Origin of the sequence: Euzebyella saccharophila (genome assembly GCF_014855495.1) — a bacterium.
Taxonomy (GTDB): Bacteria; Bacteroidota; Bacteroidia; order Flavobacteriales; family Flavobacteriaceae; genus Euzebyella; species Euzebyella saccharophila.
On sequence record NZ_JACYFJ010000003.1, the window covers coordinates 288357 to 346027 of the forward strand.

General features: G+C 39.2%; 60 protein-coding genes and 1 other RNA gene (2 of these 61 cut by a window edge). 27 read left to right on the top strand and 34 right to left on the bottom strand.

Going from position 1 to position 57671, the window contains the following annotated elements:
- Positions 1 to 171: the beginning of a DUF4126 domain-containing protein gene (locus tag IL355_RS11915; RefSeq protein ID WP_192462347.1), read on the bottom strand. Its footprint begins 402 nt before the window's first position; 171 of the gene's 573 nt are visible here — the first part of the coding sequence; its start codon is at positions 169 to 171; the stop codon falls past the left edge of the window.
- Positions 172 to 276: 105 nt separating this feature from the next.
- Positions 277 to 1710: an ATP-dependent DNA helicase gene (locus IL355_RS11920; protein ID WP_192462348.1), complete on the bottom strand. Its 1434-nt coding sequence runs from the start codon at positions 1708 to 1710 to the stop codon at positions 277 to 279.
- Positions 1711 to 1812: 102 nt separating this feature from the next.
- Between IL355_RS11920 and IL355_RS11925 the strand changes: the two genes are divergently transcribed.
- Genes IL355_RS11925 through IL355_RS11935 form a run of 3 tightly spaced genes read left to right on the top strand, consistent with a single transcriptional unit; the run spans position 1813 to position 3828 of the window.
- Positions 1813 to 2463, top strand: a complete 651-nt coding sequence (locus tag IL355_RS11925; protein ID WP_192462349.1) for a hypothetical protein — start codon at positions 1813 to 1815, stop codon at positions 2461 to 2463.
- Positions 2441 to 3277 carry a DUF3822 family protein gene (locus IL355_RS11930; RefSeq protein ID WP_192462350.1) on the top strand — a complete coding sequence of 279 codons (837 nt, stop codon included), beginning with the start codon at positions 2441 to 2443 and terminating at the stop codon, positions 3275 to 3277. Before IL355_RS11925 ends, IL355_RS11930 begins: the two co-directional genes overlap by 23 nt.
- Entirely contained in the window at positions 3277 to 3828 is a 552-nt protein-coding gene (locus tag IL355_RS11935; protein ID WP_192462351.1) for an RsmD family RNA methyltransferase, read from the top strand. Before IL355_RS11930 ends, IL355_RS11935 begins: the two co-directional genes overlap by 1 nt.
- Here IL355_RS11935 and rnpB read toward each other — a convergent pair.
- An RNA gene (rnpB, locus tag IL355_RS11940) (RNase P RNA component class A) lies at positions 3828 to 4141 on the bottom strand. The two genes, IL355_RS11935 and rnpB, sit on opposite strands and share 1 nt — an antisense overlap.
- A gap of 121 nt (positions 4142 to 4262) precedes the next feature.
- Between rnpB and IL355_RS11945 the strand changes: the two genes are divergently transcribed.
- Positions 4263 to 6116: a DNA polymerase III subunit gamma/tau gene (locus IL355_RS11945; RefSeq protein WP_192462352.1), complete on the top strand. Its 1854-nt coding sequence runs from the start codon at positions 4263 to 4265 to the stop codon at positions 6114 to 6116.
- A 13-nt stretch (positions 6117 to 6129) separates the two neighbouring features.
- Here the strand turns inward: IL355_RS11945 and IL355_RS11950 are convergent, their stop codons facing one another.
- From IL355_RS11950 to IL355_RS11980, 7 genes are read right to left on the bottom strand one after another with little or no spacing between them, the layout of a single operon-like run.
- Positions 6130 to 6477 (bottom strand): transmembrane 220 family protein, encoded by a 348-nt coding sequence (locus tag IL355_RS11950; RefSeq protein WP_192462353.1) that lies wholly within the window; start codon positions 6475 to 6477, stop codon positions 6130 to 6132.
- Complete coding sequence (locus tag IL355_RS11955; protein WP_192462354.1) at positions 6474 to 7853, bottom strand: alkaline phosphatase family protein; 1380 nt, start codon at positions 7851 to 7853, stop codon at positions 6474 to 6476. The genes IL355_RS11950 and IL355_RS11955 overlap by 4 nt, the downstream gene beginning before the upstream one ends.
- Positions 7854 to 9050, bottom strand: a complete 1197-nt coding sequence (gene eboE / locus IL355_RS11960) for a metabolite traffic protein EboE (RefSeq protein WP_192462355.1) — start codon at positions 9048 to 9050, stop codon at positions 7854 to 7856.
- A gap of 2 nt (positions 9051 to 9052) precedes the next feature.
- Positions 9053 to 10213 (bottom strand): 3-dehydroquinate synthase, encoded by a 1161-nt coding sequence (locus tag IL355_RS11965; RefSeq protein WP_225621220.1) that lies wholly within the window; start codon positions 10211 to 10213, stop codon positions 9053 to 9055.
- A gap of 24 nt (positions 10214 to 10237) precedes the next feature.
- Entirely contained in the window at positions 10238 to 11140 is a 903-nt protein-coding gene (gene eboC / locus IL355_RS11970) for a UbiA-like protein EboC (protein WP_192462356.1), read from the bottom strand.
- Positions 11140 to 12048, bottom strand: coding sequence for a TatD family hydrolase (locus tag IL355_RS11975; RefSeq protein WP_187458977.1), 909 nt, complete (start codon positions 12046 to 12048; stop codon positions 11140 to 11142). The genes eboC and IL355_RS11975 overlap by 1 nt, the downstream gene beginning before the upstream one ends.
- Before the next feature lie 5 nt (positions 12049 to 12053).
- Positions 12054 to 12908 carry an EboA domain-containing protein gene (locus tag IL355_RS11980; protein ID WP_192462357.1) on the bottom strand — a complete coding sequence of 285 codons (855 nt, stop codon included), beginning with the start codon at positions 12906 to 12908 and terminating at the stop codon, positions 12054 to 12056.
- Positions 12909 to 13067: 159 nt separating this feature from the next.
- Between IL355_RS11980 and miaE the strand changes: the two genes are divergently transcribed.
- Entirely contained in the window at positions 13068 to 13649 is a 582-nt protein-coding gene (miaE, locus tag IL355_RS11985; RefSeq protein WP_192462358.1) for a tRNA-(ms[2]io[6]A)-hydroxylase, read from the top strand.
- Between the two features lie 24 nt (positions 13650 to 13673).
- Here the strand turns inward: miaE and ppk1 are convergent, their stop codons facing one another.
- The 9 genes from ppk1 to rpsA form a co-directional block, all read right to left on the bottom strand.
- Positions 13674 to 15788: a polyphosphate kinase 1 gene (ppk1, locus tag IL355_RS11990; RefSeq protein WP_192462359.1), complete on the bottom strand. Its 2115-nt coding sequence runs from the start codon at positions 15786 to 15788 to the stop codon at positions 13674 to 13676.
- The gene (locus IL355_RS11995) at positions 15789 to 16274 is read right to left on the bottom strand and encodes a SixA phosphatase family protein (RefSeq protein ID WP_192462360.1); all 486 of its coding nucleotides are present in this window, start codon (positions 16272 to 16274) and stop codon (positions 15789 to 15791) included. It lies immediately after the preceding gene.
- Between the two features lie 20 nt (positions 16275 to 16294).
- On the bottom strand, positions 16295 to 16942 hold the full coding sequence (pdxH, locus tag IL355_RS12000; RefSeq protein WP_192462361.1) for a pyridoxamine 5'-phosphate oxidase: 648 nt from the start codon (positions 16940 to 16942) through the stop codon (positions 16295 to 16297).
- A 69-nt stretch (positions 16943 to 17011) separates the two neighbouring features.
- Positions 17012 to 17917: a ribonuclease Z gene (locus IL355_RS12005; RefSeq protein WP_192462362.1), complete on the bottom strand. Its 906-nt coding sequence runs from the start codon at positions 17915 to 17917 to the stop codon at positions 17012 to 17014.
- Positions 17917 to 18390 carry a DUF3291 domain-containing protein gene (locus IL355_RS12010; RefSeq protein ID WP_192462363.1) on the bottom strand — a complete coding sequence of 158 codons (474 nt, stop codon included), beginning with the start codon at positions 18388 to 18390 and terminating at the stop codon, positions 17917 to 17919. The genes IL355_RS12005 and IL355_RS12010 overlap by 1 nt, the downstream gene beginning before the upstream one ends.
- On the bottom strand, positions 18387 to 18719 hold the full coding sequence (locus IL355_RS12015) for a ribonuclease Z (RefSeq protein ID WP_192462364.1): 333 nt from the start codon (positions 18717 to 18719) through the stop codon (positions 18387 to 18389). Before IL355_RS12015 ends, IL355_RS12010 begins: the two co-directional genes overlap by 4 nt.
- 5 nt (positions 18720 to 18724) lie before the next feature.
- Positions 18725 to 19651: an aspartate carbamoyltransferase catalytic subunit gene (locus IL355_RS12020; protein ID WP_192462365.1), complete on the bottom strand. Its 927-nt coding sequence runs from the start codon at positions 19649 to 19651 to the stop codon at positions 18725 to 18727.
- A 2-nt stretch (positions 19652 to 19653) separates the two neighbouring features.
- Positions 19654 to 20193, bottom strand: coding sequence for a bifunctional pyr operon transcriptional regulator/uracil phosphoribosyltransferase PyrR (pyrR, locus tag IL355_RS12025; RefSeq protein ID WP_192462366.1), 540 nt, complete (start codon positions 20191 to 20193; stop codon positions 19654 to 19656).
- A gap of 188 nt (positions 20194 to 20381) precedes the next feature.
- A complete protein-coding gene (gene rpsA / locus IL355_RS12030) occupies positions 20382 to 22202 on the bottom strand; it encodes a 30S ribosomal protein S1 (RefSeq protein ID WP_187458966.1) in 1821 nt (606 codons plus the stop codon).
- Between the two features lie 265 nt (positions 22203 to 22467).
- Here rpsA and IL355_RS12035 point away from each other — a divergent pair, with 265 nt between their 5' ends.
- The gene (locus IL355_RS12035) at positions 22468 to 22848 is read left to right on the top strand and encodes a LysM peptidoglycan-binding domain-containing protein (protein WP_192462367.1); all 381 of its coding nucleotides are present in this window, start codon (positions 22468 to 22470) and stop codon (positions 22846 to 22848) included.
- Between the two features lie 47 nt (positions 22849 to 22895).
- Here IL355_RS12035 and cmk read toward each other — a convergent pair whose 3' ends face one another.
- Positions 22896 to 23591 (bottom strand): (d)CMP kinase, encoded by a 696-nt coding sequence (gene cmk / locus IL355_RS12040; protein ID WP_192462368.1) that lies wholly within the window; start codon positions 23589 to 23591, stop codon positions 22896 to 22898.
- Positions 23591 to 26041, bottom strand: coding sequence for an endopeptidase La (gene lon, locus IL355_RS12045; protein WP_192462484.1), 2451 nt, complete (start codon positions 26039 to 26041; stop codon positions 23591 to 23593). The genes cmk and lon overlap by 1 nt, the downstream gene beginning before the upstream one ends.
- A gap of 230 nt (positions 26042 to 26271) precedes the next feature.
- On the opposite strand from lon, the gene IL355_RS12050 reads away from it, so the two are divergent.
- The 4 genes from IL355_RS12050 to IL355_RS12065 are packed head-to-tail and all read left to right on the top strand — an operon-like array spanning position 26272 to position 29228.
- On the top strand, positions 26272 to 26826 hold the full coding sequence (locus IL355_RS12050; RefSeq protein ID WP_192462369.1) for an RNA polymerase sigma factor: 555 nt from the start codon (positions 26272 to 26274) through the stop codon (positions 26824 to 26826).
- Position 26827: 1 nt separating this feature from the next.
- Positions 26828 to 27388 (top strand): hypothetical protein, encoded by a 561-nt coding sequence (locus IL355_RS12055; RefSeq protein ID WP_192462370.1) that lies wholly within the window; start codon positions 26828 to 26830, stop codon positions 27386 to 27388.
- On the top strand, positions 27369 to 28460 hold the full coding sequence (locus IL355_RS12060; protein ID WP_192462485.1) for a hypothetical protein: 1092 nt from the start codon (positions 27369 to 27371) through the stop codon (positions 28458 to 28460). The genes IL355_RS12055 and IL355_RS12060 overlap by 20 nt, the downstream gene beginning before the upstream one ends.
- 42 nt (positions 28461 to 28502) lie before the next feature.
- The gene (locus tag IL355_RS12065) at positions 28503 to 29228 is read left to right on the top strand and encodes a head GIN domain-containing protein (RefSeq protein ID WP_192462371.1); all 726 of its coding nucleotides are present in this window, start codon (positions 28503 to 28505) and stop codon (positions 29226 to 29228) included.
- A 46-nt stretch (positions 29229 to 29274) separates the two neighbouring features.
- On the opposite strand, the gene IL355_RS12070 is transcribed toward IL355_RS12065, so the two are convergent.
- From IL355_RS12070 to glgB, 4 genes are all read right to left on the bottom strand, one after another.
- Positions 29275 to 30603 carry an MFS transporter gene (locus IL355_RS12070; RefSeq protein WP_192462372.1) on the bottom strand — a complete coding sequence of 443 codons (1329 nt, stop codon included), beginning with the start codon at positions 30601 to 30603 and terminating at the stop codon, positions 29275 to 29277.
- Positions 30604 to 30663: 60 nt separating this feature from the next.
- On the bottom strand, positions 30664 to 31473 hold the full coding sequence (locus IL355_RS12075) for a M48 family metallopeptidase (protein WP_192462373.1): 810 nt from the start codon (positions 31471 to 31473) through the stop codon (positions 30664 to 30666).
- Between the two features lie 40 nt (positions 31474 to 31513).
- Positions 31514 to 33913, bottom strand: coding sequence for a glycoside hydrolase family 31 protein (locus IL355_RS12080; protein WP_192462374.1), 2400 nt, complete (start codon positions 33911 to 33913; stop codon positions 31514 to 31516).
- 101 nt (positions 33914 to 34014) lie between these two features.
- On the bottom strand, positions 34015 to 35913 hold the full coding sequence (glgB, locus tag IL355_RS12085; protein WP_192462375.1) for a 1,4-alpha-glucan branching protein GlgB: 1899 nt from the start codon (positions 35911 to 35913) through the stop codon (positions 34015 to 34017).
- Between the two features lie 262 nt (positions 35914 to 36175).
- Between glgB and IL355_RS12090 the strand changes: the two genes are divergently transcribed.
- From IL355_RS12090 to IL355_RS12110, 5 genes are all read left to right on the top strand, one after another.
- On the top strand, positions 36176 to 36721 hold the full coding sequence (locus tag IL355_RS12090; protein ID WP_192462376.1) for a collagen-like protein: 546 nt from the start codon (positions 36176 to 36178) through the stop codon (positions 36719 to 36721).
- A gap of 157 nt (positions 36722 to 36878) precedes the next feature.
- Complete coding sequence (msrB, locus tag IL355_RS12095; RefSeq protein WP_192462486.1) at positions 36879 to 37376, top strand: peptide-methionine (R)-S-oxide reductase MsrB; 498 nt, start codon at positions 36879 to 36881, stop codon at positions 37374 to 37376.
- Positions 37377 to 37385: 9 nt separating this feature from the next.
- Positions 37386 to 37913, top strand: a complete 528-nt coding sequence (locus tag IL355_RS12100) for a DUF1572 family protein (protein ID WP_192462377.1) — start codon at positions 37386 to 37388, stop codon at positions 37911 to 37913.
- A gap of 195 nt (positions 37914 to 38108) precedes the next feature.
- The gene (gene lpdA / locus IL355_RS12105) at positions 38109 to 39500 is read left to right on the top strand and encodes a dihydrolipoyl dehydrogenase (RefSeq protein ID WP_192462378.1); all 1392 of its coding nucleotides are present in this window, start codon (positions 38109 to 38111) and stop codon (positions 39498 to 39500) included.
- A gap of 51 nt (positions 39501 to 39551) precedes the next feature.
- Positions 39552 to 39836, top strand: coding sequence for a DUF3817 domain-containing protein (locus IL355_RS12110; RefSeq protein ID WP_192462379.1), 285 nt, complete (start codon positions 39552 to 39554; stop codon positions 39834 to 39836).
- Between the two features lie 3 nt (positions 39837 to 39839).
- On the opposite strand, the gene IL355_RS12115 is transcribed toward IL355_RS12110, so the two are convergent.
- The 3 genes from IL355_RS12115 to IL355_RS12125 all read right to left on the bottom strand — a co-directional run bounded on the left by IL355_RS12115 (position 39840) and on the right by IL355_RS12125 (position 41572).
- The gene (locus IL355_RS12115; protein ID WP_225621221.1) at positions 39840 to 40358 is read right to left on the bottom strand and encodes an outer membrane beta-barrel protein; all 519 of its coding nucleotides are present in this window, start codon (positions 40356 to 40358) and stop codon (positions 39840 to 39842) included.
- A 133-nt stretch (positions 40359 to 40491) separates the two neighbouring features.
- The gene (aroQ, locus tag IL355_RS12120) at positions 40492 to 40911 is read right to left on the bottom strand and encodes a type II 3-dehydroquinate dehydratase (RefSeq protein WP_192462380.1); all 420 of its coding nucleotides are present in this window, start codon (positions 40909 to 40911) and stop codon (positions 40492 to 40494) included.
- A gap of 73 nt (positions 40912 to 40984) precedes the next feature.
- Positions 40985 to 41572, bottom strand: a complete 588-nt coding sequence (locus tag IL355_RS12125) for a porin family protein (RefSeq protein ID WP_192462381.1) — start codon at positions 41570 to 41572, stop codon at positions 40985 to 40987.
- 130 nt (positions 41573 to 41702) lie between these two features.
- Here IL355_RS12125 and xerD point away from each other — a divergent pair, with 130 nt between their 5' ends.
- On the top strand, positions 41703 to 42599 hold the full coding sequence (xerD, locus tag IL355_RS12130) for a site-specific tyrosine recombinase XerD (RefSeq protein ID WP_192462382.1): 897 nt from the start codon (positions 41703 to 41705) through the stop codon (positions 42597 to 42599).
- Here the strand turns inward: xerD and IL355_RS12135 are convergent.
- Both IL355_RS12135 and IL355_RS12140 read right to left on the bottom strand, forming a co-directional pair.
- Positions 42596 to 43084: a hypothetical protein gene (locus IL355_RS12135; protein WP_192462383.1), complete on the bottom strand. Its 489-nt coding sequence runs from the start codon at positions 43082 to 43084 to the stop codon at positions 42596 to 42598. The genes xerD and IL355_RS12135 overlap by 4 nt on opposite strands.
- Before the next feature lie 141 nt (positions 43085 to 43225).
- Positions 43226 to 44518, bottom strand: coding sequence for an NAD(P)/FAD-dependent oxidoreductase (locus IL355_RS12140; RefSeq protein WP_192462488.1), 1293 nt, complete (start codon positions 44516 to 44518; stop codon positions 43226 to 43228).
- Between the two features lie 183 nt (positions 44519 to 44701).
- On the opposite strand from IL355_RS12140, the gene IL355_RS12145 reads away from it, so the two are divergent.
- Both IL355_RS12145 and IL355_RS12150 read left to right on the top strand, forming a co-directional pair.
- A complete protein-coding gene (locus IL355_RS12145) occupies positions 44702 to 45196 on the top strand; it encodes an RNA polymerase sigma factor (RefSeq protein ID WP_187458885.1) in 495 nt (164 codons plus the stop codon).
- Between the two features lie 10 nt (positions 45197 to 45206).
- The gene (locus IL355_RS12150; RefSeq protein ID WP_192462384.1) at positions 45207 to 45845 is read left to right on the top strand and encodes a hypothetical protein; all 639 of its coding nucleotides are present in this window, start codon (positions 45207 to 45209) and stop codon (positions 45843 to 45845) included.
- Here IL355_RS12150 and IL355_RS12155 read toward each other — a convergent pair.
- Together IL355_RS12155 and IL355_RS12160 are read right to left on the bottom strand one after the other, a co-directional pair.
- Positions 45842 to 46657 (bottom strand): lysophospholipid acyltransferase family protein, encoded by an 816-nt coding sequence (locus tag IL355_RS12155; protein ID WP_192462385.1) that lies wholly within the window; start codon positions 46655 to 46657, stop codon positions 45842 to 45844. The genes IL355_RS12150 and IL355_RS12155 overlap by 4 nt on opposite strands.
- A gap of 26 nt (positions 46658 to 46683) precedes the next feature.
- Positions 46684 to 47328, bottom strand: coding sequence for an NUDIX hydrolase (locus tag IL355_RS12160; protein ID WP_192462386.1), 645 nt, complete (start codon positions 47326 to 47328; stop codon positions 46684 to 46686).
- Between IL355_RS12160 and IL355_RS12165 the strand changes: the two genes are divergently transcribed.
- Positions 47327 to 48043 carry a peptidylprolyl isomerase gene (locus tag IL355_RS12165; protein WP_192462387.1) on the top strand — a complete coding sequence of 239 codons (717 nt, stop codon included), beginning with the start codon at positions 47327 to 47329 and terminating at the stop codon, positions 48041 to 48043. The two genes, IL355_RS12160 and IL355_RS12165, sit on opposite strands and share 2 nt — an antisense overlap.
- Positions 48044 to 48052: 9 nt before the next feature.
- On the opposite strand, the gene IL355_RS12170 is transcribed toward IL355_RS12165, so the two are convergent.
- Entirely contained in the window at positions 48053 to 48676 is a 624-nt protein-coding gene (locus IL355_RS12170; protein WP_192462388.1) for a trimeric intracellular cation channel family protein, read from the bottom strand.
- Positions 48677 to 48769: 93 nt separating this feature from the next.
- Positions 48770 to 49486 carry an RDD family protein gene (locus tag IL355_RS12175; protein ID WP_192462389.1) on the bottom strand — a complete coding sequence of 239 codons (717 nt, stop codon included), beginning with the start codon at positions 49484 to 49486 and terminating at the stop codon, positions 48770 to 48772.
- Positions 49487 to 49520: 34 nt separating this feature from the next.
- Between IL355_RS12175 and IL355_RS12180 the strand changes: the two genes are divergently transcribed.
- From IL355_RS12180 to IL355_RS12215, 8 genes are all read left to right on the top strand, one after another.
- Positions 49521 to 50519 (top strand): stage II sporulation protein M, encoded by a 999-nt coding sequence (locus IL355_RS12180; RefSeq protein ID WP_192462390.1) that lies wholly within the window; start codon positions 49521 to 49523, stop codon positions 50517 to 50519.
- Between the two features lie 35 nt (positions 50520 to 50554).
- Complete coding sequence (locus tag IL355_RS12185; RefSeq protein WP_192462391.1) at positions 50555 to 51421, top strand: hypothetical protein; 867 nt, start codon at positions 50555 to 50557, stop codon at positions 51419 to 51421.
- Positions 51422 to 51425: 4 nt separating this feature from the next.
- On the top strand, positions 51426 to 52154 hold the full coding sequence (locus tag IL355_RS12190; protein ID WP_192462392.1) for a DUF4129 domain-containing protein: 729 nt from the start codon (positions 51426 to 51428) through the stop codon (positions 52152 to 52154).
- A complete protein-coding gene (locus IL355_RS12195) occupies positions 52147 to 53370 on the top strand; it encodes a DUF4350 domain-containing protein (protein WP_192462393.1) in 1224 nt (407 codons plus the stop codon). Before IL355_RS12190 ends, IL355_RS12195 begins: the two co-directional genes overlap by 8 nt.
- Positions 53360 to 54358 (top strand): AAA family ATPase, encoded by a 999-nt coding sequence (locus IL355_RS12200; protein ID WP_192462394.1) that lies wholly within the window; start codon positions 53360 to 53362, stop codon positions 54356 to 54358. The genes IL355_RS12195 and IL355_RS12200 overlap by 11 nt, the downstream gene beginning before the upstream one ends.
- A gap of 3 nt (positions 54359 to 54361) precedes the next feature.
- Entirely contained in the window at positions 54362 to 55693 is a 1332-nt protein-coding gene (locus tag IL355_RS12205; RefSeq protein WP_192462395.1) for a DUF58 domain-containing protein, read from the top strand.
- A gap of 312 nt (positions 55694 to 56005) precedes the next feature.
- On the top strand, positions 56006 to 56554 hold the full coding sequence (locus tag IL355_RS12210) for a hypothetical protein (protein WP_192462396.1): 549 nt from the start codon (positions 56006 to 56008) through the stop codon (positions 56552 to 56554).
- A gap of 117 nt (positions 56555 to 56671) precedes the next feature.
- A protein-coding gene (locus tag IL355_RS12215; RefSeq protein WP_192462397.1) for a DUF3500 domain-containing protein crosses the window boundary here: on the top strand, positions 56672 to 57671 show its 5' portion. Its footprint extends 17 nt past the window's final position; 1000 of the gene's 1017 nt are visible here — the first part of the coding sequence; the start codon lies at positions 56672 to 56674; its stop codon lies off the right edge, out of view.

The following is a 57671-nucleotide window of genomic DNA, read 5'->3' on the forward strand; positions in this document are numbered from 1 at the left end:
AAAAGTTATGACAGCCGCTAAACTTCCAATCCAATGCCAATTATCATTTAGCTCCCATACATCAAAATATGCGGCCAAACTAAGCGCAAATAGCGGCAAGAACACCCTAAAACCAACAGAAGCGGCCAGTCCTACACCTAAAAAAATACTGATAATGGTTTCCGGCGTCATTTAATATGATTTATATCGGTTAGCATTCTAAAAAGGTTAAAAACAAGTTTAGAGGCCACACTTAAGATAACCTTTCTTAACCAACCCTACGAATTTAACTTTTTCCTATTCAAGAAAAAAATCTCCTTTAAAACCAATAAGATACAACTTGCTCTTTGCCCGTGTTACCGCCGTATAGAGCCATCTCAACAGTTCCTTATCAACACCATTAGGCATATAAGGTTGCTCTACAAATACTGTATTCCATTGGCCTCCCTGGGATTTGTGACAAGTAATGGCATAAGAAAATTTTACTTGCAAGGCATTAAAGTACTTGTTGTTCTTGACGCCCATAAATTTCCGATACTTGGAGCTTTCATTTGCGTAATCTTTCATCACTTCTTGGTAAAGTCTATTGCCATCTTCATATGATAGCGATGGTGTAACCGCCTTTACGGTGTCTAACAACAAGACGGTTTCAAAGGGTTTTTGGTTGGGGTAATCCACCATTTTTACTTTTACCTCTGCAAACCTAAACCCATAAAGGGACTTAAATGCAAAAATCTCCAGTACTTCAATGATATCACCGTTGGCTATAAAGCCCGCCTCAGTGCTTGGTTTTAACCAAAAATAGTTGTTTTTGACCACCATCATATAATCCCCAACGGCCAATTCATTTTCCAAAAACAGAATTCTACTTCTAATATTTTCGTTGTACAGATTGGCCCTTTTGTTGGACCTTACGATAAAGGCAGTTTCTTCCTTGCCTTCTTCCGAGTAAGAGGCATCAATGGCTTCTTGAACCTCATGGCCATCTATAAGCCTTACAATATCATTAAAGGGAAGAACATCAAATTGAAAATTCTCAAAAAAGCCACTCTGCAATTGTTCTCGTAGCATGGTAGCATTGGCAAGAATTCCAGAATCCGTGGCCTGTCTTACCACTTCATCCATTTCCATATCTATGACGTCCTTATTATAATTCAAACTCAACCTATCCGCATCCAAGGCCGGACTTAAATCCAGCTTTACCGGTGGCAACTGGGCAGTGTCACCAATGAGTACAAGCTTACAATTATGACCGGAATACACGAACATGAGTAAATCATCCAACAAGGAACCGTTCTCAAATAGTTTGGAGTCGGCGGGAGCATCCGGAATCATAGAAGCCTCATCCACAATGAAAATGGTATTTCTATGTTTATTGGGCGCCAGTACAAACTGTACCCCCGCAGCTCCCTGCTTTTTGGGGAAGTAAATTTTTCTATGAATGGTAAACGCCTGCGTATTGGAATAATTACTCATTACTTTGGCGGCCCTTCCCGTGGGGGCCATAAGTACGGATTTTTGCGTTGTTTTCCACAAGGTCTTTACCAAAGTACCTATCAACGTGGTCTTTCCTGTGCCGGCAAACCCTCTGAGCATGAACACCGTATCTCCTTTTTTGGACATTACGAAAGAGGCTAGTTTTTGTAATGCGGAAGATTGTTTTAGGGTAGGTTCATGAGGAAATTTCTCAATCAACAATTTGTAGTAAGAAGCTTCTGTGAGGCTTGTCATAGGGCTCAAAGATAAAGATGATTTTTACTTGAAATACTTTTGCGATTGAAAAAAAATTGTAGATTTGTCCTAACCACTAAATTTAAATAACACTAGTAAGAAATGAAGACCGTAATTCAAATTGTACTTTGGATCGTTTGTTTAGGATTGGGATATCTTATCTACAATTCCGTAACAGGCCCTATAGAATTTAATAAAACGAAGCAGGAACGTTTTGCTCAGGTAATTGCAAAACTTAAGGATATTAGAAATTCGCAAGAGGCTTACAAAACGGTAAACAAAAGATACGCGAAGGACTTCAATAGCCTTATCAAATTTATAGATACCGGTAATTACACCATCACACAACAACGTGACTCTTCTTTCATGGAATTTGATGAAACTTATCAAATCGATATGTTGAAGGAAGTAAAGATTATTGATACATTGGGTACTGTTTCCGTTAAGGACTCACTTTTTAAGAGTGACAACAGATACAAAAATTTAGCTGAAATTCCTTTCGCTCAAAACGGTGAAAAATTTACAATGGATGCCGGTTTTGTTGAAAAGAGTGGCTATAAAGCACCTGTTTTTGAAGCTAAGGTTGATAAATCAATCGTCCTTTATGATCAGCCAAAAACATTGTTGGACAAAGAAAATGCAGAAATTGGTGTTGATGAAGTTAACGGTAATGCCATTAAGGTAGGATCTATGGACGAAGTTAGTACCAGCGGTAACTGGCCACCGGTTTATGACAAAAAAGGAGAGCAATAATATTACGGCGAACCATACAGTCGAAGAGTTTAAGAAATTGTCCATTCAAGTTAGCTTGAATGGACTTTCTTTTTGTGTTTTTGATTCTGTAAACAACAACATAATCAAAACGCAGAACCAAGTATTTGAGCAAACGCTTAACCCTTACCAACTTTTAAAGGAGTTAAAGCAGATGCTTACCAAATACCAACTCACTAGCCAAAAGTTTACTGAAGTAGTGGTGGTACACCGCAATCAACTTTTTGGTTTGGTACCCAAGCCCCTGTTCGATGAAAATGAATTGGCAAATTATTTAAAATTCAACACCAAAATTTTGGCAAATGACCACTTGGCCTTTGATGAAATAGATAGTCATGATATGGTCAATGTGTATGTACCCTTCGTAAATATTAATAATTACATCTACGAACTGTACGGCGAATTTACCTATAAGCACAATGGTACGGTCATGGCAGAATCCCTTTTAAAGGGACAGTCAAAAGCCGTAAATCCTATTTGTTATGTATATGTTTTGGAAAACCAGATGGATGTTACCTTACTGGATCAGAAACAACTGGTATTATTCAATAGTTTTACATTTCATACCAAGGAAGACTTCCTATATTACTTACTATTTACCCTTGAGCAGTTAAAGCTTAGCACAGAGACAATTCCTTTAAAGTTATTTGGTGCTGTGGAAGAGGATGATGAGTTATATAAACTCTGTTATAAATATGTGAAGAACATATCCATTTTTGTTCCGGAGTTTGGCCCTCATACCTATTTGAACAACCAAGAAGACACCATTGATTTTACAGTAATAAATGCCCTTTAATGCGTATAATTTCAGGAATCCACAAAGGAAAAAGAATAACAGCACCCAAAAATTTACCAGTAAGACCAACAACGGATATGGCCAAGGAAGCCCTGTTCAATATCCTAAACAACCGGTATTATTTTGATGAAATTAAGGTCTTGGACCTGTTTAGCGGCACTGGAAACATTCTTTATGAGTTTGCTTCAAGAGGCACAAAAGAATTATACGCAGTAGATAGCCACTCTGGTTGTATTCAATTCATAAACAAAACGGCCAAGGATCTAGAAATGCCCATAACCGCTATTAAAAGTGACGTTTTTGGGTACTTGGAAAAATCCAATCTAAAATTGGACGTTTTGTTTGCAGACCCTCCTTATGACCTACCGCTAGAGGAGTTTGAAAAAATAGTAACCCTGGTCTTCGCCAAAGAAATATTGCTGGAGGGTGGTATTTTAGTTTTAGAACATGCCAGCCACACAGACCTATCTCACCTACCCCATTTTTCAGAAAAGAGGAAATATGGCAGTAGTTCCTTTAGTTTTTTTGAAACGGAAGAGAAAGTGAAATAAAAATAAGCAGGCCAATAAGCCGGATTCTGTAAAGCTCCAAGGAGCTCCCTTATCATTTATCTGGTTTTGCCATTACTGACAAAATCTAACCGCCTACCCTTCGGTTTGGGCGTGCAACCCTCAAACACCGATTTACATGACGTTGCACCACATAGAGTTTACCTGATTTCACTACAGCTTAACCTGTACATTCTTTCTGTTGCACTTGTCCTATTCCAAAGAAATGGAATGACGGGCGTTACCCGCTACGTTGCACTATGGTGTCCGGACTTTCCTCCCCAATATCAATTGGAGCGATAAGGTAGCCTGCTCGGAGGCAAAATTAGATTAATTGTTGATAAATAAAGATTTTATCTCCTCTAAATTAGAGAATCAAAGCCCCTTCATTTTTTATATTTGTAGGTAAGTCTAATTGATAAGAAATACCCTGTTCATTGGAGCACTTTGTAGTATCGGCAAGAAAGTATAGACCCCAGACATTTAAAGATGTAGTTGGGCAACAGGCCATTACCAATACCCTTACCAATGCCATAGAGCATAATCACTTGGCACAGGCATTACTTTTTTGTGGACCAAGGGGTGTTGGCAAGACCACTTGCGCCCGTATACTGGCAAAAAAAATCAATCAGGACGGTACGGAAAGAGAAGATGAGGATTTTGCATTCAACATCTTTGAGCTGGATGCAGCTTCCAACAACTCCGTAGATGACATAAGAAATCTTATAGATCAGGTTAGGATACCACCACAAATTGGCAAATACAAGGTTTATATAATTGATGAGGTGCACATGCTTTCCCAATCAGCTTTCAATGCTTTCTTAAAAACGTTGGAAGAACCTCCAAAGCATGCCATATTTATATTGGCTACCACCGAGAAGCATAAAATTATCCCTACGATACTCTCCAGGTGTCAAATTTTTGATTTCAAAAGAATTACTGTTAAAGACGCTGCAGAGTACTTAAAATACATTGCCGAAAACCAAGGTATAAATGCAGAGGAAGATGCACTTCATATTATAGCCCAAAAAGCTGATGGCGCCATGCGTGATGCGCTGTCCATATTTGATAGGGTGGTGAGCTTTTCAGGCAAGGAGCTTACCAGAAAGGCAGTTACAGAGAACTTGAACGTTCTTGACTATGATACGTATTTTAAAGCCACGGGTCTCATTTTGGAACACGATATTCCAAATCTCTTGTTGCTTTACAACAAAACTCTTTCCTACGGGTTTGATGGTCATCATTTCATAAGTGGTTTAGCTTCTCATTTTAGGGATTTAATGGTTTGCCAGCATACAGATACCATTAATTTGCTAGAAGTAGGTGATGGTGCCAAACAGCAATACCTAGAACAGGCAAAGAAAACCAATAACCCATTTTTATTAAGAGCGCTTGACTTGGCAAATGAATGCGATTTAAAATATAAATCCAGCAGAAACCAACGGCTATTGGTAGAGCTTACCCTTATGAAATTGGCATCCCTTGGTTTTGATGCCGAAAAAAAAAACTTTAACGGTGAACTAAATACCCAGAGTGTAGATTTTATAGCTCCGGCCAGTTTTTATAAAGGTAAACACACAGAACGAACTTTTGAACAACCTACTCCGTCTGCAGAACATCAAGAGTCCAACCCAAAGGTACAACCATCACTTGTAACGCCTCAGCAAAATAATCCCGAGAAAACGGTAAATATACCAAAGAAGGATGCAGAGGTAGCAACCCTAGTAGAGGAAGAAAAAAGTAACTACGAACCGCAACCTTCCAAGCCAGTTCAAAAAGAGCCGCAGTTAGATGAAAGTGCCAAGAAGTTGGGTATGGATATTGCCAAAAAACGAATTTCTGCCCTCTCCATATCCAGTTTAAAAGCAAAAAAAGCCCACGAGGACAGTAAAAAAGATGTGAGCATTGATTACAGCAAGCTTCCCCGTTCTTCTTTTACAGAGGAGCAGATGCAACAACATTGGGAAGATTTTGTAGCGCACATTGATAAAAAGGGACGAAAAATTTTGGCTTCCAATTTGGGGGCCGATATTCCAAAATTGCAAGGTGAGAACGTTATTTGGATCGAATTGCCCAATAGCACCATGAAAAAGGAGATAGAGCGGGAGCAATATGACCTCATGGAATACTTAAAAACCAATCTCAACAACTATTTTATTGAGCTTAAGATAACTGTAAACGAAGCCACCGCCAAAAAATTCGCTTTTACACCGGAAGAGAAATATGAAAAATTACGTAAAAAGAATCCTGCGATAGACCTGTTAAGGCAAACTTTTGATTTGGATTTATAAACCTCCTCAGCTTTTACTTTTCATACCGAAGCATAAGGGAATAAACTAAAAATACTATTGCTACAATAAGCATTCCGCAGGCCTCCCTACCCTTCTCAATATTCACGATATCCCCTTCACCAATGGTAAAACCTTCAAATTTTTCAGGCCATAAAAAGGCGGTAGCTACCAAATAAATAAGGCAAAAAATTAGGGAAACAGAAAATTTCAACCTGCCATAGGCAAAAAATAAAGACCCAATGGCCGCCAAACCATAAATGAGATACCAAGTAAATGCATCCGGGTCATTGTACTGAAGATATGCCGCCCAAATGCACAAAAGTGCAAACAACACCCCAATAATTCTTTGTAGCTTCCTCATACTTTTTCTGTAACGTGATTCTCCACAATACCAAATACGTCCGTAGCATCCACTTCGTTTGCAAAAGTTGCACTTGGGTTGTCAGAAATTAATATTGGATAATCCGCTTTATCCTCGGGTACGCGCCCATGAGAACCTTTTATCAAAGTTGCATCCAATGGAATGATATCCAATACGGTTCTAAAGCCCAGTTTCTTTTTTAGAAGTTTGAGAGCTACTTTGGGCATGACCAGTTTATCTTTGGGGTCCGTAAGCATTTCCACGGGATCAAAACCTGGTTTCTTATGAATATCAACCATTCTCGCGTAATCCGGAGCCTTTTTGTCATCTAACCAAAAATAGTAGGTAAACCAAGAATCCGGTCCTGAAAGCAACACCAAATCTCCCGACCGTTCATGTGCCAATCCATATTTGGAAATTTCTTCTCCTACCAGCACTTTTTCCACACCTGTAACGGATTCCATTAACGTTTTTACCTCCTGTTTTATGGAAGCATCGTTTAAATAGATATGTGCTATTTGGTGGTCTGCAACGGCAAAAGCTTGACTAGCCCCGGCGTCCAGTAATTCCAAGCCTCGTTCTTCCCTTACAGCTATATATCCTTTTGATCGTAAAATCCTATTCAAATGGATTGGATTGTTTACATCAGTAATTCCGTACTCGGATAGAATAATCACCTGCGCATTCTTCTTTTTATAATAGGTGACCAACTGTTTTACTACCCCATCAATCTCATTTAAATCTTTTTTGATTTTTTTAAAATCATGTCCATAGCGCTGTAAATTATAATCTAAATGAGGAAGATAGACCAGAGCCAAAGTTGGGTCATGCAGTGCATCTGTTCTTATGGTAGCATCTGCAATCCACTGGCTTGATTTAATGGAGGTCTTTGGACCCCAAAAATTAAACAACGGAAACATTCCCAATTCGCTTTGAAGCGTATCCCTTAATTCAGCAGGATGGGAATAGCAATCCGGTATTTTCCTTCCATCTGCTAAATAATTAGGCCTAGGAGTAACACTGTAGTCTGCGGTGGAATACATATTGTACCACCAAAACATGTTCGCACACGTAAAGTGCTCGTCTTGTTTTTTTAATTTCTCCCAAATTTTTTCAGCTTCAACCAGTTTATTGGATTGCCTCCAAAACTTTACTTCACACTCCTCTTTAAAATACCATCCGTTTGCTACTACCCCGTGCTCCGAAGGTGTTTTCCCTGTGAGATAGGTAGATTGAGCGGTACAGGTAACAGCCGGTATTGCCGGATAAATATGTGCCGAACGGCCAGATTTTAAAAAAGATTCTATAAAAGGTGTATGTTCCCCAATTAAGCGTTGGGTAAGCCCAACAACATTGATTACAACGGTCTTCTTCATTTAATCAAACTTATCTTTGAACCAATTGAGTTCTCGTACAACGGATTCCGTTAAGTCACGCTTTAAGGCTTGAGGCAACACATCCCACGTGTATGTTTCTATTTCCAAATGCTCCGAAACAGGATTTTGCCGAATAAATTCAATGACCTTTAAAATATGGTCTTGTGTAGAATATAATTCCCCAAACTGTTCCAAGAAAATAGGAACATGAAAATGGGCCCTTAATTCCTCAAATGGATTTTTAACTTTCAAAACCTCTGGCAAATCGCTATAGGTCGTGACCTTACCGTCTTTGAATTCAGTCACCTGATGCAAATAAACCGGTTCATCAAATTGAGAAAGCGCCTCCCAAACGGGATTATTGTTTTCCTTGTTTGATATAATTTTCAATGCTGCACTTACCTGAATTTTTCCAATTTGTATACCTGCATTCCTAAACTTTGCAAAGGTATCTTCCGGTTCTTCAAAGGCAAGGGAAAAGTGACAAATATCGTAACAGACCGTTATATAACGATGAATCAAAGCTTTTGCTTCCCTTTCCGATATCTCAAGTTCATCCATTAAAAACGATACACCCATAGGAATTAAATACTCCTTGAAATAAGATAGCACCTCATCACTATTTTCTAGTAAGCCGTCTGGTTCAGGCTCCAGATCCAAGTGCATATAAACTCCGGTTTTCTCTTCCAACCCCTGCAAATGCAATATTACTTGCAACAAATGCTCAGTTCCCTTTTCAAAGGCCAACTTGGTAGCTGCCTCACCCTTGTGCCAATATTTATAGCTTATGGGAGAGGTAGAAATTCCACCGTTCATTCCCTCTGGCAAAAGAACCAGCAACTGATCAAAAAGTCGCTTGGTATACTCCAGCCGCTCCTTTGTGGTCCAATCAGGCGTATGAACATCATCTTTGACCCTTTCATTGTGAAAATTTCCATAAGGAAATCCGTTCATCGTAAAAACATACACCCCATTATCATCCAACCACTTTTTAAACTCCTGTAACCTTTTTGCTGTTCCTAATTCTTCACTAGCCTTGTTGGATAACCTTAAGCCTAGACCAAAATCTGAAGTACCCGTTACCTGCTTTTTAATCACAGGAACATATTCTTCCAAAGTTTGAAAAGTGGTTGCCCAATCAGAACCTGGGTGAACATTGGTACAGTACGTTAATTGAAAGTTTTCTGTTAATTTCAAAGTTAAACGGCTTTTGATTCTGAAATTTTATTGACTAGATAAAGGGCTTCCATCATTTTATCATTATCTATTTCATGTACATCATGTTTAACACCAATATCTGAAATAAGGGTAATGGTAAGCCTGCCTCCCAAATGCTCCCTAAACTCCTGAATTCCATTTAAAAGGCATTCCATTTCATCCTTAGAACTGATGGGAAAATGCAAATCGAAACCTATATTTTCAAAAACTTGAGCCACCCTATTAAAATCGCTTTCACTAATTAAACCGATTAGATATGAGTAAGCAACATCCAAAACAATACCCTTGGCCACAGCTTCCCCATGGCGTAATTGATAATTGGTCATCTGCTCCAGTTTATGGGCCGCCCAATGGCCAAAATCCAATGGTCTTGATGAACCACTTTCAAAAGGGTCCCCGCCGGTTGCTATATGTTCCATATGCATTTCGGCACACCTATAAATGGTATATTGCATTGTTTCCATATCGCGTTCTCCCAGTTTAAGAGCATTGCTTTCAATATATTCAAAGAAATTTTTATCCTTGATCAGTGCTACTTTCAAAGCTTCCGCCACACCGGAAATCCAGTCCCTTTGCTCGAGGGTTTCTAAAAAAACACTGTCATTTATAATAGCATAAGGAGGGGCAAACGTTCCTAAAAAATTCTTTTTCCCAAAGTAGTTCACACTATTTTTAACACCAACGGCAGAGTCATTTTGAGAAAGCACCGTAGTAGGAATGCGAATGATTTTCACTCCCCTGTGAGCAATAGCTGCTGCGTAGCCTGCCATATCAATGACTGCGCCACCACCAATTACTACTACAAAAGAATGTCTGCAAATGGCATAATCATTAATACCGTCCAAAATTTGGTTCACATGCTGGTCCCCATTCTTACAGGCTTCCCCTCCTTGAACGATTATGGATTGGGTGAATACAAGATTGTCCTTGTACACATCACAATAGGAAGCTATATTTTTTAGTAAATCCGGATGCGCTTCAGAAACACCATTATCCACCACAAAAAGCAGCTTTACCGGTTCGCTTTTATATTCCTTTAAAAGATCACTGAATAATGTATTCTTTTGATCGAATAGATTCTCGGTAAAGAACAGCCTATACCTATAAGCAACTTGAAAATTCTGTTCTATAGTCTTCATCATTATATTCTTTTATTGTGCCGCTCATTACGTTACAGCAAACATCTTGGCCAATCCTTTTGAAATTGGAAGTAATAGCAAAATAACCAAACCATACCACCACACGGAAAAAGTGGCCCCCAAAGCCGCATCCATTATAATTAGGGAAATAACCCCTCCCATTACAGCTCCTTTTATATTCTTTGGAGAATTATCCGAATAGGCCTTTATCAACGGCCTAAATATCATATAAGCAAAGAGCCCTAAATATATGAACGTTCCCAGAATTGATTCCGTATATAAAAACGACGCTAACAAAATGGCCAAAATGACTAGGGAATATAACACTCCGGCCAAAACTATGTGCCCCTTATTATTCCCATGCACCTCCCCCCTACTTATAAGAGTTATGGCAAATATGTAAATCACCGGTATTAATGCCAACCAAGCATACGATAACAATCCTAAAATTGACATTCCCAAAATGAGATTGAGTCCCCTACAGATACCCATGATCAAAGGTCCAAAAAAGCCATGCTTTTTAGCTAACCCATCATACAACAATATACTTAACGCCAAAGTGGTGGCAATAGCACCCGAAGCTAAAGAAACAAGAAAAGCCATTGTAACCCCCAATAACAGCACTACGGCCCCAAATATACTGGCAGAGACCAATGGTACTACTCCACTAGGTATAGGTCTTTCGGGTCTTTCTATTAAATCTAGCCGATAATCGAAAACATCATTCATTATCACACCTCCGGCATAGAGAAAAATGGAGGACACTACAAGAAATAAGAATGAAAGCCCCAATTCGGAAGCAAAAACTTCCAATGGATTTTTGGAAATGAAAAGTCCTCCTATGGCTGTTCCGGCAAAAATATCGGCTGCAGCGGTGGGAAGATTCGCGGGCCTGGCCAAACGCGCATAACCAAGTACAACCTTGTTCATTATGTTATTTGATCGGCGTCTATTCTAGGTTCTTGACCTCTTAGCACACTATTATCATTGAACAATTGTGATTGATTAATTCCTTGTGGGTTCAACCAATGTTCTTCTTTCATTTTGCCATTGTAGCTAAAAATATCCAATGCATTCTGATAACACGTTTTATGGACATCCTCCTTGGCAATACCTCTTTTAAGCATTAAAGAAGCTGTTTTTGGCACAGCTAGAGGGTCACTTACACCCCAATCCGCAGAACTATCAACGATAATATTGGTACTACCAAATTTTCTCACCACTTCTACCATACGCTCATTACCCATCTTAGTCTTGGGATAGATGGTGAAGGCGGCTATAAAGCCCTTATCCAACACGTCCTTAACAGTCTCTTCATTGTTATGGTCAATAATAACCTTGGAAGGGTCTAAACCGTGTTCAAGGCAAACTTCCATACTTTTAAGCGTACCTGCTTTTTTGTCGCGGTGAGGGGTATGCACCTGAACCACCATATCCAACTCCTTAGCCATTTCTAGCTGCATTCTAAAATACTTATCTTCTGCCGGGGTTTGATCATCATACCCTATTTCTCCTATGGCCACTACATTCTCTTTATGCAGGTAAAGTGGGAGAAGCTCAATGACCTGCTCCGCCAGCGCCTCGTTATTAGCTTCTTTGGAATTAAGGCCTATGGTACAATAATGCTGAATACCAAATTGACTTGCCCTAAAACGTTCCCAACCTACTAGGCTGCTAAAATAATCTTGAAATGAGCCTACTTGAGTACGGGGCTGTCCCAACCAAAAGGAGGGTTCAATTACCGCTACAACTCCTGCTGCGGCCATTGCCTCGTAATCATCCGTTGTACGGGACGTCATATGAACATGCGGGTCAATGATCATCATTTTATCTTCCATAATACTTATTTTACATTTTCCCAAGTAATCGTTCCATTGGTAACTTGGTGGTTTAGTTGTTGGTAATTCTGTAGTAATTTTTGTGCTTCCCTATTATCGGAAAAATGACAACAAAGGGCACCTGCTCTATTCTCGGACGGATTGTCACTCTCCAACAAACGTTTCATATCCTGATAGAGCGTACCATCTATAAAACTGGAAACAGGCCTCCAGAATAAGGGGTCAATTTCCCTAGACGCAGCCCATCTCTCATGAGCATAATCCGAAATAATTCTAGCTAAATCTTTATTGGCCCTAGCATCGACCTCCAAAATCTGAGAAAGGTCTAATTGCACAAAAGCAGCCTTTAAATACATTTGGTTCCACTGTTGGTCGTTAAAAAACCTGGCGGGATATGGATTACCCATGCTAATAGCCTCAAAAACAGTGGCAATATTGGTTCGTAAAGCCTCCACCGCTACATGGTTGTACTCCTCGGCATTGGGTAACAAAATAACAAATTTCAAGAAAGTAATAAGCTCTCCCGTATCGGCCACCTGTATCAAGTTGGCTACTTTAGGCTGAAAAAAAGTGGCATCGGTTTTTAAAACCTTTATCAACAAGTAAATTCTAGAAATCTCCAGCTCATTGGCTTGCTGCTGCAATAAATAAGATTCCAGCTCTTTATCATCAAGTTCAAACGAGATTTTCTTATTCTCATTTGCTTTGGTTGACAGCAAACTATACGTGAGGTACAAATCTTTGGCAGACTTGTTTTCTATGATGACATCAATTTTGGAATTGAGCCAATCAAATGCATCAGCATCTAAATTAGAGCTCAATACGTGCAATAGCTCTTCATCTACGCTTGAGAGATTCATGGTACTATTTTTGAACTTTTCGGTTTAATTTGGTGTTGTTATTAATAGCATTGCCAAAAAACAACTAACTACAAATCTAATTATTCCAAAGGGAAACTAACCTAAAAGGAAGCTTTCATATTAAAGATTCTTCCTAATTTTACAAAAAAATTAAGAATTATGCTTGGTCTTAAACTACCTACGGACCCCAGATGGGTAAATATCGTTGAAAAGAATATAGATGAGATTTTAACGGATCATGCGTATTGTGAGCAAAAGGCGGCCAGCACAGCTATCTCATTGATTATTAGCTTTCCCGATTACACTGAACTGGTAGATGAAATGATAGCACTTTCCCGTGAAGAAATGGGACATTTTAAAATGGTTCATGACCGCATAATTGCCAGAGGACAAACCTTAGGTAGAGAGAGAAAGGACGAGTACGTGGTGAAGTTAATGAAGTTCTTTCCAAAAGGAGGTAGTAGAAATACTCATTTAACCCACCGCCTTTTGTATGCCGCCCTCATTGAAGCCAGAAGCTGCGAACGGTTTCGTTTACTTTCCGAAGAATTAGAGGACAAAGAACTTGCAGAATTTTACCATAAGTTAATGGTAAGCGAGGCCAACCATTATACTATGTTCCTGAAATTTGCCCGACAGTATGGAAACAGGGAAGAAGTAGACCAAAAATGGAACGACCTTTTGGAGTATGAAGCTTCCATCATGAAGGAGTTAGGAAAAAAAGAGACCATTCATGGTTAACCGAACGGTCTCTTCTTATAGATTTTACATATCTATACCTTCCTCAATATTATCAACAGAACTTAACTTGTTCTTATAATAATCGTACATCGCAAATTGGGACCGCAATGCGGGCTTATCATTTTTCCTATAGAGATTACGCTGTTCTTCATCAAAAATTCGTGCCTTCACATTATCGTTCCATGAAATATTAAACGTATCTATCAGCTCCTTTTTGATATCCTCATCATAAATTGGACAGCCTACCTCCACTCTATTTTCAATATTTCTGGTCATGAAATCAGCAGAGGAAATATACACTTTGGGGACGCCCTCATTACAGAAGATAAATAGCCTGGGGTGTTCCAAAAACTTATCTACCACACTAATGGCTTCAATATTTTCACTCATGCCTTCCACTCCTGGAATCAAACAACAAATACCCCTAACTACCATTTGTACTTTTACACCGGCATTACTAGCCTCGTACAGCTTATCGATCATTTTATAGGACGTAAAGCTGTTCATCTTTATTTTAATATAGGCTTCCTTTCCAGCCCTGGCATTGGCAATTTCCTTATCGATCAATTTTTTAAAGAAGCTTTTTGTATAGTGCGGCGATACAATTAAATGCTTGTATTTATTAATTTTATAAGTAGTTTCAAAGAAATCGAATACCTTGTTCAACTCCTTTAGTATGGGTTCGTTTGCCGTAAATAAAGTGTAATCCGTATAGATTCTAGCAGTGGATTCGTTGAAATTACCGGTACTAATAAAACCGTAGCGCTTTATTTCTTCGTTTTCTTCACGCTCAATTAAACAAATTTTACTGTGAACCTTTAAGCCGGGCACACCAAAAATGAGCTTAACCCCTTCTGCCTGTAGTTCTTCTGCATATCTGATGTTTGCCTGTTCATCAAAACGTGCACGTAGTTCAATCTGTAAGGTAACCTGCTTTCCATTTTTTACGGCATTGCTCAAACAAGCCGCTACTTGGGAATTATTAGCCAAGCGATATACGGTAATTTTTATGGTCTTCACCTTTGGGTCTAGGGCCGCCTCCCTCAAAAATTTAAGAATATAGGAAAAGGTGTGATAAGGCGTATACTGCATATAGTCCTTCTCCGCAATTTTCTCCAAAAGACTCCCTTCAATATTAAGACCTTTTACAGGCAACGGAGTAATCTTATCATACATAAGATCGTTTCTTCCCAAGCTTGGAAAGCCCATATAATCTCTTTTATTGTGGTACCGACCTCCTGGAATAACACTATCCGCATCTTCAATTTCCATCTTTTCCTTTAGAAACTCTAGCGTATCGTTTTCGATGCTCTTGTCATATACAAAACGGACGGGGTCGCCTATTTTTCGATGTTCTACACTGGAACTGATTTTTTCTATGAAACTCTTACTAAGATCATTGTCAATATCCAATTCCGCATCCCTGGTAATTTTTATCATGTGGGAGGTTATCGACTTATAATCGAACATAGGAAAAACACTGTCCAGACAGTATCTTATAACATCATCCAAAATAATTATATAGTTCTTATTTCCCTCTTTGGGCAGTACTACAAAACGATCAATACCTTTAGGAATTTCTATAAGTGCGTACCGTTTTTCTTTTTTCTCGTAGGTGCTTTTTGTACGGTCATCACTTCTTAATACCATTTTTACCGCCAAATAAGCGGCTGTATCCTTAAGCATCGGAAATTCCGCCAAATCACTTAAGATAATAGTCATTAGTTGTGGACTAACCTTTTGTAAGAAGTACTTCTTAACAAAGGCACCTTGCTTTTCGGTTAACTGGTTTTCGTTCAAAAGATAAACATCCTGCTCTTCCAGTTCCTTTTCGATTTTTTCAAGGATTTCAACACTTTTACGTTGTTGATCAATTACTATTTTAGTAATCTCTGCCAGCAAATCTTTGGCCTTTTCCCCACCCAGAACACTTTTGCCAGATTTTCCTGCCTCGAAAATGCGCTTAACCGTAGCATACCTAACTTTAAAAAACTCGTCCAGGTTGTTGGAAAAAATACCTAGAAAACGTAACCTTTCTATTAAAGGAACATTTTTATCTTCACTCTCTTGAAGCACCCGCTCATTAAAACTTAACCAACTTATTTCCCTATTTATATATCTAGGCTTTGTTTTTATCATTTATCTATAGTCTTTCGGAAAAATTGTTTGAATTGTTGTGCCTTTGCCTATTGATTTCCACTGAGAAGTATCAAAACTTATATGAACCAAACCGCTTGTGGGCACGTTCTCAATATAGCTATTTCCCAAAGAATTGGCAAGGTCCGTAAAGGCATGGTTATGACCAAATATCATGACGGTCTTTAGGTTATCCGAAAGACCTTTAACAAACTGTAAATCAGATTCTCCTGAAAAATCATAAAGTTCCTCTACTACTTGAAAACTTGAAAAGGGAAATTGTAGCTTTCTCAAAAAAATCAAGCAGGTATGCAGTGCACGGTTGGCAGGGCTGGAAAACACAGCATCAATATCCAGTTGAAGAACATCCAGCTTGGCGGCCACCAAATGTGCATCATTAATACCCCGCTCCTGTAAGGGCCGGTCCTTATCGCTCACGGCATAATCCCACGAAGATTTACCATGACGTACGAAAATAAGATTTTTCATATGCGCATCGATTTTTGTAATTAGGGCGATAAACGCTCTATGTTCCACACACCACTCTCCTCTTCAGAATACAGAATCCTATCGTGCAAGCGATTGGCCCTTCCTTGCCAAAACTCCATCTCTTCCGGAATTACCAAATACCCTCCCCAGTGCTCCGGTCTCTTGATTTCTGTACCCTCAAATTTCTTTTCCAGTTTCTCCAGCCTGTTTTCCAAGAATTTACGTGAAGGGATTACCGTACTTTGTTCAGAGGCCCAAGCCCCTAATTTGCTACCTTCAGGTCTGGAATTAAAATAGGCATCCGAGGTCATACCATCCACTTTTTGTGCTTGCCCCTTTATAATTACTTGGCGCTCCATGGCAGGCCAAAAGAAGGAAAGACAAACCTTATTGTTAGCAGCAATAGATTTACCCTTCTCACTTTCATAATTCGTGTAAAAAACAAATCCTTCAGAATTAAATTCCTTCAACAAAACCACCCGGCTTTTGGGGTACCCATCCAAACCAATGGTAGAAATGGTCATTGCATTTGGCTCCTCCACCTGACCTTGTGCTTCGGTTTCCATAAACCACCTTTCAAATAATTCAATTGGTAAGGATGGTAAAACGTCTTCGGTCAGCTCGCTTTTTTCATAAGATTTTCGGTATTCTCCTAAGTCTTTTTGCATTGTACAGGGTGTATAAATCTACTGTATCAAATTTCAGCAAAAGAATAGAATTCAGAAAGTCTGTAAGCGCTAAAACTCAAAAACTTTTCCATCGTCTCCTAAAAATACATTGGGAAAAATCTCTTCGGCTTCTTTTTTAAATAATTCTATGGATTTATACCTTGTAGAATAGTGCCCAAGAACCAGCGCACCAACATCTGCCTGTTGGGCAATTGAGGCCGCTTCTTTAGCAGTGGCATGCTTTGTTTTAAGGGAGAATTTAGCTTCGGATTCCAAGAAAGTGGATTCATGATAAAGAGCATCTACCTTTGAAATCTGACTGACAATTTCCGGATTGTAAGCCGTATCACTACAAAATGCGTAGCTTTTTGGTTCCGGAGGGTCTAAGGTGAGTTGGTCATTTGCAACTACGGTTCCATCATCCAAAGTTACGTCTTTTCCCTTTTTTATATTTCTAAAATAAGCCTTATCCACCTTATACTTGGCCATCGCCTCTACATTGAGTTTACGATCGCCGGGCTTTTCCCTAAATAAAAAACCATTGGTGTACACCCTGTGATCCAAGGGGATAGTAGTGACCGTCACAGTTTCATCTTCATAGACAAGTTGGGGCTCTTTTTCCGTAAGTTCATGGAAGAAAAGTGGATAGTTGGTCCACGAATCCCCTAATTTTAAAAGCAGCAAAATAGCCTCCTTAATTCCTTTTGGTCCATGAATATGCAATTCTTTTTCCCTTCCCAAAAGTCTAAAGGTAGATATGAGACCCGGGAGTCCAAAAAAATGGTCTCCATGTAAATGAGATATGAATATATGCTCAATTCTAGAGAATTTCACTTTATTCTTGCGAAGCTGCACTTGTGTACCTTCCCCACAGTCTATTAAAAACAAATGGTTTTTAATTTCAAGTACCTGAGAAGTTGGATTTGTTAAAGTGCGCGGTGTAGCCGCATAACAACCAAGAATCGTAAGCCTCATTAATTTTTGGGTTTGTAATTATGGGCTTCCTCTACCGTATACTTGCCCTTAAAACTGAACGCATACGGAGTCTCCCCATGGTCCTTTAAGTATTGTAGTCGTTTTTTGGCTTCTTCCGGTGTAGGCATTGAGCCTTTCTCCACATACCATAAGCACATATGCATTTCACTCAAATTGTAAAACCATTCTTTTTTTCGTCTCAACACACCGGCATGTTGAGAAGCATAGGTAAAATTGAACAAAGCCTCTTTAGATTCCCAAACGGACATATTAATGATTAAAAAATCATCTTCAAATACACGCAAGGCCGTGGCGTTATTTTCATCTCCTTTCAATCTCCAAACGTATCCCGGGCTGTTTTCCGCAATACCATTAATACGATCTAAATTATTGACAAACCCCTCCATTACCGGGCTACCAATAGGTTTTAACATTTTTGCAATATTTACCTGCGCTAGATGAAATTCACTCATAACTCTAAATCCCTTTCTATTTCTTCCATTTCAATAATGTCATGTGCTTCCTGTAAAGTAGGTACTACACAAATGGTGTCCGGGACATCATCATAGGAAACTTTATCGGTTACCAATACAAATGATTTATTGTTTTTTTTATGGTTATCGGATAGTTGTAGAAATTCCAAAACATCGTCAGACGTCAAATTAGAAAAGGAAAACAGGTTAACAACTATATGCTCATTCTTTAACTTGGGATAAGCATCATTTAAATTTTGAAGAAAAGTTGACAACGTTGTTTTTTCCTGAAAAACAACGGTAGTAGACCCATTGGAATCAAATATCATAACTGTTATTTAATTTTAGACGCTAAAAGGTAAATTACGGCCATACGTATGGCAACACCGTTCTCAACTTGATTCAAAATAATTGATTGTTTGGAATCGGCAACATCGGTAGTGATCTCAACACCCCTATTTATTGGACCTGGGTGCATTATCACAATTTCTTTATCAAGACTGTCAAGCAGTTTTTTGTTGACACCAAATTGCTGTGTGTACTCTCTGGTCGTTGGAAAATAACTAATATCAAGCCTCTCATTCTGTATACGCAACATGTTGGCCACATCACACCAATTCAAGGCCTTTCTTAAATCTGTTTCCACCTCCACTCCAAGTGACTCCACATATTTGGGTAAAAGTGTTTTTGGTCCACACACTTTTACATTTGCTCCTTGAAGTTTAAGGGCAAAAATATTACTGAGCGCTACTCTAGAATGTAAAATATCCCCGACGATCACTACATTTTTACCACTAACATCCCCTAGTTTTTCACGTATGGAGTAGGAATCCAACAAGGCTTGGGTTGGGTGCTCATGCGCCCCGTCCCCCGCATTAACTATAGATGCGTTAACATGTTTGGACAGAAAAATTCCTGCTCCAGGGTTCGGATGCCTCATTACCACCATATCCACTTTCATGGATAGGATATTATTTACGGTATCTATTAAAGTCTCCCCCTTTTTTACCGATGACTGGCCTGCCGAAAAATTAATGACATCTGCTGAAAGTCGTTTTTCTGCCAGTTCAAAAGAAAGCTTGGTACGGGTACTGTTTTCAAAGAAAATATTGGCGATGGTAATATCCCTTAGCGAAGGAACCTTTTTTATAGATCGGTTGATGACCTCTTTAAAATGATCTGCCGTCTCAAAAATGAGCTGTATATCCTTTTCGTTTAGATATTTTATACCCAATAAGTGCTTTACACTTAATTCGCTCATTGTTATTTATTTATTAGATAAATTACGTCTTCGCCTTCGTTTTCCCTCCAGTGAACCTTTACCTTTTCCTCATTAATGGCATCTACCTGTCTTCCTCTATAATTCGGTTGAATGGGCAAATGCCTGCTAAACCTCCGATCTATTAATGTTAAAAGCTCAATTTCCGAAGGTCTACCAAAAGATTGAATGGCGGTTAGGGCTGCCCTGATACTACGTCCTGTATACAATACATCATCAACGAATACCACCTTTCTATCCTCAACCAGAAAGTCTATTTTGGTTTTATTAGCTTCCAGGGGCTTTTCTCCCCTTCTAAAATCATCACGATAAAAAGTAATATCCAGAAAACCTAGGTCTACGTGTTTTACTCCGTATTCCTCCTTTAAAATTTTGGTAAGTCTTTGAGCAACGAAAGTGCCCCTCGGCTGTATTCCTACTAAAGCCGTATCCTTAAAATCAAGGTGATTTTCCAATAACTGACAGGCCAAACGATGAAGTATGATATTGATTTCCTTTTCGGAAAGAAGTACTTTTTGACCCATAGTGCCCTATTGGATTAGCTGAACAAAAATAGGGAATTCTAGTTAAAATTGACAATGTTTGTTCAAGACCGAAACCATTACTTATAAACCGTTTAAAATGCGACTTTTATCTTCAATCACCAAGGTTTAGATATAAAAAAAGCCCTACCGAATAAACGGTAGGGCCTTGAAATATATTCAACAAAAGCTTATTTCTTACCGGCTTCCATTTTATCTTTCAATGCTTGAAGCGCTTCATTGGCATCTCCTAAAGTAGGTTTAGCCTCATCAGCCGCAGCAGCAGCTTTTTTCTGAGCCGCTTTAATGTTACGCTGCTCTTCTTCACGGAAGATAGCAGTGTGACTAGCAACTACACGCTTAAAGTCTTTATTGAACTCAATGATTCTGAATTCGGCCTCTTCACCTTTAGAAAGTTTAGAACCGTCTTCTTTCTCCATATGACGTTGAGGAACAAATGCAGTAATATCCTCATTGAACTCAATGGTAGCACCTTTATCAACTACGTCTGTAATAGCCGCCTTGTGAACGGTACCTTCAGCAAATTCTTGCTCGTACTTGTCCCAAGGGTTCTCCGTAGTTTGCTTATGGCCCAAGCTTAGCTTACGACCTTCCACATCCAACTCAAGAACTTCAACTTCCATAGTATCACCAACATTTACAAACTCAGATGGATGCTTGATTTTCTTAGTCCAAGAAAGATCGGAGATATAGATCAACCCGTCAATTCCTTCTTCCATTTCTACAAACACACCAAAGTTGGTAAAGTTTCTAACAATACCTTTATGTCTTGAACCAACAGGGTATTTAGAAGTAATATCCGTCCATGGGTCTGGAGTCAATTGCTTGATACCAAGAGACATCTTACGATCTTCTCTATCCAAAGTAAGAACAACCGCTTCTACCTCATCACCAACGTTAACAAAATCCTGTGCTGAACGTAAGTGAGTAGACCAAGACATTTCAGATACGTGGATCAATCCTTCAACTCCTTCAACAACTTCAATGAACGCACCGTAATCTGCAATTACAACTACCTTACCTTTAACTTTATCTCCAATTTTGATATCGTCGCTAAGAGCATCCCAAGGATGTTTCTCCAATTGCTTCATACCTAACTGGATACGAGACTTGTTCTCATCAAAGTCAAGGATAACCACATTGATTTTCTGATCAAGTTCCACAACTTCGTTCGGATGGTTGATACGGCTCCAAGAAAGGTCGGTAATGTGTACCAATCCATCAACACCACCAAGATCAACAAAGACACCGTAAGAAGTAATGTTTTTAACAACACCTTCCAATACTTGTCCTTTTTCAAGTTGGCTAATGATTTCTTTCTTCTGCTCTTCAATATCAGCCTCGATAAGTGCTTTGTGGGAAACAACAACGTTTTTGAATTCGTGGTTGATTTTAACCACTTTGAATTCCATAGTTTTTCCAACGTACTGATCGTAATCCCTGATCGGTTTTACATCAATTTGTGAACCAGGCAAGAACGCTTCAATACCAAATACATCTACGATCATACCACCTTTGGTTCTGCACTTAACAAAACCACTTACGATTTCTTCTTTATCGTGGGCCGCATTAACACGATCCCAAGCCATAATGGTTCTGGCCTTTCTGTGCGAAAGAACCAACTGGCCACTCTTGTCTTCACGAATATCGATCAAGACCTCTACCTTGTCACCCACCTTTAAATCTGGGTTATACCTAAACTCGTTCAAGGAGATAACACCTTCAGACTTGGCATTAATGTCAATGATCGCTTCACGATCGGTCAAGTAAACTACCTTTCCTTCCACCACTTCTTCATCTGCGGTATCCACAAAGTTTTCGGCAACTAGCTTTTCAAACTCTTCCAATTTAGAGTCATCAACGCGCTCAATTCCCTCTTCATACTTCTCCCAGTCAAAGTTTTCCAAAAATTCTTTTGGGTCTTGCTTAGGAGTTTCTTGTGGTGCTGCGGCAGTTTCTTCTACCTCAACTGTGTTTTTTTCTTCAGCCATGTGCTGATTTAAATTTGTATTCTACGATGAGCCAAGAGTTAAACAATTCTCGCAGAAGATGTTATAAGTTTGTTTTTCCAAATACCTTTTCCTCTTGATTTCTTTGCAAAAAAGGTGTGCAAAAATAAGGCTTTATCTTCACTTCACCAAGCTTATTTTTAGAGGTTTGGGGATAATTTTAGAATTTTAAGGATTTTGGTGCCCGATACAACAAATATACCTATCTTGAACAATGAATTATTAACCACTAATAAAACTCAAAATCATGAGCGTAAAAGCAAAATATCAACCTGTTTTAGACCTTGGCGAAGAATTAGGAATCAAAGACGGTGATGTACGGGTAGAAGGTGATGTCTTAAAGGTAAAAGGCGAAGCTGCAACCCAATACGAAAAGAACCTTCTTTGGGACAAAATAAAGGAAATAGGTGGTGAAAGCCCTAGCGATATTATGGCTAACATTACCGTAGGCGATACCTCCGTTTATGCAAGACACACCGTGAAAAGTGGGGAATCCCTAAGTAAGATTGCCAAAAGATATTATGGCGACCCTATGAAATACAAGCAAATTTTTGATGCAAATACCAATATCCTTAAAAACCCAGATGTTATTCATCCTGACCAAGAATTGGTTATTCCCAACCTATAATCCTTAGAACAAAGGGATAAAAAAGGTCTTCAATTGAAGACCTTTTTTTATTGTACTTTTTCCAGGCACCTGAGTGCAATGCTATGTAAACGTTCAAACTGTTCCACCAAGCCCATATCACTGTTATCAAACTCTATGGCATCTTCCGCTTTTCTTAAGGGCGAAAATTCACGGTTGGAGTCGATAAAATCGCGTTTCTGAACATTCTCCAACACTTCTTCATAGCTCACTCGGTCACCCCTATCCAACAACTCCTTATATCTACGTGTAGCACGAGCTTGGGGAGAAGCGGTCATAAAAACCTTTAGTTCCGCATCCGGAAAAACAACGGTACCAATATCCCTACCGTCCATTACAATACCTTTTTCCCTGCCCAAGGCTTTCTGCATTTCAACGAGTTTGTGGCGTACTTGCTCCACTTCTGCCACCCTACTTACAAATTGGGACACCTGAAGCGTACGAATTTCCTTTTCCACATTCTCACCATTCAAGTAAATTTCGGAAAAACCTAACTCCTCATTAGGCACAAAGTTCAACTTAATGGATGGCAATAATTTCACCAACGCCCCTAAATCCTCCATTCCATCCGAAATAAAGCCATTTTGCATGGCAAACAGGGTTACTGCCCTGTACATGGCTCCTGTATCTATATATTTATAGTTGAGGGCCTTTGCCAATTGCTTGGCAAGCGTACTTTTTCCAGTGGATGAATAACCGTCTATGGCTATGGCTATTTTCTGCATTAGAGCGTTTTGGCGTTCTTCACTTTCTGTGCGGTGATAGCTATATCTATAACCTCATGCATATCACTCACGTAATGAAATTTAAGACCCTTAAGATACTCTTTTTTAATTTCTAGAATGTCCTTTTCATTATCCTTGCAAAGAATGATTTCCTTGATTCTAGCTCTTTTGGCTGCCAATATTTTTTCTTTGATTCCACCAACTGGAAGCACTTTGCCCCTCAAGGTAATTTCTCCCGTCATGGCAATACTTTTCTTTACTTTCTTTTGGGTGAACAAAGAAACCAAGGAAGTTAACATGGTGATACCGGCACTTGGTCCGTCTTTAGGTGTTGCCCCTTCGGGAACGTGGATATGAACATTGTATTTCTCAAAAACCCCAAAATCAATACCAAACCTATCTGCATTGGATTTTATATATTCCAAGGCGATGGTGGCCGATTCCTTCATTACTTTACCCAGATTTCCGGTAATGTTCAATCCGCCTTTACCTTTGGATAAGATGGATTCAATAAATAAAATATCACCTCCAACACTGGTCCATGCCAGACCGGTCACTACACCGGCAACATCGTTGTTTTCGTATTTATCCCTTTCCAATCGTGCAGGACCCAATACTTTTTCAACGATTTCATTGGAAACCTTAATATCGTATTCCTCTTCGGTAGCAATGTTGGTGGCCGCATAACGAACCATTTTGGCAATTTGCTTCTCCAAACTACGCACCCCGGATTCCCGGGTATAGCCTTCAACGATTTTTTCCAATTGCGGTTTTCCAATTCTCAAATCCTTAGATGAAAGTCCGTGTTCTTTTAATTGTTTAGGAAGCAAGTGTCGTTTGGCAATTTCAACTTTCTCTTCAATCGTATAGCCCGTCACATTGATAATTTCCATTCGGTCCCTCAAGGCCGGTTGAATCGTACTCAAATTATTGGCGGTAGCAATGAACATTACTTTGGAAAGGTCATAGCCCATTTCCAAGAAATTATCATAGAACTCCCCGTTTTGTTCGGGGTCCAAAACTTCCAACATAGCAGAAGATGGGTCCCCTTGATGACTACTTGAAAGCTTGTCGATTTCATCCAAAATAAATACAGGATTGGAAGTACCAGCTTTTTTCAGGCTCTGAACGATTCTTCCGGGCATGGCACCTATATAAGTCTTTCTGTGACCTCTTATTTCTGCTTCATCCCGTAAACCACCAAGTGACATACGAACATATTCCCTGCCCAAAGCCTCTGCAACTGATTTACCCAAGGAGGTTTTACCAACCCCTGGAGGCCCGTACAAGCAAAGAATAGGAGACTTCATATCATTCCTCAATTTCAGAACGGCTAGGTATTCTATGATTCGCTTCTTAACGTCTTCCAGTCCGTAGTGGTCACGGTCCAATATTTTTTGCGCACGTTTTAAATCGAACTTATCCTTGGAAAATTCGTTCCAAGGCAAATCAAGAAATAAATCAAGGTAATTTCTTTGAATGGAATATTCGGCCACCTGCGGGTTCATACGCTGCATTTTGGCGAGTTCCTTCTCAAAGTGTTCACCTACTTTTTTGCTCCATTTCTTTTTCTTGGCCTTTTCACGCATTTCCAACAATTCATCATCATGGGAAACTCCACCCAATTCTTCTTGAATGGTTTTCATCTGCTGATGGAGGAAATATTCGCGTTGCTGCTGGTCCAAATCATTACGAACCTTGGTCTGAATATCATTTTTGAGCTCCAGTTTCTGAAGTTCAAGATTCATGTATTTTAAGGTAGCAAGAGCTCTTTCCCTCAAACTACCGATTTCCAATAATTCCTGCTTCTCCTTGACATCTAAATTAAGATTGGAGGATACAAAATTGATTAGAAAAGAGTTGCTCTGAATATTTTTAATGGCAAAGGAGGCCTCACTTGGAATATTTGGGTTATCCCTGATTATCTTTAAGGCCAATTCCTTAATGGATTCAATAATGGCCAAAAATTCTTGACTGTGCTGATCTTCCCTATCTTCAGTAACCTCCCTAACCGTGGCCGTCATGTAAGGTTTCTCGGTAAGTACTTCGGCTATTTCAAAGCGCTTTTTCCCTTGAAGGATTACGGTAGTATTCCCATCGGGCATTTTTAAGACCCTAAGAATTCTAGCTACCGTACCTAAAACGTTAATATCAGCAGGTTTTGGATTTTCAGTCGCCTCATCTTTTTGGGCAACTACCCCGATTACTTTTGAACCATTGTTGGCGTCCTTTATTAAATTGATAGAAGTGTCCCTACCAGCTGTTATTGGGATAACAACCCCGGGAAAAAGCACCGTATTTTTCAAAGGTAAAATAGGTAAGGTTTCCGGCAGTACCTCATTGTTCATTTCCTCCTCATCTTCGGGTGTCAAAAGTGGTATTAACTCTGCATCTTCATCTATACCGTGAAGCGACATATTGTCAAAATTTGAAAATTTAGAATCTCCCATAATATCATTTCCGGTCATTCTGTCATTAGCTGAACAGAAATCCCAATTCATTCAATTGTTCCTAATCCTTGAAAAGCCCTGTGTAGATAACATTTCGCATAAACGGGGGCTTTATTGCACCTGCCTAAGGACAATTGTTGTGCCACATATTTTATAAGGAAACAAAAATTTCTTTATCCAAACTGTAACAATCCATAACTTGTTTCATCTATAAAACAAACATCCACTTTTTGAGCCACAAAAGGGAACATATTGATTCGTTATTACAAGAGTGCCTTAAAGGCAGGCCAAGTGCACAGTTAGAAGTGTACAACCGCTATTACAAAGCTATGTACAATACTGCTTTGAGAATAGTGAAACAAAGAGACGAAGCCGAAGATATTATGCAAGAATCGTTTCTGAACGCGTTTACGAAACTGCAGACATTTAAGGGGGAGGTAGCATTTGGAGCTTGGCTAAAGCGCATTGTAATCAACAACAGTATTTACCATTACAAAAAGCAAAAAAAAAAGAAAGAGGTTGCACTTGAAGATGTATTGTACAGGGTTGAAGACAGCAATGATGTTGCCCTTGATTCTCATGGAATAACGGAACTGAAGGCTCAAAAAGTGATGGAAACCATGAAAGGACTAAAGGACAATTATCGTGTTTCTTTGACCCTACATCTTATTGAAGGGTATGATTATGAAGAAATAAGCGAAATCTTGAACATAAGTTATGCCAATTGCAGAACTACCATTTCAAGAGCAAAGGAAAGTCTTAGGAAAAAATTGATCTGTGCTTGATATGAAAAAAGATGAACTAGACATACTGTTTGAAAATCTACAAGGAGAATTTGATGTTGAGAATCCTTCTAGAGAGCATGAAAAAAGGTTTTTGGAAAAACTAAGTTCTCATCAAAGAACTATTCCAATAAAAGCCAAAAGGACTAATTGGTGGAAACCTTTTAGTATAGCAGCTTGCATTTTGCTTGTTGGCATCTTCACCTTTTTGAATTTAACTAGCAGTAGCTCAATTGATGAGCAAGTAGCGGAAATTTCCCCGGAAGTTTCAAAAACGGAATTCTATTTTGCTAGTTTGATCGAAGAGCAGCTTACCGAGTTAAAAAATGCCAGTTCACCCGAAACCAAACAATTGGTTGATGACGCCATGAACCAACTCACTAAGCTAGAGCACGACTATAAAGGTCTTGAGCAAGATTTGGTCAACGGCGGGAACAGCAAATTGATCCTTAGTGCCATGATCACCAACTTTCAAACAAGAATAGATTTGTTGCAAGATGTTCTCGCAAGAATTGAAAGCATTAAAAAACCAGAAAATTACGATGATGAAAATAGTACTATTTAAAAAGTTGACATTCCTTTTATTACTATTGCCTTTTCTAGGGTTGGCACATAACGGTAAATTCAAAGGAAAATACACCAAGGAAAAAACCATTAAAAAGGAGTTCAATGTAAATGCGGATGCCCTTCTAAAAGTGAACAACAGTTACGGTAACCTCAACTTGGTCTCTTGGAACGAAAACCGAATGGTAATTGAGGTACATATCAAGACCAATGGCAGTAATGAAGAAAAAGTAGCCCAAAGACTTAAAGAGATTACGGTAGATTTTGAAAATTCTCCCAATGAAGTTTCGGCCCGAACGAATTTCAACAACAACAATAGTAGCTGGGGATGGAGCTGGGGAAAGAAGAACAATGTCAACATGCAAGTGAATTACACCATTAAACTACCCGTAAAGGCAAATATCAACCTCGATAATGACTACGGTGGCATAATCATAGACCGTGTTGATGGGCACGCTAAAATTAGCTGTGATTACGGAAGGCTGGATATAGGCGAGCTCCGCGGCAGAAACAATCAATTAAGTTTCGATTATACTTCCAACTCCAGTATCGAATACATGAACAGTGGTAAGATTTCGGCTGATTATTCCGGATTTAAAATTGAAAAGGCTGGGAATTTGATCATAAGTGCAGATTATACCAATTCCGCTGTTGGGAGTATGAAAAACCTTGAATATGACAGCGACTATGGCAAAATTGAAGTAGATGAGGCCCACAATATTTACGGCCGTGGAGATTATATAAACGTTCAATTAGGCACTATACATGGCAATGTTGATATTTCTGCGGATTATGGTACATTAAAACTAGAAAAAATGGCCTCCGATGCAGGTAACATGTTAATTAATAGTGATTATACAAGTCTAAAAATTGGTTATGACCCTAACTATCATTTTAATTTTGAAATCAAAACTTCCTATGCCGGGGTAAAGGGAAAAGATGACTTTGAAATAATGATCAGCGAAGAAAAAAACAATAATAACTACTACAAGGGCCATTACGGTAACTCGAATACCTCCAATTCCATATCAATTAATAGTTCTTATGGAGGAATATCATTCTACAAAAACTAAGAAATCAATCAACATCTTTAAAAAGAAATAACAACAATCATCATGAAAAAAACAATTACATTTTTATTATTCGCCACGCTAAGCATTTCCGTTCATTCTCAATGGGGAAAAACCATAAAGGGAAATGGAGCTATGACCACTGATAACAGAAGTGTAGGAGACTATGAGTCTATAGGCGTTTCCGGCTGGTTTGATGTTGAACTGGTAAGCGGTGAAGAAGGTAAATTAGAGCTCAAGGGAGAATCCAATCTTTTGGAACATGTAGTTACTAGCGTATCCAACGGCAAATTATCCATAAAAGTAGAAAAAGGATATAACCTTAAACCTTCTAAAATGAGTGGTGGGATTAGTATTATTGTTCCCGTGGAAAGTATAGATGCTGTTGCACTTTCCGGTTCTGGTGATATTGTTGGTAAAACAACCATTAAAACAACAGATTTTAAGACCAGTATGAGCGGATCCGGTGATATCAGTTTAGATATTCAAGCCGAGTCTATTTCTGCGGCCATGTCCGGTTCCGGTGACATCGTTTTGAGCGGAAGAACTGGCGATTTTGATGCCACTATCTCCGGTTCAGGTGATATTAAGGCCTACGACTTGGAGGCCGATCATGTAGAAGCCACCATTTCAGGTTCCGCAGACATCAAGATTACGGTAAACGAATCTTTAAAAGCTAGGGTTTCCGGTTCGGGAGATATCAGTTACAAGGGAAATCCAAAAAAAGTGGATACCAAAACCTCCGGCTCGGGAGATATCACGAAAGCATAAAAGAAATTACATCAAAAAGCGAAAATCAGTCAACCAACAAGCCTCTTTAATTAGAGGCTTTTTTATTTACCCTCGTCAACAATAGCAAACCCACAAAAAAGAAAATACCGAAAAAAATAATGGAACCTCTAATACTTCCGGTTACTTGAGCGACATATCCGTAACAAGCCATTCCAATGACAATGCCAATTTTTTCAGAGACATCGTAAAAACTAAAATAAGAGGTGGTGTCTATAGCATCACCGGGCAGAAGCTTTGAATAGGTTGATCTGGACAATGCCTGAATTCCCCCCATCACCAGACCAACAACGGCAGCAGTTATATAAAACTCCATAGGTGTGGTTATGAAGTACGCGAATACACAAATGATGATCCAAATCAGATTAAGAACCATTAAAGTTTTAATGTTTCCAAATTTCCCGGAAGCTCTAGAGGTTAAAAAAGCCCCTAAAATGGCCACAATTTGAATCAATAAAATACTTACAATGAGTCCTGTAGTAGAGTTGGTTTCGCCCCAATCCAATTCTTCAATACCAAAATACGTAGCAATAAGCATTATTGTCTGCACGGCCATGCTGTAAACGAAAAACGCGCCCAAATATCTTTTAAGAGGTATATTCAATTTAATTTTTTGCCATATGGACTTTAGCTCCCTAAAACCATTGAATAATAGATCTTTTGTGAAAGATTCTTTCTTATTCCCTTTTGGAAGATGGTAATAAGTATATTGGCTAAAACCTATCCACCACAATCCCGTTAGTATAAAGGAGAGCCTGGTGGGCAGTCCTTCATCTTTAAAACCAAAGGTTTCATAGCCCAAAATCATCACCAAGCAAATAACAAGTAAAATGACACTGCCTATATAACCGAGCGAATAGCCTTTAGCACTGATAGAATCTTGCTGCTCGGGAAAAGCGATATCCGGTAGATAAGAATTATAGAAAACGATACTTCCCCAAAACCCTATCAACGCCAAAAAATAACATAGGAGCCCAAACCATAGAAAATCCATATTGAACCAAAACAGCCCAATGCAAGAAACAGCTCCCAGGTAGCAAAAGAATTTCATAAAGACTTTCTTGTTCCCCACATAATCCGCAATTCCGGAAAGTAGAGGACTCAAAAAAGAAACAACCAAAAATGCCGCGGCCGTTACATAACTAATAAGGGTATCATTGTTGAAGTCGGTTCCCAAAAATTGAACGCGGTCACTTATGACCTTACCGTCCGCATCCTTCACCAAGGTCAAAGCCCCGTAAAATATAGGAAAGACGGCAGAGGAAATTACTAAGTTATAGACGGAATTGGCCCAGTCGTAAAACGCCCAGGCGTTGAGTAGTTTATTACTGCCTTTGACAGCTATTGTTTTTCCCATAATCACATAAAAAAACCGTTCCTAAAGGGAACGGTTTTAAATATACATTATTCAATGCAATCACTCAAAAGAGGTGACTCCAAATTTTTTGGCCTCTGCTCTTGCCAATGGCGCCCACTGTGTTAAATTAGCAATTCGCGTATCATTGGAAGGGTGCGTACTCATAAATTCCGGCGGGGCCTGGCCACCGCTATTGGCTTTCATTCTTTTCCAAAGTTCAGCGGCTTCATCCGGATTGTATCCGGCAATTGCCATGATCTGCAGCCCTATTCTGTCAGCTTCGGTTTCGTGGCTTCTACTAAACGGTAGCATCACCCCTACCTGGGAACCAACGCCGTAGGCCTGATTGAATATATTTCTTTTCTGTGGATCTTGAATGGCCACATTACCGGCAACAGCACCAAGTTGCTGTAACGTACCGGCACTCATTCGCTGGGCTCCGTGATCTGCCAATGCATGGGCAACCTCGTGACCCATTACTACTGCTACCCCCGTCTCATTTTGTGTGATGGGTAGAATACCCGTATAAAAAACAATTTTACCGCCTGGCATACACCAAGCATTTACAGTTTCATCTTTTACCAAATTATATTCCCATTTATAATCCTTTAAATAGCCGGCATAGCCATTGGCGGTCAACCATCTTTCCGCAGCGGAAGAAATACGCTGGCCTACCTTGGTAATCATCTTTGCTTCGGAGGAATTCTCTATTACATTATTCTCCGTTAAGAATTGGTCATACTGGGCAAATGCCATGGGAAAAATTTGACTGTTCGGATAAAAGTTCAATACCTTTTTACCCGTAAACGGATTGGTCTTACAAGCTGCCACTCCTAGAAATACAGCAAGTGCTAAAATTAATTTTTTCATAATGGTGGTGTTTATTTACAAGTACAAAGTAAACTAAATATCAACTTTCCGTTATTCGTAATTGCGTAAATTCTTTGCTCACTTGAATGCTGCCCTCTTCTGCAGACCATACCTCCTCAAGATCAACTTCTTCATTATCTACCTCAATACATTTAACCTCAAACGGAAGCCCATGTAAGATTATTTTAAATGTCTCATAACTGGTTACAAAGCCTCCATCTTTAAATTGCTGTATGGTCAACTCCTTGTCCTTGCCCAACAATTTAAAGTTCCGAAGACTATACTTCCCATTTTCATAATCATAACCGTCATTAGCATCCTCATAAATGGTAGAAGTCTCATCCCCTATTTTAAAGTAAACCTCTAAAACAAGTTGTTCAATCTCTAATTCCCCTACATATTGTTGAACAGGATATTTAGGTACAATCGCTCCTTCCTTCACGAATAATGGCATACTGTCCAATTCTGCGGCCACCCATTTTTCCTTTCCTCCTTCAACAATCTCATCGTTCCAATAATTGTACCAATTACCTCGCGGTATATACATTCGCCTTCCTTGGGCGTTAGGTTCTTGAACCGGACAAACCAAAATCTGTTCCCCAAAAATAAACTCATCGGTTCTAAAATGGGTTTGCATATCTTCTTGATCAAAACAGACAATGGGTTGTATAATGGGTTTTCCTTCCTTGGAATAACGCCAGAACATGGTATAGAGATAAGGCAACAATTGATAGCGTAGTTCTATAAACTTTCTAACAATATTTGTAATCTCTGTTCCAAAAGACCAAGGTTCCTGATCTCCGTGATCCCCGCTGGAGTGAACCCTGCAGAAGGGATGAAAAACTCCCAATTGAACCCATCTAGCAAACAATTCACCACTGGGTTGCTCGGCAAACCCCCCTATATCCGATCCTACAAAAGAGTAACCGCTCATACACATGCGCTGTACCTGTACGTTGGCTATCCAAAGGTGCTCCCAAGTAGCCACATTGTCTCCTGTCCAAGTAGAAGAAAAACGTTGGGTCCCCGCAAAAGCGGCACGGGTTATTACCATGGGCCTTTTGGGATAAACATACTTCTTAACTCCGTTATAGGTAGCCCTTACCATCTGCATACCATATATATTATGGGCCTTTCTATGACTACAGGGATGGCCATCATAATCATGGCGGGTATCCAAAGGTGCCGTTTTGGTAGGGACCTCCATTACCGCAGGCTCGTTCATATCATTCCAGACAGCATGTACCCCAATTTCGGTCATAAGCTCCTTATATAGTTCTGCCCACCATTCCCTTACTTCTGGATTGGTGAAGTCTGGAAAGTGACACTCACCAGGCCAAACCTTGCCCTTCATATACGGACCATCTGCCCTTTTACAGAAATAGTCATTTTCCATGGCCTCTTGGTAAACCCAATAATCCTTATCGATTTTGATACCCGGGTCGATCATGGCAACGGTTTTAAAGCCGTCTTTCTTAAGGTCCTTGATCATTTTTTTGGGATCTGGAAATTTATTTTTATCCCATGTAAAGCACCTAAAACCATCCATATAATCAATATCCAAATAGATGGCATCACAAGGAATTTTTAAATCTCTAAACTGTTTTGCTATGTCTTTGACATTACTTTCCGGAAAGTAGCTCCATTTGGATTGATGATAACCTAAAGCCCAAAGTGGTGGTAATTCTGGTACTCCCGTGATGTTGGAATAGGCCCTTACTACTTTGAACATTTCAGGCCCATAGAAAAAATAATAGTTCATTTCACCGCCATCTGCCCAGAAGCTTGTGGTATTCCTTCTCTCATGGGCAAAATCAAATTGGGTTCTAAAACTATTATCAAAGAATATTCCGTAGGCCTGTCCACTATGCAGACCTACATAAAAAGGTATTGCCTTATAAAGTGGGTCTTGATCTTTTCCAAAAGCATACTGATCCATGACCCAGTTATTTACCCGTTTTCCTTTCAGATTGCTATGGCTGGCCTTATCACCCATGCCATAAAAACTTTCTGTTGCCTGGGTCATTTTGCTCATCTTCACGGTATTACCACCGTATTCATAGTTTTCCTCCCAATGAAAACCAAGCTCATCCTCATTGATGATGGTTCCGTTTAAATCGGATATTTGCTTCCTTAATGTTTTTTTATCTACCAAAATCTGAAGTTTGGCAGTTTCTATAATGTATTCCGTTTCGGTCTCCAATACCTGAATATGGTTGTACCCACGTTTGGCATCTGGATCAATGGCATATGAAAAATCTGGCTGAAAATTGTTTTCAGTAGCGTACCTGAATCTAATTGTCCTATCCTGAATAACCGTTACCTCCAGAATAACACCGTTATCGGTAGTGAAGTAAAACTTATCCTTATCCCTTATATAATCTACAATCTGATTAGGGTAAAGATTACCTTTATATTCTAATTCTGTATTAGTTATCATGTGGATTCTTTTATAAGCCCTACAAAAAAAAGACTTTGCCGCCTATTTACGAAATGAATTATTCCTTGACCAACAACAAAAAGGTTGTATGCCGATATTATTTATTTAAAAACAACAATACTCAAGGGAGGAATATTCATTTCTATGGATTGCTCCCTACCGTGCCAAGGTTTTTTCTTAATGGTGGATATATTACTTTGCATTCCAGAGCCACCATATATTTTGTCATCACTATTTAAAATTTCTTTGAATTTCCCTGAAGTTTTAACTACCCCAACCCTATAGTTCTCCCTGGGTACTGGCGTAAAGTTACAGGCAATATATATATCATCCTTGGTATCATGGCCTCTGCGGATATACGTAAGGACAGAATTTTCATGATCACCGTAATCGATCCATTGAAAACCATCGGGGCTAAACTGTTTTTCAAACAGTGCCGGCTCCTTCTTATAAATTGTATTTAATTTCTTGATTAACTCTTGAATTCCGGAATGCACTTCATACTGCGTAAGGTGCCATTCCAAACTTGTTTGAAAGTTCCATTCATTGGTCTGGCCAAATTCACCTCCCATAAAAATAAGGTTGGTACCCGGGTGCGTGAACATATAGCCAAACATTAGCCTAAGGTTGGCAAAACGCTGCCATTCATCACCGGGCATTCTATATACCAAGGAATTTTTACCGTACACCACTTCATCATGTGAAAAAGGCAACATAAAATTCTCGGTAAAAGCATAGGTCATACTAAAAGTAAGATCGTTTTGATGGTGCTTTCTGTAAACGGGTTCCTTTTTAAAATACTCCAAAGTATCATGCATCCAACCCATCATCCACTTCATTCCAAAACCAAGTCCGCCATACATTACAGGCTTGGAAACCCCGGAAAAGGCGGTTGATTCCTCTGCAATGGTCTGTACATCCGGATAATTCCCATATACCGTTTCATTAAATTCCCGAATAAAGGAAAGCGCCTCCAAATTTTCATTGTTACCGTACATATTGGGTTCCCACTCTCCCTCTTCCCTGGAATAATCCAAATAGAGCATGCTTGCAACAGCATCTACCCGCAGACCGTCTGCATGGTATTGATCTAACCAGAATAGGGCATTACTGATCAAGAAAGCGCGAACTTCGTTTCTTCCGTAATTAAAAATTAAACTTTTCCAATCTGGGTGGTAGCCCCTTCTCCTATCTGGGTGTTCATACAAATGGGATCCATCAAAAAAGCCCAGACCATGCGCATCTTCGGGAAAATGTGATGGTACCCAGTCCAAAATAACGCCAATACCTGCTTGATGAAATTTGTCTACCAAGAGCTTAAATCCTTCAGGATCACCAAAACGGGAGGTGGGAGCAAAATAACCTGTTAACTGATACCCCCATGAAGGATCGTACGGATATTCCATTATGGGCATAAATTCTACATGGGTAAAGCCCATTTCCTTTACATAGCTAACCAAATCTTTTGAAAGTTCCTCATAGGTAAGAAATTCTCCCTTATCGTTTTTTTTCCAGGAGCCTAGATGTACTTCATATACTGAATAAGGGGTATCCAAGGAATTTTTGGATTTTCTGTTATCCATCCAGTCCTTATCGCCCCAGTTATACTCTTTTTTCCAAATAACAGAGGCCGTTTTTGGAGGCTGCTCACTATATCTTGAAAAAGGATCTGCCTTTTCGGTAACAGCTCCGTGGTTATTACTGTATATTTTATATTTATAAATTTCGCCTACACCTACTTCAGGTACAAAACCTTCCCAAATACCGCTGGAATCCCACCTTACATTCAACAAATGTTGGTTATCATCCCAACCGTTAAAATTACCAATTACGGACACGGATCTAGCAGAAGGGGCCCACACGGCAAAATAGGTTCCTTTAACTCCATTTAATTCCATTGGGTGCGATCCCAATTTTTCATAAAGACGGTAATGCTTTCCAGATTTGAACAAATCAATATCAAAATCTGAAAAAAGACTAAAAACGGTTACATGCGGCATAGTGTTCCGGTATTATTTAATGTTTAGGGTAAATCTACATAACTTTATTAAAAACAAATGAGCTAAATTTTCAATTCCATTTAGCTAATTGTCAATTAAGATTTTTCATAAGATAGTAATTAAGTAGATATTTTTAACATTACACGTCTTATTGAGCTACAATTAAGCAAATTCGCAAGAAAAATTAATTATTCCTTAGTATTCAACCTATTTGGAACACTTTTTGAATTGGGGAGAATATTAAACATAAAAATCCAATACAATGAAAAAATTCAACTTTATCATAGGTGCTTTTTTGGCATTAGTTATAGTAGCATGTGAAGGGCCGGCAGGACCTCCAGGTAGAGACGGTCTAAATGGACTCGATGGGTTGGATGGTGCCCAATTTGAGGCTGCTGCTTTTGAAATTGAAGTTGACCTGGCCACCAACTTGGATGCCAACAGATATGAATATTTTAGCCAATACCCTTCGGATATAACGCTTTTACCGGATGACGTTATACTCATGTACCGATTGGAGGAAATTATTGACGGTGCCGATGTGTGGAGGCAATTACCGCAACCTTTCTTTGCAGATGAGGGTCTTCTTTACTACAATTTTGATTTTACCCAAGGTGATTACACCGTTCTGCTAGAGCCGGAATTTGATTTAGCGGCCGTTCCTACTGATTTAACGGATAATCAAATTTTTAGGATTGTTATTATTCCTTCCGATTTAGGAACCGCGATGGATATGGACCAAAACAATATTAATTCTGTAATGAGCTCTCTAGGGATTCAAGAAGCGGATATTAAGAAAGTCCATTAAGATATCAATATTCAATTACTATCACCCTGCTATTGGCAGGGTTATTTTTTTGAACCTTTTTCAAAGAATTCCGTAAATTAAGGAAATGATTTTTTTGAAAGGATAGATGTTAGTTTTCGTCTAATTCCTAAAAAGAAAATTGAAAAAGAAATATATGATGTACAAAAATTTGCTATTTGTAGTGGCCCTTGCGTTTATTAGCTGTAACGGTGTTTCTCAAAAGAAGGAAATGGCACAGAAAGCCAATGACCAAAAAAAGGAATTTGCCGTTACTAAAACAGAAGAAGAATGGCGTAAGGAACTTACCGAGGAAGAATTTTATGTGTTGCGCAAAGCTGCCACAGAAAATCCGTTCACAAGTGAGTTATTGGAAAACAAGGAAAAAGGTACTTATGTATGTGCGGGCTGTGGCACCCCTTTGTTCAAAAGTGAAACAAAGTTTAAATCAGGCACGGGCTGGCCAAGTTTTTATCAAGAAATTGAAGGGAATGTGGCCTATGACGTAGATTATAAAATTGGCTACAAAAGAACCGAAGAACATTGTGCCACCTGCGGTGGCCATTTAGGTCATGTTTTTGAAGACGGACCCAAGCCAACCGGTTTAAGACATTGTATAAACGGTATTGCTTTAGATTTTGTCCCTGAGAGCAAATAAGAAACACTGGTGGATTTCACAACCAATTATTTAAAGAGTTCCAAATTTGAATTTCAACGTTACAAAATACTGGGCGACAGGAGTTTTGAGCAATTGACCTTTGAGCAAATTCGCTGGCAGCCAAGTGTTCATGATAATAGTATAGCCCTCATTGTAAAACATATGGTGGGGAATATGCTAAGTAGGTGGACCAACTTTTTAAAAGAAGATGGAGAAAAAAGCTGGCGACATAGGGAAAATGAATTTCAAGCCCCTTATGAGAACAGAAGGGAATTTCTAGCAGCTTGGGAGGAAGGTTGGAGCTGTTTGTTTAATGCTCTGGATTCCGTAAACACTGAGAATTTTGATGCTCCCGTTTTTATACGCTCAGAACATCACACAATTACCGAAGCTATCAATAGACAATTGGCCCATTATGCAAATCATGTGGGTCAGATTGTTTATTTGAGTAAAATGATAAAAGGGGAGGATTGGATTTCCCCTTCTATTCCGAAGGGAGGATCCATAGAATTCAACAAAAAGAAATTTGGTTCCTAAACCCGTCCAAACAAGGTTATTACTCAGCATTTTTTACGAAATTTATAGGCTGCATCAACAGCAGTTTAAATATTCTGTTATATCTCAACGGACTAGGCCCATCTCCTCGATTTAATTGTTGAGAATTACTTACTTTTGCACCTCCTTACTACAAGGAGGAACTTCAAATTTTAGAAAAGCAAAAACGAAAAAAATATGAGCAATTTCGATGTAATTGTTTTGGGCAGTGGACCCGGAGGATATGTAACCGCCATTAGAGCTTCCCAATTAGGTTTTAAAACAGCCATAATCGAGAAAGAAAATTTAGGGGGTGTTTGCCTTAATTGGGGTTGTATACCAACTAAAGCCTTATTAAAATCTGCTCAGGTTTTTCAATATTTACAACATGCCGAGGATTACGGACTGAAAGCGGAAGGTGTTGATAAAGATTTTGATTCCGTTATAAAAAGAAGCCGAGGCGTTGCTGATGGCATGAGCAAAGGTGTTCAATTCTTGATGAAGAAAAACAAGATTGAAGTGATCAACGGTTACGGAACCCTTAAACCAAAGAAAAAAGTTTCGGTTAAGGACGAATCCGGTAAAGAAACCGAATATAGCGCAGAGCATATTATCATTGCTACCGGGGCAAGAAGCCGCGAGCTTCCCAGTCTTCCTCAAGATGGGAAGAAAATAATAGGTTACCGTGAGGCCATGAGCCTTAAAGAACAACCTAAAAGTATGATTGTAGTGGGTAGTGGAGCCATTGGTATTGAATTTGCCTATTTCTACAACAGTATGGGTACTGAGGTTACCGTAGTGGAGTACTTGCCCAATATAGTTCCTGTAGAGGACGAGGAGGTTTCCAAGCAATTGGAGCGTAGCTTTAAGAAAGCGGGGGTTAAAATAAAAACTTCTGCAGAAGTTACTTCTGTTGACACCTCCGGAGATGGGGTAAAGGCTACTGTTAAAACCGCTAAGGGAGAAGAGGTATTGGAAGCGGATATTGTTCTTTCTGCCGTTGGTATTAAATCCAATATTGAAAATATAGGTTTGGAAGATGTAGGTATTTCTACTGACCGTGATAAAATTTTAGTCAATGATTACTACCAGACCAATATACCGGGTTATTATGCCATTGGCGATGTAACTCCTGGCCAAGCCTTGGCGCACGTTGCGTCCGCAGAAGGTATTCTTTGTGTGGAAAAATTAGCGGGTATGCATGTGGAGCCGTTGGATTACGGAAATATTCCCGGCTGTACCTATTGTATGCCAGAGGTTGCCTCTGTTGGCCTAACTGAAAAACAGGCCAAGGAAAAAGGCCTGGATATTAAAGTAGGTAAATTTCCATTCTCTGCCAGTGGTAAAGCAAAGGCCTCTGGAAACTCAGATGGTTTCGTAAAAGTTATTTTTGATGCGAAATATGGCGAATGGTTAGGCTGTCATATGATCGGTAACGGAGTTACAGATATGATTGCTGAAGCCGTGGTAGCGAGAAAATTGGAAACCACCGGTCATGAAATCTTAAAGGCGGTACACCCGCACCCTACCATGAGTGAAGCCGTTATGGAGGCCGTAGCTGCCGCTTATGACGAAGTAATTCACTTATAAAACATATGCCCCGAGCAAGTTTTCCCTGCTCGGGGCTTACATTTTTTTCTTATGTTCAAATTGTTTAGGCTTACGGCCATATTGGAAGGCATATCCTATCTGGCCCTTTTTGCGGTAACCATGCCCTTAAAATATATGGCAGATTTGCCTATGCCCAACAAGTACGTTGGCTATGCCCACGGTGTTTTGTTCATTGCCTATATAATTCTGGCCATCATTTTCTGGTTCGAAAAAAAATGGAGTATTAAAAAAGGCATCATACTTTTGGTAGCCTCTCTCCTACCTTTCGCCACATTTTACGTGGATAGTCGGTATTTAAAAACTGTCGAAGCCTAAGGTTTACCTAAAATGTCTTGCAGATAGGAAGGTATAAACATAGGCCAATGTAATGGTAGACCACTTTTCTTCATTTACATCAATGGAAGTATAGGAAAAATTAACTTCGGACTGGGGACCTACCTGAAATCCTAATTGAGGTCTTATGTAAAGTCCGCCATCATTTCCTTCATTAAGTCCAAAGGCTTGCCCCACATCACCTCCAAAAGAGAATTTTTTGCCCGGCCATATTCTAAAGGAAGCAGCCAATGGTGCAAATTGATAACTGGGTAGATCTTCCAATATGGTCCCTTCCCTATATTCTTCGGCAAAACCATGGATAATTCCTGCTTTAATTCCAAGATCGAAGGTTTTGTTAGGAGCCCACATATAGCCTAAATCACCACCAACTACCACTCCAATTCGCTCATTGAAATCGCCGGTTGGGAGGCCCGCCTGTAATCCTAATTTAAATCCTTCTTGTGCCGAAGCTGAATGAATGGCAATTACGCCCATCAGCATAAATAAAAATCGCTTAAACATTTAACATTTCTTTTAAAGTAGGAAATGAAAAACGGATAAATTTTAAATGAAGTATGTAAAATGGCCAAAATTCGATGGAAAACCGATTTTTTCAATGGCTTTTACCATCCAATAAGGGTAAAAAAGAAGATTATTAATCCGCTAGAAAACTCTTAATGGCCAGTTCATAGCTTTGAAGTCCAAAGCCCAAAATAACACCTTTTGCTCCGGGAGATATATAGGATACGTGCCTGTATTCTTCTCGTTTATGCGTATTACTGATATGTACTTCTACCACGGGCGTGGATACGGCCTTTACGGCATCGCCCAAACCTACGGAAGTGTGCGTATAAGCCGCCGCATTTAAAATAATACCATCATAGGAAAAACCGGTTTCCTGAATTTTTCCAATAAGCTCCCCTTCAATATTGGACTGGAAATATTCTAGTTGAACCGCCTTAAATTTAAACTGAAGATCTGCAAAGAAGTCTTCAAAGGTTTTATTACCGTAAACTTCCGGCTCCCTTTTACCAAGCAGATTTAGATTGGGACCATTTATAATAATCAATTTCATGTATGCGGATTTTACCCTACTAGTAAGGACTTCTTCAAAAGTAACTTAATAAAGTGAAATGGACTTGCAGGGTTTAAAAAAAGTAACTGCCACCAAGAGAAAACACCCCGTTTCTTACCTTGGTAATATCTAGCACCTTGCCCAATCCAAATCCAAAACGCATTTGGAAATAAATGTTGTCGTTCATGCGGTATCCACCTCCAAAATTAAGACCTACATCCATTTTTTTGGTGTCCTGGCCTTGTAAATCCTCTTCCCAGTTATCCGTAAGTAAAAAGCCTATCTGAGGGCCAAATTCAACGGCTACCTCCTCAATTATATGAAACTTACCCATCAAAGGCAGGGTTAGGTACGTGAGGTTGACGTTAGAAGGGCCAATATCCGCTCCAACCAAGGAAATCAAAAGCTCTGGCTGTAAATACAGATCATCCATAAACATAGGAATCTCTGCAATCCCGCCCGCATAAAACCCGAGCCTTTGAGAAACACCGCTTACATCCTCACCCATCCATGTAGCCACATGTAATCCTGCCTTTCCTCCAATTTTCACATCACCAAACCCACCTCCAGAAGGTCCCGTTCCCTGAAAAACGGTTTGCGCGTTGATAGCGATTGAAAAAAACAGAAAAACTAAAATAAAGGGGGAGCAATTAACTCTCATAAGAAATGTGTTAATGGTTATCTATCTCAAATATAGAAAACTTTGGAATGTTGCACCCATAAAATAAGCTTCATGAAAAGGGAGCTGTAAGCACTCCTCAAATTAAAATCCTGTTTTTTACCTTTACTTAATGAAATGGCAACAAGCGCTTTTGGACTTTAAGCACTATTTGAAGATAGAGCGGGGCTTATCCAATAATTCCATAAAAAATTACCTATGGGATATGGAAAAGCTGGTTGGGTTTTTAGATAAAAATGAAATAACGGATACCCCGGTTGGTATAAAAAAAGAGGTTATTCAACAATTTGTTTATGAAATAGCCAAAACCATGAACCCTAGGTCCCAGGCACGGATTATTTCTGGATTAAAAAGTTTTTTTAATTACCTGGTGTTTGAGGATTATAGGGAAGACAATCCACTAGACCTTATAGAGTCTCCCAAAATAGGGAGAAAACTTCCAGACACCCTTTCGGAGGAAGAAATTAACGACATTATTGGCGAGATAGATTTGTCCAAAGCCGAAGGCGAACGAAATAGAGCCATGTTAGAAACTCTTTATGGCTGTGGCCTAAGGGTTACCGAACTAGTGAACCTAAGGATTTCCGACCTTTTCTTTGATGAGGGTTTCATTAAAGTAACCGGAAAGGGAGATAAAGAACGTTTTGTGCCTATTAGCGAATACAACCAAAAATATATTACCATTTACCTAAATGAAGTGCGGGTACACCAGAAAGTGCAAAAAGGGTTTGAGGACATACTTTTTCTTAACCGCAGAGGCAAACAATTGACCCGGGCAATGATTTTTACTATCATTAAAGACCTTTCCATTAAAATAGGATTAAAAAAGAAGATAAGTCCGCATACGTTTAGACATTCCTTTGCGACCCATTTATTGGAAAATGGGGCCGACCTTAGGGCCATACAACAAATGCTGGGGCACGAAAGCATCACAACCACGGAAGTTTATGTACATGTAGACCGCACCCATCTTACCGAGGTACTCCATAAATTTCATCCCCGAAGTTAAAAGCTTAAACGGCCACCCAGGGAAAGTACACTGTTTTTGCCATTATTGGTTCTTTGTCCAAAATAAGGAAGTTTGGAGTTGTTCAATTGTTGGTTGGTCTTCACTTCGATCATAAAACCTTCCTTGGCCTCATATCCCATTCCTCCAATATAGTCCAACCGGGGTTTATATGCCTTATCCAAAAGAAAATCTTGATCTTGAGGGTTTCGGGTATTGCCCATTTTAAAATCATATTCTACACCGGAAAAAAGATAAAAATTCGTATTAAAATATTGCTTAACCATTATGGGCAATCTAAATCGCTCCTGATGCACATACCTATCATGGTGGCCTTGTACCTCAAAAGCGGTAGAGTTGGAAATCAGATAGCCCACCCGAAACCATGCATGCCTTTCATTGAATAAAAAATCAGGATAAGCGTGACCATCTAAATACAAACGATCTGTTAAGAGAGTGTCCTCGTTTTGCCCAAATAACTTCTTCATAGGCATCGCAAACAAAATCAAGATCAAAACCAAGCTACCTACTTTCATAAATGGAAATTCCTTACCACTTTAAAGGTAAGTAGGAATCGCGGCAAAAAAATGGCTTTTGCTTTTATTTAACGATAAAAAGCATCCTATGTATTACTCTTTAAAACGGGAATAATCGCGTTGATATGGCCTTATAATCAATCTGGCCTCGCGATCAAAACGAACATAATTATACACCCAGTTCACGAAGACAATCATTCTATTTCTAAAACCGATGAGAAAGAACAAGTGTACAAACATCCAAACAAACCAGGCAAAAACACCCTGGAACTTATAATTCTTAAGGTCCACTACGGCTTTATTTCTACCTACGGTTGCCATACTTCCCTTATCCTTATAAATAAAAGGCTCCATTTTCTTCCCCTCTAAAAGTCGGACTAAGTTATCTCCAAGATGCCTTCCTTGTTGAATGGCTGGTTGCGCCATCATAGGATGTCCTCTGGGCGTATCCTCTTTCGCCATACAGGCAATATCACCAATGGCATATATATTTTCATAACCTTGTACTTGGTTGTACTCATTTACCTGCAAACGATTGCCTGGCTTAAGAATTTCCTGGGCATCCAGTCCTTTTATGGAAACGGCTTTTACCCCTGCGGCCCAAACCAAGGTGGCGGCCTCAAACTCCAAATCTGTTTTTGTGGTTACCTTTTTGCCATCATAACTAGTAACCCGAGTGTTCTTCCATATTTGTACGCCCAGGCTTTCTAAAAAATCCTCGGCCTTTTTAGAAGCGTTCTCACTCATTTCCTTTAGTATCCTATCCCCGGACTGAATAAGGTTTATTTGCGCCCTACGGGTATCCAAATCCGGATAATCCTTGGGCAAGATTCCTTTTTTTATTTCGGCCAAAGCCCCAGCCAATTCAACGCCCGTAGGTCCTCCACCCACTATCACAAAATTCATAAGGGCATCACGTTCGTGAAGGTTATCCGTAAGCAGTGCTTGCTCAAAATTCTCCAAAATCATACTCCTCAAATTCAATGATTGAGGAATGGATTTCATGGCCATACCGTTTTTTTCAATTTCGGTATTCCCAAAAAAATTGGTCTCAGAGCCTGCTGCAATAACCAAATGGTCATAAGAAAGACTTCCAATATTGGTAATAATTTTTTGATCGCTTGTTTGAACCTGCTGTATTTCGGCCATCCGAAAGAAAAAATTGGGATAGTCCTGCAGAATTTTTCTTATGGGGTAGGCAATACTGTCCGGTTCCAGCCCTCCGGTAGATACCTGATATAACAAAGGTTGAAAAGTATGGTAGTTGTTTTTATCCAGAAGTACCACTTGTACCTCTTTGCCGCTCAGCTTTTTTGCCAAAGCCACGCCCGCAAAACCACCACCTACAATAACTACTCTTGGAAAACTACTTTTGGGGATGTTCAAAGCATCGGTATCGCTCATAAATTTCTGTCTATTGCTTCAAAATTAAACATTACAACCTAAGAACATACATTTGATAAAACATAAATGAACATTCGATAATTTGTACAACGATAAATTTCTTATGTTCGTTTGTAACATTGGGCAGTATTGTCATACTAATAAGATAACAACTACCAACAACACGTGACAAAAGAGCTGGAACATCAATTTGTGACAGAACTTGAGAACAACCAAAACATTGTTCACAAGGTTTGTACACTTTATACAAATAACCGTGATGCCCATAATGACCTGTTTCAAGAGATTACCATTCAGTTATGGAAAGCCTATCCAAAATTTAGGGGCGAGTCCAAATTCAGCACATGGATGTATAGAGTTGCCTTGAACACGGCCATTACATTGTATAGAAAATCCAAAAGAAGCATTAGAACCCAGGATTACGATTCTGTAATTTTTAAGATTAAGGCCGACGAATACGATGCCACGGAAGAGGAACAATTAAAATTGATGTACCAAGCGGTAAAACAATTGGGGGATATTGAGAAGGCCTTGGTCTTTCTCTATTTAGAGGACAAAAATTATAGCGAGATAAGTGAAACCCTTGGTATCACAGAAGTGAACGCACGTGTAAAAATGAACCGAATTAAGAAAAAACTAAGGACGATATTGAATCCTTGATGGGTATATAATGGACGAACTGGAGCTACTCAAAAAAGACTGGCAGAAAAAAGGAAGTGATCTTCCAAAACTGTCTTACCAAGACATTGAAAAGATGATCTGGAAAAAATCATCTTCTATAGTAAAATGGATACTGATTATTAGTATTCTGGAATTTTCCGTTCCACACCTGCTATATTTCTTGCCGGGCATGCAAGACAATATGGATGTCTATGAAAAATTGGGAATCAAAAACCTTTCTACCTGCCTTTGGGTAGTGGGCTATGGAATTACCTTTTATTTTATTTTTCTTTTCTATAAAAGGTACAGGGAAATTTCAACCTTGGACAATGCCAAGAACCTCATGGAGAAAATCATACGTACCCGTAAAACGGTAAAGTACTATATTATCTTTGGGCTTAGCTTTTTGTTCCTTACCTGCCTCATGTTCATTGTTGCCATTTATCTAAACGACCACATTTTGGAGGTGTTTCCCACGGATGATTCCAGTATTTCCGAAGAAAAGTTTAAAAGCGTCATGCTTTGGGCCATGGGCATTTTTAGCATCGTATTTATTGCTATAATGGGAGGTATTTACTTTTTATTGTATGGATTTCTCCTGAGGAAACTTACCAAAAACTATAAGGAGTTAAAACAATTGGAAGTTTAGAATTTAGTCCTGTTGCGATACCTTCTCAATTCATTTTCCTCCTCGTAGGCCAATAACTCTTCCTTAGGAATTACCTTGAGGAAAGAAGGATGTTGCTCAATGGCATATTCCAGTTTTTCAATGATGGAATCAAAGGATTCATTCTCGTAATCAATATCCAAAGGTTCTTTAATGACCATGGACTGAAGAATTCCTTTCTTCTTGACCCTTAGCCCCTTTTTATCAAAAGACCGTCTAAAACCATCAATTACCACAGGCACTACAATAGGCTTGTACTTTTTTATAATGTGTGCCGTTCCTTTTCTAAGCGGTTTCCATGGAGTAGTCGTTCCTTGGGGAAACGTAATGACCCAACCATCATCCAAGGCTTTTCCAATATTGGAAATATCGCTCATCTTTACTTGTCTTTTTACATCCTTTCCTTCTGAGCGCCACGTACGCTCAACACTGATGGAGCCGGCGTAGGCGAAAATTTTGGTTAGCAAGCTTTTTTTCATGGTTTCCGCTGCCGCCACGTAATACATGTTCAATTTAGGATTCCAGATGTAACCAATATTTTTGATGTTATCTACCCTTCCGCTTAAACTGGCATTGAATACATGGAACATGGCCACCACATCTGCAAAATAGGTCTGGTGGTTACTCACAAAAAGTACATTCCTGTCCGGAAGCTGACGAATGATCTCAGAACCATCTACCTCCAGCTTATTAAATTGCTTGTACCTATTGTGGGTCATCAACCCTAAAATGCGAATCAACCACTTTTTAAGGTATAAAATATGGCCAAATGGATTTTTTTTGAATACGCCCATAGAGGCCAAATTTACAAAATAAGGCCCTATAAAACCTCGCGAAGCAGCATCCTTATCTCACTGAGCATCATACTGGTGGCTCCCCAAACGGTGTAACCATTTAATTTAAAGGCAGGTACATCTACATTTGCTGCATAGGAAGTAGATAGATTTTGCGTAAAAAGAACCTCATCCTTCATGAATTGGGCCAATTCTACCTCCACCAAAGCTGCCACTTCCGTAGTTTGGGGCACAAAAGGCTTCTTATTATGATAGAGCCCTAAAAACGGAAAAACCTCAAAATTGCTCGGTGGTATATAGAGCTCACTCAGGGGTCTAATTATTTCAATTTGAGACGGGTGTACCCCTACTTCTTCATGGGTTTCCCTTAGGGCTGTTTCTTGTAAGTCGCGGTCCCATTTTTCCAGTTTCCCACCGGGGAAACCCACCTGATTGCTATGCACGTCTTTAGGGTGGCTTTTTCGCAAAATAAGTAGAAAACGGGTCTGCCCTCCGGTATCTGGATAGAATAAAGCCATTACTCCCGCCTTCTTAGGATTTTTACTCTTTAAACGTGCCTTTCGGAGCTCTTCTACCCTAAACTCGGGCGCCATTTTTAAATGGGACGCTTCCCCTGGTAAATCTAGATTTTTTATTTTTGGAATCCTTACGGAAAACTCAGAAAAATTCATGCAGATACAAAGATTCTATTCCTTTACAATATTACTACTATTTTTAATGGTGTCCTGCGGCGAGACTCCTAAGAAAAAGCAAAATACGGCTGAAGAAACCACGGCCCAAAAAGACTCCGTTCAGCAGGATAGCGCAGAAAAAAAGAAAAAAGAAAAGGAAAAATTCGTTCTTACCGAAGAGAATGCCATTGATTTCTTCTTTGATTACCAAAAAGGACTTACCGAAAATAAAGTAAAAATTACCACTAGCTATGGCAGTTTTACGGTAGAGCTTTATGATAATGTTCCGTACCACAAGGCCAATTTCATCTACCTTACGAAGAAGGGCTATTTTAACGGAACCCAGTTTCACCGGGTCGTGAAAAATTTCATCATTCAGGGCGGAAGCTCAGACGACAAGGAAACCGCCAGAAAACGAAGGGAAATTGGTAGGTATCTACTTCCACCGGATACCCGAAAGGGCTATAGACACCACCGTGGAACCATAAGTATGCCCAGCAGTGAAATAGACAATCCGCATATGTTGGCAAGTCCATATGAGTTCTTTATCGTAGTAACAGACCCTGGCTCCTATCATTTAGATGGGGATTTTACTCCCTTTGGGCGCGTTATTTCAGGGATGGACGTAGTTGATGAAATTAACCACGTAGAAGTAGGAGATGGAGATTGGCCGCATCAAAATGTTTACATAGAAAAAGCGGAAATTGTCAACTAAACCATGGTTTCAAGCCTCATTTTCCCTAGTACCGTAAATATTGGGCAAGGTTAGATGAAAACGAACCGCCAGAAGCCTAGCCACAATTACGATCAAAATTGAGGCTATATAGGCATAAGCCCCATCAAAAGGCAATAAAATAAGTAAAAAATAACTGCTTCCTCCCAAGATACAGGCGGTAGCATAAATTTCCTTTCGTCTAAAAATCACGGGAATTTCATTGCACAAAATATCCCTGATAACTCCCCCAAAACATGCCGTTATAGTTCCCAAGGCAATACACATTATAGGGGAAAGTTCAGCTGTAAGTCCTTTTTCAATCCCCAATAAGGTAAACAATCCTATTCCAATGGAATCGAACAACAATAGGGTTTTACGCAAGTGATGCAGGTGTTTAGCGAATAAAATCGCGAACAGAACGGTAACCGCAATCACGATCATGTAGATTTCTTCTTGCATCCAAGTAACCGGCGTATTGCCAATAAGAATATCCCTAAGGGTACCGCCTCCTACCGAGGTAACAAAGGCGATGATAAAAATCCCGAACAGGTCCAAGCGCTTGTCCATCGCCACTAAAACACCTGATATAGCAAAAGCAATAATCCCTAAAATGTCTATGATGAAATATAGCATCCCCTCACTTTTAAAATGGATTGGCAAAAGTATCCTTTACGATTAAAAGCACCAGAAGATTGGCCCTTTTTTAAGAAAATAAAGGAGGTATAACTACATACTTTGCGTGTAGTAATTGTAATCCTTTATGACCAAATCCACAAAATCTAATGGTTTTAAATCGGTAGAAATGTGGGTCACCTTTTTAATCTGATTGCTCAGGGAAAGTATTACGTTGTGATCTCCTTTTCTTTTAGAGACATCAAACAATTCTTTAATAGTCTGCATTTCACGGTCCTTAAAAACGGTAACTTGAGGAAAGGATGGTTTATAATCTTCGGGTAATTCCCTAAGAAGCGTATCGCGCAAAAAAACCTTTTGCTTTTCGCTAATCACCGTAGTGCCCGCCGCAATATCACCCACTCGCTGACCGTTGCCTCTTATTAAGATGGTTAATACGGCCACTCCCCCGCTGGAGAGCGTAACATCAAGAATTCTGAGCACCCATCTGATCATGTAACTGGAAAAAGTGGGTTTGGAACCATCCAATTTCACTACCCTGATCTGCATTATTTTTTTACCAATGGATTGCCCGTTCATAAGCGTCTCAAAAAGTAAATAATAAAGAAATGCGGGCAGGTTAAGAATCATATAAATGGCCCAAGCATCGTTCATTTCAATGTCTAGGGAGAGCAAAAGAACTATGGATAGTATGATATAGCAGATAACGATAAACGTATCTATTAAAAAGGCCACCATTCTATCCCCTAGGTGGGCAGCATTCTGGCTAATGGTTATATTTTGGGCGGTTTCTATTTGAAATTGCTCCATAGTTTCGTTTCTTTGGGTAATAACCCCGTTATGCATGCGAGAGGCCGCCTTCGTAAAACAAAATAAAGACAAATGGGCAACTTTTGAAAATGCCCTGGCTAAGAAAACGAAGCTTCCACCGGATAAATTGTCCGATCTGTATATTGAAATTACGGACCATCTTAGTTATGCCAAAACCTTTTATACGGGCAGCAATACGGAACTATATCTAAACTCCCTTGCCTCACAGGCCCATCAAAAGATTTACAAAACAAAAAAAGAGCCTAAAAACAGAGTATTTGAGTTTTGGAAAACGGAATTTCCACTGCTTTTCTATTTCTACCAAAGAGAATTGCTCATTGCCTTTTTGGTGTTTGTTTTTTTTGCCCTTGTGGGAGCTTTTTCTTCTGCTAATGAAGGGGAGTTCGTCCGTTCTATTCTAGGAGATGGTTATGTAAACATGACGTTGGAAAACATTGAAAAAGGCGACCCCATGGCGGTCTATAAACAAATGGGCGAGTTTAATATGTTTTTAGGAATTACCATCAACAATATTCGTGTGGCTCTTATGGCTTTCTCCTTTGGAATTTTATTGGGCGTGGGCACCTTGTACATCATGTTACGCAATGGTATTATGTTGGGAAGCTTTCAGTACTTTTTTTATGAAAAAGGTCTGCTCTGGGAGTCTGCACGAACGATATGGATACATGGTACCATAGAAATTTCGGTCATCATCATTGCCGGCTGCGCAGGACTGGTTTTGGCAAACGGGATGCTTTTTCCCGGCACCTACACCCGATTGGAATCCTTTAAACGAGGGGTGAAAAACGGACTGAAAATTATGCTGAGTACCGTACCTTTCTTTATAATTGCCGGATTCTTGGAAGGTTTTGTTACCCGGCACACGGAAATGCCAGATGCCATGGCCGTCCTTATAATTTTGGCATCCTTGGCACTAATTCTGTTTTACTACGTTATATATCCAATTCAATTGCACAAAAAAGAACAGAAAAACCACCAACAATTAAAAGACCTAAGGCATTCCCTTTCGTAAAATTATAATGCCTGGATCAATACCATCTTAAATCTATGAAACCATACATTGAATTTAAAAAGCAACGTGAATTGGGTGAAATTCTTTCGGATACTTTCGCCTTCCTCAGAACGGAGTTTAAGCCCTTTTTTAATACCTTTTTTAGGATTATAGGCCCTTATTTACTGGTCATGATCATTTGTTATTGCTTTTATATGTACCAATTTGGAGATTTTTTCACTTTTGGTATGGAAAGCGCAGATTCTATAAGTAGCGTACTCCTACTTTTGGTAGTGGGCGGCGCCTTTGTCCTTTCCATGGTTGCCACATATGTCTTGTCCCAAGCCACTACCTTATTCTACATTAAATCCTATGCCAATAATAAGGGAACTGTAGTTTTTGAGGAAGTGAAAAAAGACGTGTATGCCTCATTTTGGCAGTTTATAGGTTTGGGTATTTTGGTAGCGCTCTGCGTTGGTGTCGGATTTATGTTCTGTATTATCCCCGGTGTATACCTCTACGTTCCCTTAGTGCTTTCCTTTAGCATTATGGTTTTTAATCAAAAAAGTGTATCGGATGCATTTAGCTATAGTTTTACCTTAGTAAAAGATCATTGGTGGATGACTTTTGCCGCACTTTTTGTAGTTGGCATTATTGTTACGGTTGCCAGTTATGCCTTTGCCATCCCATCTACCATTTATAATTATGCCAAATTGGGAATTCTTTCAGGTGAAATAGATGCTGAAAACTTTACGGTGGCAGACCCTATTTCCATACTTCTTGGAAGCATAAGCACCCTGGCCCAGTTTCTTTTGAACATCATTTCGGTAGTGGCCGGAGTACTAATTTATTTTGACCTCAACGAAAAGAAAAACTTTACCGGAACCTACGAACGTATCCAAAGTTTGGGAGAAACAGAATAACTGTATGCATAAATGGCTATTTCTAATTGCGATATGTACATTTTGTAGCCTTTTTGGGCAACAGGATTCTACCGTAGTTCTTGATAGTTCCCATATCGTAAAAAAAGAAATTACCGAAAGCTTTCTAGAAAAGTATAGAAATGATAAGGCTTTTAATTATGAGGTCGTAGAGCAAAATCCTACTTGGTCGGATGATTTTAAGACATGGTTGGGCAATGTCATGCTAAGAATTTTCGAAGCCATTTTTGGAATGGAAAGGGCCTCTGGTATCTTGTCCGTTTTCTTGGAAATCATTCCGTATATTCTTTTGGGTCTTTTGATTTTTATTCTGATAAAGTTCATCTTACGATTAAATGCCCATACCATCAATACAAAAGGCAAACAAGGCGATGTACTTTTGTCCGAAGAAGAAAGAATTATAAAAACCGAGGATATTGGCGAGCTTATTGAAAAAGCACTAGCCGAGAAAAATTTTCGCTTGGCCGTTAGATACTATTATCTGCAATCCTTAAAACAATTGAACGAAAGGGAATTCATAGATTGGCAACTACAAAAAACCAACAGCGATTATGTTTCCGAAATCACAAAAGTAGACTTAAAACAACAGTTTGCCCATATAACTAAGCTATACGATTACATCTGGTATGGTGATTTTTTTATAGATGAGCAACGGTTCTTACGAGCGGAAATCTCATTTAAAAACCTTGAAAAAATTGTTTTGAGGCATGGGTAAAAGGCTCATCAAATATATAATCCTCATTGTTATCACCGTTGGTGCCCTATTGCTTGCTCAGTATAACAAACCCAAGGAAATCAATTGGTTACCGTCTTTTGTAAACGATCACAAGATTCCCTACGGTACCAAAGTTTTTAATGAGTATGTACAGGAGAAATTTAAAAATGTAAAACAGGTAAATGTCCCTCCTTTTGAGTTTTTGGCACATCAAGATTCTATAAATGGTACGTATGTTTTTATCAATAACGACGTGACTTTTGGTGAGGTTGAATTGCATAGGATTTTGGACTGGACCTCCAAAGGTAACTCCCTCTTTATAGCATCCTCTTCCTTTGAGCAGCCATTGTTGGATACCCTGAAGCTAGAAACCAATAATCTCTACAACAGTTTTGAAAATGGCAAGGCCTATGAGCACCGGTTGGTGAACCCTCAACTTGGTAACAATGCAGCATTCACTTTTGAAAAGGATTCTTACACCACCTATTTTACCCAAGATTCTTTACCTGGCCCCATAACTGTTCTGGGTACGGTAAGCGCAAAAAATGACTCCGTTTCCACAAAAGGTCCTAGCGAAAACTATAATGTAATCCGAAAAAAATATGGAAAAGGTGAAATTATTTTGAGCACCTTTCCCAAGGCATTTACCAATTACTTTATCTTAAAGGATCATCATAAAGAGTATACAGCGGGTTTGATTTCCTACTGGGATGAATCCAGATCTTTATACTTGGATAACCATTATAAATCCGGGAAATCCATTTACACCTCTCCCATGTACATCTTTTTGAATATACGCGAGTTTAAGTGGGCCTATTACCTTGCCCTTTTGGGGGTGTTATTGTATGTAGTGTTTGAGGGCAAGAGAAAACAAAGGGCCATTCCGGTAATAGAACCTTTAAAAAACCAGACCTTGGCCTTTACCAGAACCATTGCGGATATGTATTATGAATCTGGTGAAACCAAGGCCATCGCAAAGCACAAAATTGACTATTTTTTAGATTATGTTCGCAACCACTTCTATTTTCAAAGTATTGAAAAAACTGAGGATTTTTATCAGAATTTAGCCAGTAGAAGTTCTCATGAAATGGAAGAAGTAGAACAGCTATTCAACTATATAAATCAAATTGAATCTAAGGAGACCATAACCGATACTGAGCTCCAAAAATTAAATTCGCTCATAGAAAAATTTAAGAAGAAAGCCCATGGAAACTAATGACAACACAGATCAGGCCATGAATTTTGATAATAGAATTGACCTTGAAGGCTTAAAAACTTCGGTTGATCAAATGAAGCAAGAGCTCAAAAAGGTCATTGTGGGCCAAGAAAATTTTATTGAACTCTTGATTGTCTCCCTTTTGGTAGATGGCCATGTTCTTATTGAGGGTGTTCCAGGGGTAGCAAAGACCATTACGGCAAAACTTTTCGCAAAAACCCTAAAAACAGAATTCAGCAGAATTCAATTTACACCAGATTTAATGCCCAGTGATATTTTAGGAACTTCTATTTTTAGTGCGAAAACTTCTGAGTTTGAATATAAAAAAGGACCTATTTTTTCCAATATTGTTCTTATTGATGAGATTAACCGGGCACCGGCAAAAACCCAAGCTGCATTGTTTGAAACCATGGAAGAACGCCAAATAACGATGGACGGCACCACTTACCCCATGGACCGGCCTTTTATGGTGCTTGCCACCCAAAATCCAGTAGAGCAAGAAGGAACCTACGCCCTGCCCGAAGCGCAATTAGACCGTTTTCTTTTTAAAATAAAGGTGGGCTACCCCTCCGTGGAGGAAGAAATACGTATCATAGAAACCCATCACCAAAGAAAGGGAACCCAACCCCAAGAACGTATTATGGGCGTTTTGACTCCGGCTCAATTGTTAGAGTTTAAAGCTAAGATTCAGGAGGTGTTGGTAGAGGAAAAAATCATCAACTACATTGCCCAGATCATCACCAAAACTCGCAACCATCCCCATTTGTACTTGGGAGGTTCGCCAAGGGCATCGATTGCCACTTTAAATGCGTCAAAGGCTTTTGCTGCTATCAACGGAAGGGATTTTGTGATACCTCAAGATGTAAAAATCGCCCTAAAACCGGTCCTCAACCACAGGGTTATCCTAACCCCGGAACGCGAGATGGAAGGCATGACCACAGAAAGTGTCATTGATATGATTACAGAATCTGTTGAGATACCTAGATAAATCATGGGATTTCTAAAATCGTTTTACATACACCATACGTTTTTTAGATATTTGGCAGTGCTTTCAGGCTGCTTTGTACTGTCTTTTTGGCTACCCTTTTTATATCCGTTGGCATGGTTGGCCACACTGCTTTTACTGGCCCTTTTCTTGTTTGACGTTTACCTTTTATACGCCCAACCGGAGGCTATTAAAGCGGAAAGGTTTGTACCTCAAAAATTGTCCAACAGTGATTATAATTCCATAACCATAAAGTACGGTTCCCGCTATGCTTTTAAGGTGCAACTACAAATTATTGATGAATTGCCCGTGCAATTCCAAAAAAGGGATTTTGAGCATGTAGCCTCTCTTACAAAAGCGGAAAACAAGGTTTATGAATACGCGGTAAGACCCGTAGAGCGCGGGGAATACGTTTTTGGGAATTTGATGGTATTTGCCTCATCGCCCCTGCGTATTGTAAAAAGAAGGTTCACCTTTCAAAGTGGGCAAATGGTTCCTGTTTATCCCAGCATCATTCAGATGCAGCAGTATGATTTTCTATCCATCAGTAATCACCTAACAGAATTCGGTCTAAAAAAATTGAGACGAATTGGCCATACCCAAGAATTTGAGCAGATAAAGGAGTACGTTCCAGGAGATGATTTTAGAACCATTAATTGGAAGGCCACGGCCAAACAGAACATGCTAATGGTCAATCAATATCAAGATGAACGCTCGCAACCTGTGTATTCCATCATAGATACAGGACGGGTAATGAAAATGCCCTTTAACGGACTTAAATTATTGGATTATGCTATTAATGCCACTTTAGCTTTTTCAAATATTGCCTTAAAAAGGCATGACAAAACGGGAATGCTTACTTTCTCCAAAAACATTGAAAATTTTGTACCTGCCGTTCAAAAGTTGACCCACCTGAATACTATCCTTGAAAAACTTTATAATATTTCAACCGACTTTACAGATTCTGATTTTGGCCTTCTTTACGGGCAAATAAAGAGGAAGGTAAGCCATAGAAGCCTTTTAATGCTATACACCAATTTTGAGCATATTTCTGCCCTAAAAAGACAACTCCCCTATTTATTGGCCATAGCCAAAAAACATGTGTTGGTGGTTATCTTTTTTGAGAATACGGAACTGGAAGGACTTATAGAAAATGATACCCAAAATTTACAGGATATCTATCATAAAACCGTTGCAGAAAAGTTTTCGTTGGATAAACGGTTGATGCAAAAGGAGCTTCAGAAGTATGGTATACAGACCATCCTTACCCCACCCGAAAAACTTACCATCAATACCATCAACAAATATTTAGAGATTAAGGCAAGAGGGTTAATCTAAGTTTTGACCATCTCATTCCACCCTATACTATTCATCAAAATCATTGATATTTTTACAATTTATCAAGGGTTTTTATAAATTATTCTCAAAACTATATTTTGTTGATAACTTTTGTTTAAAAATTCCTAAAAACGGGGAGGTCTTAGAATTTCACTATTTCATCGATAAAATGCACGCTGTTAACAAGGCCGTTTTGCAATCAGCTTCCCAATTCCGCAACCAAAAATTACATTTAAATACATAAATTAGCCCTCCCCCATTTAGATACTTAGGTATCGTTTTTGAACTAACTTATACAAACTCTAAATTGCCATGGGAGTCAACAACTCACCAAACTCAGCTTCTGGGGAATACAATCTTTTTTCCAAATGGACTGGCAAAAAGTCCAAATACAAGTATAGGCTTATAGACTATAAGAACAAGCAAGACAAAAAAGACTTTCTATTAAGCGATACCAAATGCAATTTGGAGATATTGCCACAAGGCATCATGATCACCGGTAATTTTAAGGAAAAAGAATCCATCATCCCGGTGCTTAAAGATGAAATTGAATCTCTTACCCTAATTAGAGGCAAGGAAGTAATCGACACTTTTTATATGTCCCCCATGTACATCATGTCCAAGTTAGGAATTCCCAACAGGGTTTCGAGACATTTACAAGTATATCCGTCCGAATATAAAATTGCTGAAACTAGGATTCACATTAAATGTGAGGAGTATCAATTGACTTTGATAACTAGTGGCAGTAGACATTCCAAAATCTTAAGGAACCTAAAAAGATTCGGTTTTGACACCAACTTAAAACTGGTTGAAAAACCCCGGCTTAATCTATTGCAATACAGACGGGCACTAGATCTATAACAATCTGTTACAATTTTATGATTGGAGAAACTTTAGGCCATTTCAAATCGCCTAAATATTTGATATAGCGAAAATTGTACTATCTTTTGGGACCATTTACCAAAGTACCATCCAACCATGAAATTAAAAGTATACTTTTCCTTTGCCCTGCTCCTTTTTACTTTTCAAGGTGTAAAAGCACAAGATTTGCACCATTTGGCCCAAGACTTTTTGGCAACCCTGTCTACTGACCTTAGGGAAAAAACAGTTTTTGAACTTAGTTCAGAAGAAAGAAAAAATTTCTTTTACACTCCGGTATACCGAAAAGGGACTACTTTCAATGACTATAATAAAGAACAGACCGCGGCCGCACTTACGTTGTTAAAAGCGTCTATAAGCGAAAACGCCTTTGAAAAAACAAAGGAGATCATGGATTTGGAAAAAATCCTGATCGTATTGGAAAACAATCCTAAAATGCCGGATGGCAGCCCTAAGCGCGACCCGTTAAATTACCATTTTTGGATCTTTGGTAATCCAGAAAAGGATCACTATTGGGGTTGGCGTTTTGAAGGTCACCACATTTCCCTCAATTTTGTAGCATCCGAAGGTAGTTTGGTCTCCAGTACACCTTTCTTTCTTGGCACCAACCCCGGCAGGGTCTTGGAAGGTGAACAGAAAGGACATGAAGTTCTAAAACTAGAAACGGACTATGGCTATGCCATGGTGAACTCATTGACCCCACAACAGCTGGAAGTGGCAAGATATTCAGAAACGGCCCCTGTAGATATGTTTACAAGCAACCATTCCAAAGCTGAACGATTGGCACATACCGGTATACAATATGCCGACTTAACCGGTGAACAAAAAAAGCTTTTTGATCGCCTTTTACAGTTGTACCTAGATAACTACGAAAAGAAATTTTCCAAAAAGGCGAAGGACAAGATTGAAAAAGAAGGCCGGGATGAACTTTATTTTGCGTGGGCCGGAAGTTTGGAACGTGGCCAAGGACATTATTACAGTATTCAAGGGAAAACCCTTTTAATTGAATATGACAATACCCAAAACAATAACAACCATGTGCATACCGTAGTACGTGATTTGGAGAATGACTTTGGAGATGACCTTTTACAGGACCACT

Bases quoted from the DNA above. Each gene is read 5' to 3' on its own strand.
- IL355_RS11920 (WP_192462348.1), bottom strand. From the start codon at position 1,710: ATGACAAGCCTCACAGAAGCTTCTTACTACAAATTGTTGATTGAGAAA.
- IL355_RS11925 (WP_192462349.1), top strand. From the start codon at position 1,813: ATGAAGACCGTAATTCAAATTGTACTTTGGATCGTTTGTTTAGGATTG.
- IL355_RS11930 (WP_192462350.1), top strand. From the start codon at position 2,441: ATGACAAAAAAGGAGAGCAATAATATTACGGCGAACCATACAGTCGAA.
- IL355_RS11935 (WP_192462351.1), top strand. From the start codon at position 3,277: ATGCGTATAATTTCAGGAATCCACAAAGGAAAAAGAATAACAGCACCC.
- IL355_RS11950 (WP_192462353.1), bottom strand. From the start codon at position 6,477: ATGAGGAAGCTACAAAGAATTATTGGGGTGTTGTTTGCACTTTTGTGC.
- IL355_RS11955 (WP_192462354.1), bottom strand. From the start codon at position 7,853: ATGAAGAAGACCGTTGTAATCAATGTTGTTGGGCTTACCCAACGCTTA.
- IL355_RS11965 (WP_225621220.1), bottom strand. From the start codon at position 10,213: ATGATGAAGACTATAGAACAGAATTTTCAAGTTGCTTATAGGTATAGG.
- eboC (WP_192462356.1), bottom strand. From the start codon at position 11,140: ATGAACAAGGTTGTACTTGGTTATGCGCGTTTGGCCAGGCCCGCGAAT.
- IL355_RS11975 (WP_187458977.1), bottom strand. From the start codon at position 12,048: ATGGAAGATAAAATGATGATCATTGACCCGCATGTTCATATGACGTCC.
- IL355_RS11980 (WP_192462357.1), bottom strand. From the start codon at position 12,908: ATGAATCTCTCAAGCGTAGATGAAGAGCTATTGCACGTATTGAGCTCT.
- miaE (WP_192462358.1), top strand. From the start codon at position 13,068: ATGCTTGGTCTTAAACTACCTACGGACCCCAGATGGGTAAATATCGTT.
- ppk1 (WP_192462359.1), bottom strand. From the start codon at position 15,788: ATGATAAAAACAAAGCCTAGATATATAAATAGGGAAATAAGTTGGTTA.
- IL355_RS11995 (WP_192462360.1), bottom strand. From the start codon at position 16,274: ATGAAAAATCTTATTTTCGTACGTCATGGTAAATCTTCGTGGGATTAT.
- pdxH (WP_192462361.1), bottom strand. From the start codon at position 16,942: ATGCAAAAAGACTTAGGAGAATACCGAAAATCTTATGAAAAAAGCGAG.
- IL355_RS12005 (WP_192462362.1), bottom strand. From the start codon at position 17,917: ATGAGGCTTACGATTCTTGGTTGTTATGCGGCTACACCGCGCACTTTA.
- IL355_RS12010 (WP_192462363.1), bottom strand. From the start codon at position 18,390: ATGAGTGAATTTCATCTAGCGCAGGTAAATATTGCAAAAATGTTAAAA.
- IL355_RS12015 (WP_192462364.1), bottom strand. From the start codon at position 18,719: ATGATATTTGATTCCAATGGGTCTACTACCGTTGTTTTTCAGGAAAAA.
- IL355_RS12020 (WP_192462365.1), bottom strand. From the start codon at position 19,651: ATGAGCGAATTAAGTGTAAAGCACTTATTGGGTATAAAATATCTAAAC.
- pyrR (WP_192462366.1), bottom strand. From the start codon at position 20,193: ATGGGTCAAAAAGTACTTCTTTCCGAAAAGGAAATCAATATCATACTT.
- rpsA (WP_187458966.1), bottom strand. From the start codon at position 22,202: ATGGCTGAAGAAAAAAACACAGTTGAGGTAGAAGAAACTGCCGCAGCA.
- IL355_RS12035 (WP_192462367.1), top strand. From the start codon at position 22,468: ATGAGCGTAAAAGCAAAATATCAACCTGTTTTAGACCTTGGCGAAGAA.
- cmk (WP_192462368.1), bottom strand. From the start codon at position 23,591: ATGCAGAAAATAGCCATAGCCATAGACGGTTATTCATCCACTGGAAAA.
- lon (WP_192462484.1), bottom strand. From the start codon at position 26,041: ATGGGAGATTCTAAATTTTCAAATTTTGACAATATGTCGCTTCACGGT.
- IL355_RS12055 (WP_192462370.1), top strand. From the start codon at position 26,828: ATGAAAAAAGATGAACTAGACATACTGTTTGAAAATCTACAAGGAGAA.
- IL355_RS12060 (WP_192462485.1), top strand. From the start codon at position 27,369: ATGAAAATAGTACTATTTAAAAAGTTGACATTCCTTTTATTACTATTG.
- IL355_RS12065 (WP_192462371.1), top strand. From the start codon at position 28,503: ATGAAAAAAACAATTACATTTTTATTATTCGCCACGCTAAGCATTTCC.
- IL355_RS12070 (WP_192462372.1), bottom strand. From the start codon at position 30,603: ATGGGAAAAACAATAGCTGTCAAAGGCAGTAATAAACTACTCAACGCC.
- IL355_RS12075 (WP_192462373.1), bottom strand. From the start codon at position 31,473: ATGAAAAAATTAATTTTAGCACTTGCTGTATTTCTAGGAGTGGCAGCT.
- IL355_RS12080 (WP_192462374.1), bottom strand. From the start codon at position 33,913: ATGATAACTAATACAGAATTAGAATATAAAGGTAATCTTTACCCTAAT.
- glgB (WP_192462375.1), bottom strand. From the start codon at position 35,913: ATGCCGCATGTAACCGTTTTTAGTCTTTTTTCAGATTTTGATATTGAT.
- IL355_RS12090 (WP_192462376.1), top strand. From the start codon at position 36,176: ATGAAAAAATTCAACTTTATCATAGGTGCTTTTTTGGCATTAGTTATA.
- msrB (WP_192462486.1), top strand. From the start codon at position 36,879: ATGTACAAAAATTTGCTATTTGTAGTGGCCCTTGCGTTTATTAGCTGT.
- lpdA (WP_192462378.1), top strand. From the start codon at position 38,109: ATGAGCAATTTCGATGTAATTGTTTTGGGCAGTGGACCCGGAGGATAT.
- IL355_RS12110 (WP_192462379.1), top strand. From the start codon at position 39,552: ATGTTCAAATTGTTTAGGCTTACGGCCATATTGGAAGGCATATCCTAT.
- IL355_RS12115 (WP_225621221.1), bottom strand. From the start codon at position 40,358: ATGTTTAAGCGATTTTTATTTATGCTGATGGGCGTAATTGCCATTCAT.
- aroQ (WP_192462380.1), bottom strand. From the start codon at position 40,911: ATGAAATTGATTATTATAAATGGTCCCAATCTAAATCTGCTTGGTAAA.
- IL355_RS12125 (WP_192462381.1), bottom strand. From the start codon at position 41,572: ATGAGAGTTAATTGCTCCCCCTTTATTTTAGTTTTTCTGTTTTTTTCA.
- xerD (WP_192462382.1), top strand. From the start codon at position 41,703: ATGAAATGGCAACAAGCGCTTTTGGACTTTAAGCACTATTTGAAGATA.
- IL355_RS12135 (WP_192462383.1), bottom strand. From the start codon at position 43,084: ATGAAGAAGTTATTTGGGCAAAACGAGGACACTCTCTTAACAGATCGT.
- IL355_RS12150 (WP_192462384.1), top strand. From the start codon at position 45,207: ATGGACGAACTGGAGCTACTCAAAAAAGACTGGCAGAAAAAAGGAAGT.
- IL355_RS12155 (WP_192462385.1), bottom strand. From the start codon at position 46,657: ATGGGCGTATTCAAAAAAAATCCATTTGGCCATATTTTATACCTTAAA.
- IL355_RS12165 (WP_192462387.1), top strand. From the start codon at position 47,327: ATGCAGATACAAAGATTCTATTCCTTTACAATATTACTACTATTTTTA.
- IL355_RS12160 (WP_192462386.1), bottom strand. From the start codon at position 47,328: ATGAATTTTTCTGAGTTTTCCGTAAGGATTCCAAAAATAAAAAATCTA.
- IL355_RS12170 (WP_192462388.1), bottom strand. From the start codon at position 48,676: ATGCTATATTTCATCATAGACATTTTAGGGATTATTGCTTTTGCTATA.
- IL355_RS12175 (WP_192462389.1), bottom strand. From the start codon at position 49,486: ATGGAGCAATTTCAAATAGAAACCGCCCAAAATATAACCATTAGCCAG.
- IL355_RS12180 (WP_192462390.1), top strand. From the start codon at position 49,521: ATGCGAGAGGCCGCCTTCGTAAAACAAAATAAAGACAAATGGGCAACT.
- IL355_RS12185 (WP_192462391.1), top strand. From the start codon at position 50,555: ATGAAACCATACATTGAATTTAAAAAGCAACGTGAATTGGGTGAAATT.
- IL355_RS12190 (WP_192462392.1), top strand. From the start codon at position 51,426: ATGCATAAATGGCTATTTCTAATTGCGATATGTACATTTTGTAGCCTT.
- IL355_RS12195 (WP_192462393.1), top strand. From the start codon at position 52,147: ATGGGTAAAAGGCTCATCAAATATATAATCCTCATTGTTATCACCGTT.
- IL355_RS12200 (WP_192462394.1), top strand. From the start codon at position 53,360: ATGGAAACTAATGACAACACAGATCAGGCCATGAATTTTGATAATAGA.
- IL355_RS12205 (WP_192462395.1), top strand. From the start codon at position 54,362: ATGGGATTTCTAAAATCGTTTTACATACACCATACGTTTTTTAGATAT.
- IL355_RS12210 (WP_192462396.1), top strand. From the start codon at position 56,006: ATGGGAGTCAACAACTCACCAAACTCAGCTTCTGGGGAATACAATCTT.